The 45,000-nt window shown below is 39.7% G+C and carries 38 protein-coding genes, 2 tRNA genes and 1 pseudogene (1 of these 41 only partly in view); 20 read left to right on the top strand and 21 right to left on the bottom strand.

Annotated elements, in window-relative coordinates:
- Positions 1–96: 96 nt before the first annotated feature.
- From LEP1GSC062_RS02085 to LEP1GSC062_RS02125, 7 genes are all read right to left on the bottom strand, one after another.
- Positions 97–435, bottom strand: coding sequence for an STAS domain-containing protein (locus LEP1GSC062_RS02085; RefSeq protein ID WP_010577106.1), 339 nt, complete (start codon positions 433–435; stop codon positions 97–99).
- Positions 436–486: 51 nt separating this feature from the next.
- Positions 487–702, bottom strand: a complete 216-nt coding sequence (locus tag LEP1GSC062_RS02090; protein WP_004506920.1) for a hypothetical protein — start codon at positions 700–702, stop codon at positions 487–489.
- 90 nt (positions 703–792) lie between these two features.
- Positions 793–1,212, bottom strand: a complete 420-nt coding sequence (locus LEP1GSC062_RS02095; protein ID WP_020983178.1) for a c-type cytochrome — start codon at positions 1,210–1,212, stop codon at positions 793–795.
- Positions 1,213–1,289: 77 nt separating this feature from the next.
- Positions 1,290–1,679, bottom strand: coding sequence for a Zn-ribbon domain-containing OB-fold protein (locus LEP1GSC062_RS02100; RefSeq protein ID WP_010577104.1), 390 nt, complete (start codon positions 1,677–1,679; stop codon positions 1,290–1,292).
- A gap of 316 nt (positions 1,680–1,995) precedes the next feature.
- Positions 1,996–2,910, bottom strand: coding sequence for a TIGR02757 family protein (locus LEP1GSC062_RS02110; protein WP_010577102.1), 915 nt, complete (start codon positions 2,908–2,910; stop codon positions 1,996–1,998).
- Positions 2,907–3,803: a hydroxymethylglutaryl-CoA lyase gene (locus LEP1GSC062_RS02115; RefSeq protein ID WP_039940944.1), complete on the bottom strand. Its 897-nt coding sequence runs from the start codon at positions 3,801–3,803 to the stop codon at positions 2,907–2,909. Before LEP1GSC062_RS02115 ends, LEP1GSC062_RS02110 begins: the two co-directional genes overlap by 4 nt.
- A gap of 571 nt (positions 3,804–4,374) precedes the next feature.
- Entirely contained in the window at positions 4,375–5,832 is a 1,458-nt protein-coding gene (locus LEP1GSC062_RS02125; protein WP_020983257.1) for a CARDB domain-containing protein, read from the bottom strand.
- Between the two features lie 733 nt (positions 5,833–6,565).
- Here LEP1GSC062_RS02125 and LEP1GSC062_RS23815 point away from each other — a divergent pair.
- A pseudogene (locus tag LEP1GSC062_RS23815) lies at positions 6,566–6,736 on the top strand (IS5/IS1182 family transposase); the annotation flags it as partial.
- A 140-nt stretch (positions 6,737–6,876) separates the two neighbouring features.
- On the top strand, positions 6,877–7,983 hold the full coding sequence (locus tag LEP1GSC062_RS02135; RefSeq protein ID WP_020983202.1) for a DNA alkylation repair protein: 1,107 nt from the start codon (positions 6,877–6,879) through the stop codon (positions 7,981–7,983).
- A 340-nt stretch (positions 7,984–8,323) separates the two neighbouring features.
- Here LEP1GSC062_RS02135 and LEP1GSC062_RS02140 read toward each other — a convergent pair whose 3' ends face one another.
- Entirely contained in the window at positions 8,324–8,725 is a 402-nt protein-coding gene (locus tag LEP1GSC062_RS02140) for a hypothetical protein (RefSeq protein WP_010577096.1), read from the bottom strand.
- Between the two features lie 218 nt (positions 8,726–8,943).
- Positions 8,944–9,855 carry a flagellar coiling protein FcpA gene (gene fcpA, locus LEP1GSC062_RS02145; RefSeq protein ID WP_010577095.1) on the bottom strand — a complete coding sequence of 304 codons (912 nt, stop codon included), beginning with the start codon at positions 9,853–9,855 and terminating at the stop codon, positions 8,944–8,946.
- Positions 9,856–10,171: 316 nt separating this feature from the next.
- On the opposite strand from fcpA, the gene zapE reads away from it, so the two are divergent.
- The 7 genes from zapE (at position 10,172) to LEP1GSC062_RS02185 (ending at position 16,536) form a co-directional block, all read left to right on the top strand.
- Positions 10,172–11,029, top strand: a complete 858-nt coding sequence (gene zapE, locus LEP1GSC062_RS02150; protein WP_010577094.1) for an AFG1/ZapE family ATPase — start codon at positions 10,172–10,174, stop codon at positions 11,027–11,029.
- Complete coding sequence (gene folK, locus LEP1GSC062_RS02155; RefSeq protein ID WP_010577093.1) at positions 11,026–11,475, top strand: 2-amino-4-hydroxy-6-hydroxymethyldihydropteridine diphosphokinase; 450 nt, start codon at positions 11,026–11,028, stop codon at positions 11,473–11,475. The genes zapE and folK overlap by 4 nt, the downstream gene beginning before the upstream one ends.
- Positions 11,459–12,256 (top strand): 3-methyl-2-oxobutanoate hydroxymethyltransferase, encoded by a 798-nt coding sequence (gene panB / locus LEP1GSC062_RS02160; RefSeq protein ID WP_010577092.1) that lies wholly within the window; start codon positions 11,459–11,461, stop codon positions 12,254–12,256. Before folK ends, panB begins: the two co-directional genes overlap by 17 nt.
- A gap of 73 nt (positions 12,257–12,329) precedes the next feature.
- Complete coding sequence (locus LEP1GSC062_RS02165) at positions 12,330–13,472, top strand: N-acetylneuraminate synthase family protein (RefSeq protein WP_010577091.1); 1,143 nt, start codon at positions 12,330–12,332, stop codon at positions 13,470–13,472.
- A 921-nt stretch (positions 13,473–14,393) separates the two neighbouring features.
- Positions 14,394–15,446 (top strand): peptidase, encoded by a 1,053-nt coding sequence (locus LEP1GSC062_RS02175; protein WP_010577089.1) that lies wholly within the window; start codon positions 14,394–14,396, stop codon positions 15,444–15,446.
- Positions 15,398–15,673 (top strand): transposase, encoded by a 276-nt coding sequence (locus LEP1GSC062_RS23820; protein ID WP_010577088.1) that lies wholly within the window; start codon positions 15,398–15,400, stop codon positions 15,671–15,673. The genes LEP1GSC062_RS02175 and LEP1GSC062_RS23820 overlap by 49 nt, the downstream gene beginning before the upstream one ends.
- A complete protein-coding gene (locus LEP1GSC062_RS02185; RefSeq protein ID WP_010577087.1) occupies positions 15,670–16,536 on the top strand; it encodes an IS3 family transposase in 867 nt (288 codons plus the stop codon). Before LEP1GSC062_RS23820 ends, LEP1GSC062_RS02185 begins: the two co-directional genes overlap by 4 nt.
- Before the next feature lie 948 nt (positions 16,537–17,484).
- On the opposite strand, the gene LEP1GSC062_RS02190 is transcribed toward LEP1GSC062_RS02185, so the two are convergent.
- The 3 genes from LEP1GSC062_RS02190 to LEP1GSC062_RS02200 all read right to left on the bottom strand — a co-directional run bounded on the left by LEP1GSC062_RS02190 (position 17,485) and on the right by LEP1GSC062_RS02200 (position 20,027).
- Complete coding sequence (locus tag LEP1GSC062_RS02190) at positions 17,485–18,144, bottom strand: DUF2461 domain-containing protein (protein ID WP_020983282.1); 660 nt, start codon at positions 18,142–18,144, stop codon at positions 17,485–17,487.
- 154 nt (positions 18,145–18,298) lie between these two features.
- The gene (locus tag LEP1GSC062_RS02195; RefSeq protein ID WP_010577086.1) at positions 18,299–18,970 is read right to left on the bottom strand and encodes a response regulator; all 672 of its coding nucleotides are present in this window, start codon (positions 18,968–18,970) and stop codon (positions 18,299–18,301) included.
- Positions 18,957–20,027: a sensor histidine kinase gene (locus LEP1GSC062_RS02200; RefSeq protein WP_010577085.1), complete on the bottom strand. Its 1,071-nt coding sequence runs from the start codon at positions 20,025–20,027 to the stop codon at positions 18,957–18,959. Before LEP1GSC062_RS02200 ends, LEP1GSC062_RS02195 begins: the two co-directional genes overlap by 14 nt.
- Positions 20,028–21,145: 1,118 nt before the next feature.
- Here LEP1GSC062_RS02200 and LEP1GSC062_RS02205 point away from each other — a divergent pair.
- Positions 21,146–22,042: an EAL domain-containing protein gene (locus tag LEP1GSC062_RS02205; protein ID WP_020983185.1), complete on the top strand. Its 897-nt coding sequence runs from the start codon at positions 21,146–21,148 to the stop codon at positions 22,040–22,042.
- Positions 22,043–23,360: 1,318 nt separating this feature from the next.
- Positions 23,361–25,640: a TonB-dependent receptor plug domain-containing protein gene (locus LEP1GSC062_RS02220; protein ID WP_010577082.1), complete on the top strand. Its 2,280-nt coding sequence runs from the start codon at positions 23,361–23,363 to the stop codon at positions 25,638–25,640.
- A gap of 573 nt (positions 25,641–26,213) precedes the next feature.
- Here LEP1GSC062_RS02220 and LEP1GSC062_RS02225 read toward each other — a convergent pair.
- Positions 26,214–27,215: a class I SAM-dependent methyltransferase gene (locus LEP1GSC062_RS02225; RefSeq protein WP_039940892.1), complete on the bottom strand. Its 1,002-nt coding sequence runs from the start codon at positions 27,213–27,215 to the stop codon at positions 26,214–26,216.
- A gap of 138 nt (positions 27,216–27,353) precedes the next feature.
- On the opposite strand from LEP1GSC062_RS02225, the gene LEP1GSC062_RS02230 reads away from it, so the two are divergent.
- On the top strand, positions 27,354–28,241 hold the full coding sequence (locus LEP1GSC062_RS02230) for an alpha/beta fold hydrolase (protein WP_020983299.1): 888 nt from the start codon (positions 27,354–27,356) through the stop codon (positions 28,239–28,241).
- A gap of 483 nt (positions 28,242–28,724) precedes the next feature.
- Here LEP1GSC062_RS02230 and LEP1GSC062_RS02235 read toward each other — a convergent pair whose 3' ends face one another.
- The 6 genes from LEP1GSC062_RS02235 to LEP1GSC062_RS02265 form a co-directional block, all read right to left on the bottom strand.
- The gene (locus LEP1GSC062_RS02235) at positions 28,725–29,753 is read right to left on the bottom strand and encodes a hypothetical protein (protein ID WP_039940896.1); all 1,029 of its coding nucleotides are present in this window, start codon (positions 29,751–29,753) and stop codon (positions 28,725–28,727) included.
- Between the two features lie 828 nt (positions 29,754–30,581).
- Entirely contained in the window at positions 30,582–30,986 is a 405-nt protein-coding gene (locus tag LEP1GSC062_RS02240) for an STAS domain-containing protein (RefSeq protein ID WP_039940954.1), read from the bottom strand.
- A 661-nt stretch (positions 30,987–31,647) separates the two neighbouring features.
- Positions 31,648–32,343, bottom strand: a complete 696-nt coding sequence (locus LEP1GSC062_RS02250; protein WP_010577078.1) for a glycosyltransferase family 2 protein — start codon at positions 32,341–32,343, stop codon at positions 31,648–31,650.
- Entirely contained in the window at positions 32,340–33,137 is a 798-nt protein-coding gene (locus LEP1GSC062_RS02255) for a hypothetical protein (RefSeq protein ID WP_020983286.1), read from the bottom strand. The genes LEP1GSC062_RS02250 and LEP1GSC062_RS02255 overlap by 4 nt, the downstream gene beginning before the upstream one ends.
- A 12-nt stretch (positions 33,138–33,149) precedes the next feature.
- Positions 33,150–34,226, bottom strand: coding sequence for an LIC_10450 family protein (locus LEP1GSC062_RS02260; RefSeq protein ID WP_020983260.1), 1,077 nt, complete (start codon positions 34,224–34,226; stop codon positions 33,150–33,152).
- A 33-nt stretch (positions 34,227–34,259) separates the two neighbouring features.
- Positions 34,260–34,634 (bottom strand): hypothetical protein, encoded by a 375-nt coding sequence (locus LEP1GSC062_RS02265; RefSeq protein ID WP_010577077.1) that lies wholly within the window; start codon positions 34,632–34,634, stop codon positions 34,260–34,262.
- Between the two features lie 149 nt (positions 34,635–34,783).
- Here LEP1GSC062_RS02265 and rpsT point away from each other — a divergent pair, with 149 nt between their 5' ends.
- The 8 genes from rpsT (at position 34,784) to LEP1GSC062_RS02305 (ending at position 43,287) form a co-directional block, all read left to right on the top strand.
- Positions 34,784–35,056, top strand: a complete 273-nt coding sequence (gene rpsT / locus LEP1GSC062_RS02270) for a 30S ribosomal protein S20 (protein ID WP_020983251.1) — start codon at positions 34,784–34,786, stop codon at positions 35,054–35,056.
- Between the two features lie 17 nt (positions 35,057–35,073).
- Positions 35,074–35,146, top strand: a tRNA-Val gene (locus LEP1GSC062_RS02275).
- Between the two features lie 38 nt (positions 35,147–35,184).
- Complete coding sequence (glmM, locus tag LEP1GSC062_RS02280) at positions 35,185–36,567, top strand: phosphoglucosamine mutase (RefSeq protein WP_010577075.1); 1,383 nt, start codon at positions 35,185–35,187, stop codon at positions 36,565–36,567.
- Positions 36,568–36,569: 2 nt separating this feature from the next.
- On the top strand, positions 36,570–38,402 hold the full coding sequence (gene glmS / locus LEP1GSC062_RS02285; RefSeq protein WP_010577074.1) for a glutamine--fructose-6-phosphate transaminase (isomerizing): 1,833 nt from the start codon (positions 36,570–36,572) through the stop codon (positions 38,400–38,402).
- Between the two features lie 5 nt (positions 38,403–38,407).
- The gene (locus LEP1GSC062_RS02290; protein WP_010577073.1) at positions 38,408–39,454 is read left to right on the top strand and encodes a GlmU family protein; all 1,047 of its coding nucleotides are present in this window, start codon (positions 38,408–38,410) and stop codon (positions 39,452–39,454) included.
- Between the two features lie 16 nt (positions 39,455–39,470).
- A complete protein-coding gene (locus LEP1GSC062_RS02295; protein WP_020983230.1) occupies positions 39,471–41,081 on the top strand; it encodes a carboxyl transferase domain-containing protein in 1,611 nt (536 codons plus the stop codon).
- Positions 41,082–41,636: 555 nt separating this feature from the next.
- Positions 41,637–42,908, top strand: a complete 1,272-nt coding sequence (locus LEP1GSC062_RS02300) for an ammonium transporter (RefSeq protein ID WP_010577072.1) — start codon at positions 41,637–41,639, stop codon at positions 42,906–42,908.
- A gap of 34 nt (positions 42,909–42,942) precedes the next feature.
- Complete coding sequence (locus tag LEP1GSC062_RS02305) at positions 42,943–43,287, top strand: P-II family nitrogen regulator (RefSeq protein WP_002619748.1); 345 nt, start codon at positions 42,943–42,945, stop codon at positions 43,285–43,287.
- 510 nt (positions 43,288–43,797) lie between these two features.
- On the opposite strand, the gene prmC is transcribed toward LEP1GSC062_RS02305, so the two are convergent.
- Together prmC and LEP1GSC062_RS02315 are read right to left on the bottom strand one after the other, a co-directional pair.
- On the bottom strand, positions 43,798–44,658 hold the full coding sequence (gene prmC / locus LEP1GSC062_RS02310; RefSeq protein ID WP_039940956.1) for a peptide chain release factor N(5)-glutamine methyltransferase: 861 nt from the start codon (positions 44,656–44,658) through the stop codon (positions 43,798–43,800).
- 327 nt (positions 44,659–44,985) lie between these two features.
- A tRNA-Arg gene (locus tag LEP1GSC062_RS02315) sits at positions 44,986–45,000 on the bottom strand (it continues 62 nt past the right edge of the window).

Below are 45,000 nucleotides of genomic sequence, written 5' to 3' on the forward strand. Positions count from 1 at the left end.
TGCTTTTGGAATAACCTTTTCGTTGTTAAATTCCTATAGAGTTCCACGCACCTTTGGGGAGTTTTAGAAAGGAGATTTCTTTAGGTGCAATTCAAGTTACTTAAGGGCTTCTTGAAGAGAATTATGGATCAAAACGAAATCCGTTAATCCTACAATATCCATTACCTTTCTGAAATGTTCATTCAGACCTGCGAATTCAACCTTCTTTTTTGTCTCGGAAGCTTTTGTAATCAAGCTGATGAGGGTCGCAATCCCGGCCGAATTGATGTAAGAAGTCCCCTGAAAGTTTAGAATCACACGATCTCGTTTTTCTTGAGGGATAGATTCGTATTTTTCTAGAATTTCCTCATCCGCTTCCGATGTAATTTCCCCTTCGATATGGATGATCGGAACGGAGACGGCAAGATCTACAGAAACTTTGAAGTCGTCGGGCATAAAGAAATTTTACAACTTAAAAATCGCTAAATTCTATGAAAGTCAATCGAATTACGCATAATTTCCGAGTTCGGTCGGAGACAATTGGTCAAATTGTCTTCCACATTTTTTGCAATAAAATTTAACAGCCTTCGGTTTGCATGAAATTCCGAAGAGAATCAAAAAGATACCGAATTTGGAATATATTTTCTCTTCTCGACTATTGGGAGAAGTTCTGCTGACTCCGCAGTCTTCGCCACAGGGAGGAAGTGGGTTGTTTAAATTCACAAGAATAATGTAGCTTAGGGGTCAAAAAACGCCAATCGAAAAAGTAGAAATGGATCGGAAAACTTTTGTTTTCCGATCCGAGAGAAAATCTTAGTTTTGAGAAAGATGAACTACATATTTTGCAAGTAGTTTGAGATTTTCATCACCTAAGAATTTATAAGCGACCATCGGGCTGTTTGGAATTCCGTTGTTGAGAGTTTTTAGAACTCCCGCCTCTGTATTCCCATTTTTCCACTGCGAAGCAGGGGCCCTATAGTTACGAGGTTTCGGATTGAGACTTGCTGCAGCGGCTCCGTCTCCCGCTCCTTTTTCTCCGTGACAGGAAGCGCAGTTTTGGTTAAAAATTTCCTGTCCCTTTTGAAGTTCGGGGCTGAGAGCTGAAGCGGACTCTGTTGCAGTAGGAGTGGACGCCGTTTCAACCGGTTTTTCGGACTTATCTCCACAGTTCAAAAAAAGAACCCAAGAGGTAAGAGCGATAACGATGGAAAGGATCATATTTTTGGAGTTCATCGAAAATCACCTCTATTTAGCAAGCCAGCTTATCTTGTGAGGAAAATTCATGATAGGATTTTTTTGTCAGACAAATGTCATGGGATTGATTTTTCTCGGGATTTCGGGGATGAAACGAGGCCAAAGATGAATCCGATTCCGGGCTCATCTCTTTGGAATTGAACGGGAAGGTCGATTTTTACCGATTCGGTTACGGGAACATCGGAAACTTCTCCTTCTAAAATTCCCATCGCCTTGATTCCTTCTTCCAACTCTACAACCGCCAAAACATAAGGTGCTCTTTGGGTGAGATGCCCGAAACCTACGTGAACTACTGTATAAGTGTAAATCTTACCTTTACCTGAAAATCGAATTTCGGATATTTTAGAATTTCCGCATTGAGAACAAGCGATCAAAGATTCCGTCGTTTGGAAACCGCAGGAATCGCATTTTTTTCCTTTCAAGATTTTTAATATAGTTTCAGACATATTTAAACTCTTTCCGAATCGCGCATCGATTGCCTAACCTGAGTGTGTCGATCACGAAAGCCCTTTGAATTTTGTTTCCCAAGTTCCGATGACCGTTCGCTTTTGCATTGGGATTTTATCGTTAGATAAATTAGTATATTTTAATGTGTTAATTTGAAAAAGCTCGTCGAATGTATCGATTAAAATCTTCCGTAATCCGTCGAACCATTTTCTGATTAAAAGCGGAATTTTTTTGCGCTCATTCGTTTTTAAATAGTCTTCGACATTCCAATCTTTACATATCTCCATATTCCGCAAATCTAAACAAGCTTTCAATTTAATCCATACTTTTTTCATAGACTTTGCAGATCGTATTGATTCTACAGGTTTCGCAGAGTTCCTTATCATACATTGATTTACATTTTTTCAGGATTCCCAATCGACTGAGGGCAAAGTCACCTTTGACTGGATCGTCCGGAAAAATTTCCCGGAAAAAATTTGTGATTTCTTCGGCTTTTTTCCAATCCGGTGTTTGACGGGAACCTATCTGCAAAACGCTTGCAATTCTTTGAATGTGAATATCCAAAGGAAATTGTAATTCCGAAGGAGAGATTGTGGTATAAATTCCGAAATCCGGATATTCTTTTCGAACCATCCATCGAAGATACATGGAATATCTTTTTAGGGAGGTCGTTCGAACTCCTTGTCCGATTAAAAATTTATATCCGTAACTTTCCGTTTGTTTTTCATTGATCTTTCTGGATTCCTCTAAAAACCGAAGTTGAAAAGCAAGAATTCTTCGTCTTAAAGTTCCTCCCTCCGTAAACGATTTTTGATCTTTTGTAGAGAGTTTGAATTCTCCTTCTTTGGGCATGGAAAAGAGTGATTCAAGTCTATGATCTTTTGTTTTTTGGAGTTTGTTTTGAATCGTTTGTAAAAAAAGATATATATCGGCTGGTTTTTGAAAACGATAGGATTTGAGTTCATTTTGGATGTATTTGAGATCTTCTTTTAAAAGAAATTGATATGGAGAGTTTCCGCAAAGTGTAAAAAGTTTTTTGAGATGTTCCTTGATTGAGGTCACGTTTCCGTAGGAAAATAAAGCGGAAATGAATCCGGAAACTTCTCGGTCTTGAAGATTCGAGTAAGAATGGGGAAACTCTATCGGATCCGACTTGAGATACTGGGGTGTTTGGTATTCTAAGAAAATTTTTTTCAGAACCTGTTTGATTCTTTGAGAAGGGTGTTTCAAGATTCTCTTTTCTTTTTATTTGCCAGATAAGTTCTTGACTGTAGTTCTCTGGAAAGAGCGTTTTCCATAAAAGCAGACGCTTCCCATAAAAGGTCGGGATCGATTCCCGTAGAGATCCCCGATTTTTCTAGAAAATATACCAAGTCGTCGGTAGCTAAATTTCCAGCGGCTCCTTTGGCGTAAGGACATCCTCCCAGGCCTCCCGAAGAAGAGTCGAAAGAACGGAGTCCCATTGAAAAAGCTTTTTCCACGTTTGCGATCGCCATTCCGTACGTGTCGTGAAAGTGTCCAGCAAGTTTATTAGCAGGAATTTCTTTGAGAAGACGTTCTAATAATACTTCTACTTCTGCGGGGACTCCCGTGCCGATGGTTTCGCCGAGCGAAATTTCGTAAGCGCCTAAATCCAAAAGAATTTTGGAAACGTTTAGAACCTTATTCGGATCGATCTTACCTTCATAGGGACAATCGATCACGGTGGAAACATAACCGCGAACTCGGATACCGTCATCTTTCGCAAGTTTGAAGATCTCTTTGAATCCGTCGATGGATTCCATGATCGTTCGATTGATATTTTTTTTTGTGAATGATTCGGAAGCCGCCGTAAAAACCGCAACTTCCTTATAACCTGCGTTTTTAGCGGCTTCATAACCTCTTATATTCGGAGTCAATGCCGAATAACGAATATCTCCGTTTAGATCCAAAAGTGCGGAAAGTTCCGAAGCATCCGCCAATTGAGGAATGGATTCTTTTTTTACAAAAGACGTTGCCTCTATGTTTTTTAAACCCGCTTGAACCAAACGTCGAATGTATTCCGCTTTGATCTCTGTTGATACCGCACGTTTTTCGTTTTGAAGTCCGTCGCGCGGGCCTACTTCTGTGATTTTTATTTCCATTTTCCTATCATCCGATCCTTGTATGGAAAGTCGGCAAGCTAAATATCCTGATTCTTTGCCTATTATCAAAGTTTGTTCCGAAACCGTCATTTGTCTAAAACCTATCTCGAAAATATTTGAGAAGGATCGGAATCGTCGTTTTAAATAAAGATAAAGTATTTTTGAGATAGGTTTTAGTAAGACTTAGAATTTCTTTTACTTAAACTATAAATTATATAATCGCACATATGAGCCCGCTTAGGTGACTAAATGAATGAGCAATGGAATCTGTTTTGCGATTGAATAGTCGGATCTGAAAGATGATGGCAAAGGGCATCTGCGTTTCTAAAATTCTATCGAGGGCTTCGCAATTCCTGAAATCTTCCGTGACACGTTTGTTAGAGATCGGGTGGATCCATGAGCGTCAGTTCGAAGAATCCATAAAATTTCATTCTTAAAAATGGCGATGACAAGTTTGATAGGAATGTCATTATAACCTCTTGTTTGAATGCTTCTTTCAAAAAGAAAAAACATCGGGCCGAGATAGACCCCGAGCCCGATGACAGGATTTCAAATCAAATTTTCTAAACGATCAACCCGGATGACTTTCACAATATCCTTCCGGAATCGTAATCTCCAAAAGTTTTTTATACCCGTTGTTTTTAAGATCCGATTCCTCAATCCAATTTCCACGATTGACTTTTAAATCAAAGGTGTGCTTTCCTTCCATATAGGAAGGTTCAGCAACTAGATAATAAATCGGAAACGTTACGGTAACCGTCTCCCCTGGTTCAATGGACTCAAGTCCTATTCCATTTCCCCAAACTCCATTCCCTTTTCCCCATCTTTCTCCGTTTGTGTCCAACGCGTTTATGAGGCCGACATTTAAATTTTGTGGGCTCGGCGCTTTTCCGATATTTTTTACTTCGGCGGTAATATACATCATAGGTTTCCCCGCTCTGCACTTCATTCCGCTTGGATAGATGGATGCTCGTGGAATGATCAAATCCGGTTGCGGCTCGTTGGATTGAACCTTAATCGGAATGCAAGCCGTATTATTTCTTTCATCCGACTCAGCTACTTTGGATCCAACATCCACCCTTGCACAAAGAAAATAATTACCCGATGGAACATTGTTAGGAATGAAGTTAGAACCCTCGCTCACAAATACATGAGCACCCGTAGTTAGATCCGGAGTGTTGCTGATTCTTCCGCCGCCTAACAAGCCGTCTTCCTTATAATCCGGAGAATAAGGAGCATATCCTTCGGGCACGATCGTGTCCTTGGACAATATGAGATCCACCATGTAACCTTCATTACCCGGGCGACTTCCATTTGCTGACGAATTTCCTACATTGGAGACTTCTACCTTTAATTTCTGAGAAATGTCTTGTCCGGGTTTTACTTCGGTTACACCGTTAAGAGCGACAATCAGATCGGGAGAACCGGATTCGGTCGGTTTAGCTCCACAATCAAAAGTGGAAGCAAACGCGGACCGACTATCTGTTTTGGAACCGTCGGTCACACCAATAAATTCGGATCGAATTTTTAGTTCACCATTCGGGTCTACGATACTTTTAATATGGTATCTAGAGAGGAATGATAAATTTTGAATTTCCCCAGGACGTAAATTTCCAATGGCATTGTCTATCCCAATATCGGGTTTTACGTTGGGCTTTGATTCGACAGACGGTGCAAGTTTGAAATGCGGATTGAAGATGCCATTTCCTCTGTTTTTTACTTTTAAAGTAAAGTGAAAGAAGCATTGATTGTCATCTGCGGGATCGATCCAAGCTTTAAGATTTGGATCGAAGAGAACCAAATCAGGTTCACCTTGATTTACATTTAAATCTTCAAAATTCGAAACTACTTGAGCGCCTGCTTCCTGAGAATCAGCCTCGGAATTGGTTAAACCATTCACACCTGAAGATTGCTTGGGACTTAAAAGTAGCAACAAGGATGAATTGTCGTTTCCCTCTCCCTTACAATACGATGTTAAGCATAAGATAAAGAGAGTAGTTGTTATCGTCTTCCATAGGAATTTTTTCATTGTCATCTCCTCAAAAATTCACAAATAGATGAACATTTCTTTTTGACTTTTAAATCAGAGAAAAGAGGCCAAGTTATAACTTAATGCAAAAACTGAGAGAAAATGAATCTAAATCTTGAAATTTTTTTCCTAAAAGGATCATTCCAAGGAAATACTACACATTCAAAAGAAACTTTTATGTTCAAAATCTCCTTTTTCAACGTAGAAAATTAAAATTTCCGTCATTCGAAGAACAAACATTGGCGCAAAGTATTTTGTAACTGTATTAAAAGCTTATCAATTATCAATGCGGAACTCTTAAGCTTCTATAAGAGGGTAACGTCGGCTTTGGCCAAGTCTCTTCCGTTTAAAAGCGAAATTTTTGGAGTTCTATTCTGTAGGAATCAGTAATAGAAATTTAACAACGATAAAATCCGTTGTTCGAAATTCCGTAAAATAACGTGAGCAGGGTCGTAAGAAATTCACGATTTATTTTTTTTGTAGGAAGTTTGAATTTGAACTTTGTAAATCTATTCTTAAAATGTGGGAACTATAGCAAATCGCGATTTTACGAATAAATTCTAAAAGTAGGGACTCCTACTTTTAGAAAATTCTTTCTCATTTGCTTACGACCCTGCTCACGTTAAAATAAATTTTTACCAAAAGGAGACGGAATCTATAAAAACTACTGCGTTTTATTACGAACTTGCTGAAGCTGATCTTTTTTCAGGTTTTGAGGGGGCGCTTAAGATATAAAAAACCCGAAAAGATTACCCTAAAACCTTTTAAATGGACTGTCGAGCGTACTTTTGCTTGGTTTAATGCTTTTAGGGGAATAAAAACTTGTTGGGAATTCAAACTCGAAAGTTATACTCCATTATTTCAAATCGCAGTTGCTATCATCTTAATTAGAATGTGCACTTAATAGGTTTTGGGCACGCTCTAACAAGAAATCCTGAATCGAGATCGGATTTCGATTCGACTGGCAATTTTCTTTTTAGCATTTCGTTTGTCGGAACAATTTAAACCGACGTTGTTACAATATTGACAAGTGGAAATTCTCAAATGGCCGAGTTACTCAAAGATCTATATTCACAAAACGTGTTGGAGAAAATCGCGGATTCTTTTTCGAAAGAAATTCCTTTTGTTGCTTCGGAAGAATGGATCAAACGATTCAAACAAAAGGATTGGAAACAGCTCGAACTCAAACAAAGAATCCGAAGGATCGCGGAAACTTTGGCGGAAGACCTATCGAAACCGTTTCCGAAAACCTTAAAACCTTTGCTCAAAATTACGGATTCTCTTCAAAAGAAGTTCGAAGGGAAGGAAGTTTTTCTCACGATTTTCTTAGGGGATACCGTTGAACTTCTCGGGATCGATTACCCGAACGAATCCATGATCGCCTTTGAAAGAATCACGCAATTGATTTCTTGCGAGTTTTCGATCCGTTCTTTTTTAATCCGACATTCCGAACTTACTTGGAATCAGATGTTGGATTGGTCTTTACATGAAAGCGCCGATGTGCGGCGTTTGGCTTCCGAAGGGAGCAGGCCCAGACTTCCTTGGGGAATGGGAATTCCCGGTTTAAAGCAGGAACCGCAGAAAACCCTTCCGATCCTGGAAAATCTAAAAGACGACGTCGACGAAGTCGTTCGCAGAAGCGTTGCAAACCATTTGAACGATATTTCCAAAGATCATCCCGGATTGGTGCTCAATATCGCGGAAAAATGGGCAGGTTTTTCGAACGAAAGGGACGCTCTTTTAAAACACGCGTTACGCGGTCTTTTGAAAGAAGGAAATTCCCAAGCGATGAAAATTTTCGGTTTCGGTTCCAAGGTAAATGCAAAAATTCTAGATTTAAAACCGAAGTTTCAAACCGTAAGAATCGGAGGGGATCTTTTTTTCGGATTTAAAGTTCGATCTTTGGATACGAAACCGAGCCGTCTCAGAATCGAATATAAGATTCATTATGCAAAGGAATCCGGTAAAACTTCGAGAAAGGTGTTTCAAATCGAAGAAAGAACGTTTCAACCGAAAGAATCGGTTTCGTACGATAAGAAACAATCCTTTAAGCAGATGACGACCAGGATTCACGTTCCGGGTAAACATACGTTGGAAATTCATATCAACGGAATTTTAAAATCGAAATTCGATTTTAAAGTCGTCCGCTGAGGCGGATGGAGTTGTTAGAGTCGTTCGGAAATTTTTTAAATGTAGGAACTCCTACAGAAAAAATTTTTCGGATCAGCAATCGTTCGAATATGCGACGTAATTTGTAGGAACTCATACAAAACGATTCGGATTCGATACTCAATTAGAACGACTTGTAGGAACTCCCATATTTTTTTGAAACATAGGATTGTTTCCGTGCGTTAGGGATGTGGAGCGTGCGAACGCCCGATCTTTGTCGGATTAAATCCGATCGAACGCAAAAATTCGTAAATGTTCATCGAACTTCGGAGCTTGTGCGGGAACTCTCCCATTTTTTGAAAAATTCGTTTCGTTTTTAAGATTAAGTAAACAATACTCCATAAACGATCACGACAATTCCGCCTAAATTGGCGATAACACCGATTGCTCCTAAAGACTTTCCTAATATAGGATTTTCTTGAAATTCGTCTTTAATTCCTTGAAGCCAGTTAACCGTGTCCTTAAGCGCCAAGAAAAGGGAAGAAATCGCAAAAAAGGACGCGCCGATCGATTCAAGTGTTTCGGATAAATGCGAATATCGAAACGCGGCCACCAATCCCAAAAGCATGGCACCTTGCATCAAGGAACCGATATGCGCCGCCTGCAAATAACGCGAGGGAAATTCGGTTTTCTTTCTTGCGAGCGCATACGGAAAACCGGTGAGACTTCCGTAAGCCAAATTCAAGACGGCTGCGGTGATGAGTATCATTTCGGATAGAATCATAGTGGACCTTGTTTAACGGAAGAACGTAAATTATGATTCGGATCGTGTCTATCAATAAAACGTAAAATTTGGAATTCAGTCTCTTTTCCAAAATACAATTATCAAAAAATAACATTTCACTTTTTGAATATCTTGGCGAGAGGCACGCCAAAAACTAATAAAAAAACCCCGTTGAAATCAACGGGGTTTTATTTCCATTTCGTTTGAAAGAGAGTAGGTTACGGTCTTACGGAAATCACTTCGTCCTTGTTCACAAGGTTTACGATGTGTTTGTATTCCGGAGAGTCTTTGCCGTATTTCAACTCGGTTGCTCTGAGAAGGTGAACGTTTTTCTTGTAACGGTATTTGAACATCTGATCTTCAGAGGCTCCGCCGTATTTTTTGATCATGTTCTCTTCGAAAGCGTAGCAACTTGCCAGATATTTGTGAGCAGGATATTCCTTCTCGTTTTCATCGATTTCGATATAAAGTTCGAGAATGGGGATACACTGCGGAAGATTTTGTAAATCATACTCAGTGAGAATCCATGATCTATAAGTGTCGGAAAGAAGTCTTTTGAACTCCGGTCTTTCTCTCAAATCTGGGTTTTTAATTTCATCTAAGTGATTGATCGCCTTAGTGAAATAGTTCAGAGCCTGTTGTTTCGCAACGAGTTTCTCGCGAGAAACGACACGGTCTTCTCTTGCTTTGCGGTCGACCTTTTGCCAATACCATTTTTCATCGAGACGTTTTTTCTCGGCTTCTTCTTTACGGTATTGTTCCACGGATTCTCTCATTTTGAGAACCGTGTTTACTCCCGATTGGTAATTGGATAATGCCAGCCTAAATTTGTTGTTCGCGAATGCCTTGGAGAGCTGGTGGAGTTCTTGGAAATTTTTATCATAGCCCTTAAAATCAGGGTTTTTCCACAGAGCTTCTTGTTCCTGGATTGCTTTTTTACGACGTTTCTGCTCTTCCGTGAGGCTCTTGTCATCGTCTTCGGGAACCAACTCGCCTTTTAGCAGCTCGTCAATTTTTTCTACAGCTTGATTGGCTTGCTGATTATCGCCCTGATTGTTTTGCTGAGCTAAAACAGACAGGTTGAGTCCCAGCACGGCCAGAAGAATGAATATGCTTTTCATCACCTTCATAATGCTCACACCTTTTAATTCTCTTTCAATGGTATTAGGGAAAAGGTACATCCTGTGCCTTCTCTCCTGTATATCTATCGGACTTCGGCCCTTAGGATATAAACTAAGAACGAATTTTTTTTCCACTTTATTCTAGAGAAGGGACATAAAACATCCGATTTCTGGAATTCAAAAAAATCTTTTGTACTTTTTGGAAAGTTTTCCTGGAGTTGAAAGTTTTCCCTACTTTCTATACTTCCTTTGATTTTTCCAGCAGATTCTGTTTTCAGAAAAGGTTTTCCTTCTTTCTTTTGATGAAAAAATTGGAATTACCAGTATGATTCTTAAGAATTACACATCCGCCCGAGAAGGAACCCCCGATTGTCCGCAATGTGCGGGAGTGGGATTTTCCCTTACCGAGAATGTTTCCGGAACCCATTCGGGTGTACTTTCTATTTGCCATTGTATTTCCGAGAATTGTCCCTGCAAAGGTAAACCTCCTTGGAGAGTTTATGACGAGGCGCTTGGCAAAATGATTCCTTGTGTTTGTCATAACGCGAGAATGGAACTGGGGGTTTTGGAAACTATATTCAAAAAATCTGGAATTCCTCCCAAGTATCGTTATAGAACTTTGGATCAAACAGACCATAGCGCCGCCGTGGGAATTTCTTTTACAATTGCGCACAATTGGGCTCACGATCTCGTACACAAATGGAATGACACAGGGTTTAAACCGCACGGACTGTATCTTTGGGGAGGACCGGGAACTGGAAAAACTCTTCTCGCCTGTATCATACTCAACGAATTGATTTTTCGATATAAAACAAATTGCAAGTACGCAAAGATCAATCGGGACTTTCTCAATACGTTGAGAGAAACGTATCAAAAAGATTCCGAGACTCACGGGATGGAAAAAACCATCGAAACGTTGTTTGCCGAAGTCGAGGTACTGGTGTTAGATGATTTTGGAGTTCAAAAGGAATCTGATTGGTCCAACTCAAAATTGTACGATCTTATTGACGCAAGATACGAGCAGGAAAAACTCACCATTCTCACATCCAATACTTCTCCCGCAGAATGGAAAGATAAAGCCGAAGGTAGAATTTATTCCAGACTTCGGGAAATGACCGAAGAAGTCCATTTAGAATGCGCGGATTATCGTTTAAAACTTTCTGAATCTGGAGGAAGAGGATGAAAGAAGCATTTCTTTCCTTAGGATCCAATCTTGGAAATCGAGCAGAGTTTTTAAAGATCGCCATTCGCAAATTGAAGAATACGATCGGGATCGAAGTCATAAAAGAATCGCCGCCATTGAACACAGTGGCCTTGGAAGTTACCGACCAACCGGATTTTCTCAATCAGATTCTAAAAATTGAAACTACTTTCAATCCGGAAGAATTGCTTGAGGTCGCGCTTAGAATCGAAAAAGAAATGGGCCGCGTTCGAGAAATCGAAAAAGGACCGAGAGAAATTGACATCGACATTCTTGCTTACGACGTGATTACGATGGATACTCATAATCTGCATCTTCCCCATCATTCTCTTTTTACTCGTCCTTTTATCCGAGAAATTTTGGAATCGATCGGCGAGGGTTCTTTATACGAACGTTTTGCGGGAGGCGAGTATGAAAAACATACATAAAATTTTTTCCCCTGAAAAGAAAGGAAATGAAAAAATTTCCATAGTTACGTGTTACGATTTCAGTTTTGCGAGAATTCTTAACGAAACGCCGATCGATTCGATTCTCGTAGGCGATTCTCTGGGAATGGTATTTCAAGGAAATTCAAGCACACTTCCCGTAACCTTGGAAGAAATGATCTATCATACAAAAGCGGTTCGTCGAGGCGCTCCCGATAAATTTGTCATAGCCGATCTTCCATTTTTAAGTTATCAGACTTCCATCGAAGAAGGAATTCGCTCCGCCGGAAAAATGATGAAGGAAACCGATTGTGATGCGATCAAGATAGAAGGCGGGTCCGATTTTATCTGCGAGTTAGTCGCCATTCTCAAACAAATCGGTGTTCCGGTCATGGGACATTTGGGGCTCACTCCTCAGAGTGTTCATGTGTTCGGCGGTCATAAAGTGCAGGGGAAAGGGGAAGAATCCGGTGCGAAACTTCTCAGAGAGGCGATTGCGCTTTCCGAGTCAGGCGCATTCTCCATCGTTCTGGAGATGATTCCCGCGGAGCTAGGACAACGAGTAAGTCGGGAAGTGGGAGTTCCCACAATCGGAATCGGAGCGGGTCCCGATTGTGACGGACAAGTTCTCGTATTAAACGATTTGCTCGGATTGGATGCAAACTTTCAGCCTAAGTTTTTGAAGAAGTTTTCCAATCTACATTCTATCGTAAGGGATGCGGTTGGAAATTATAACAAGGAAGTAAAATCCGGAGAGTTTCCGGGGAAAGATCATAGTTTCTGATGAATTCTTGACGATAATCGGAGACATAGAAGGTTGTTAACTTAAGGGAGAATATCCCATTTTGGAGTGAAGTGTGGACATAGTTGAGTTAGAGAAAGGCCATCCGGAAACGGAGAGCAAAATTAAAGAACTGGCAAAGGAATGCGGGAATCAAACCGAAATCATTCGCGGCGCTGCGGTATCGGATACGATTCATTTTATTGGAGATACCCGCAAAATTTCCGAAAAAGAAGGCTATGTCAAAGAACTCCCCGGGGTTGCTAAAATCTGGAACGTGTCCATTCCTTATAAAAACATCGCAAAAACCGCGGCCGGTAAAAACGGAGAAGTGGTTCACAGAGAAACAAGAATCGTAGAAGTCAAAGGTCCCGACGGACTGGTTCGTAAGTTTGGAACGGGAAAACATATCTTTATCGTTGGACCGGATTCTCCTCAAACCTATGAACAAACTTTGACGATCGCAAAACAAGCGGTAGAGCTCGGAAAAAAATACAATATCTTAGATAGAATCATCTTTCGAGGCGGAGCTTTTAAACCTCGCACTCGTCCTACCGACTGGAGAGGTCTTGGTTGGGAAGGAATTGCGATGATGGATAAGGTAAAAGCCGAGACCGGTCTTCCTTACGTGACCGAAGTTATGGATCATACGATGGCCGAAGAAGTCGCCAAACACGCCGACATGATTCAGATCGGAACCAGAAACGCTCAGGACTTTGAACTTCTCGAAGCGGTGGGAAGAACGGGAAAACCCGTGATTTTAAAACGCGGTTTTGGTAACGAAGCAGTCGAATGGTTTTCCGCAGCGGAATACATCGCTAATCAAGGAAATTTGAATATTATACTTTGTGAAAGAGGAGTGAAAACTCTTTTTATCAAGGAAGGCTACTGCAGAAATACTCCTGACTTAAACGTAATCACTCACGTAAAAAATCAGACGATTCTTCCGGTGATCTACGATCCTTCTCATGTCGCGGGAGACGACAAAATTGTAATTTCGAATCTTCTCGCATCGCTCCCTTTCAATCCGGACGGTTCCATCACGGAAACTCTTCACGTCGAAGAATTCAGAAAGGAACAGATGTGCGACGCGGCTCAGGCTCTTCTGATGAGCATTTACGAAAAAGCGGTTCAATCGATTTTGAAATACGAAGAGGTGATCCGTCCGATTACGGACGAGGCGGATTCTTATTTCCTGAAACGCAAATCGGGAAAGTAAAAACGCGAATTTCGGGCGAGTCAAGATTTCGATTCTTAAAAGGTATTTCCAAAATAGCTGCAAACATTAAATGCGTGTTTGTTTGAAAATACCGGATTAAAGCCGGTATTTGATACGCAAAGGCGGTCTTAAAATTTCAGGATCGCTTTTTTTATTTGGGCGCGTCTCTCGCCAAAAAATGGAATATTCTTTTTAGATTGTGCTTCAAGTCGTATGCCTTCGGGCTCTCGCTCGTTCTTTTCGGCCCGCTCACGTGGAGTTTTTCGGTGTCACTATGTTTTGTTAGAGTTCTTACGAGGTGGAAAGAATCTGTGTTTTTAAAGATGATTTGTAAAATGTCCGATGATTTTTCAAAAAATTTATAACTTCTATTCTGAATGGATCGTTTGAATACAATTTTATCTTTTTCAGCCACAATGTTAAACGAAGTGGGATATTTCCTCCGAACATCTTATTGAAAATGAAGTGTGTTTACTAAACATACATAGAACACATCAGTTCTATTTTAAAAAAAGTAAATTGGCGAATAAACTGAATACAACGACTCTCTGAACACGATCCATAGGAAAACATTCAGATAGTTTTCTTTCTAAACTATGTTGGGCCAACACTTTCGTATTTGTTATATCAAGCTCACGTTAAATAGGATGCAACCTTGTCGTTTTATCATGGCTGCTCATTTCTCTTTTTGAGTATAATGAAATATTTTTTTTCTCAAATTCTTTGAGAATATTTTAATCACGAATGTTTTAAAAGAAATTAGGAGAAAACATAAAAGTGATAAAAAGTATAAGTTGCAAGATGATGCTGACCTTTAGCATGATTTTTATTTCGTTATTAGGATGTAGTAAACAAAATAATGGTTCAAAGAATGATCGTAGTTTTTGGGCTACTTTGTTGGGAACAACTACGCAACCTACAATGAAATCGGTGACGCGAAGCGTTGCTTCGTTAAACGAACCAATCGGTCTTAGATCTGCTCAAGTAGAAAGTGAAAATGATCAAGACTTTGACGTAAAAACGGATTCAAAAAAAAGAATTCTCATTCCGGCGGTTGAATTTTCCAAGCCCGATAATTTTTCAAAAAAGACCGTACAAAGTATAATTCTTTCGGAATGTACCGGAAGTTTCGTTGCTAATTTACAACCGGATGAGTTTGTTACGTTCTTGAGAATGCACGATCTTGATTGTATCGATAATTTTGTCTGGGAATACAATCAGTATTCAAATTCGATTTATTCTCAAGCGAATATGATTGCCGTAGTGAAGCAATTTAACGATCTTGTTCCTTCTTACGATGGTACGAATGATTTAAAATTTTTGCAATTGTACAGAACGTTTTGGGCTGGATTCTATTTAAAATACTACTATCCGTCCCTTCCATTTGATCGAAATCAAATCTCACAAGCTTTGATCAATCCGTTGCAGACTTTTGGAAATAGCGGCAATTTCTTAGATGGAACCGAAGAAGCCGGAGAAATTTCACATTCCTTTTTTGTAACGGTGAATAACGCAGAAATTGGAGATGCTCTTTATTCGAGTATTCTCGCGTTTCTCGAAATCACTTTAAGCGATCAGCAGAGATTAACTAGTTATTGGCAGAACAATGCTTTGTTTGCCGTTTTCAATTTGATATCTCGTCAGACTCATCCTAGTTTTCCTCAATTTCTAGCGAGTATCGATGTTGTATTGATTGATAGGCTATCGGAATTAGCTTTGAATACGAATTTCAACACAGATTCCCAAGTTTGGATCATCAATACTGCGATCTACAGTTTAAATAATATCTATCTTTATCTTCCTATTTGGCAACCGATGATCACTTTGGCTTTGACCGATGTTCTAAGCACATATCCATATCTTTCGGAACTGAACCTCCCCCGAATGAGTGGACACGGCTGTGCATCAAAAAAGGATAAGAAAGCATGGCTCGTAAAACACAGTATGATGAAGATTTCAAGAAGAACGCGGTAGAGCTTTTGATAAAAACAAAAAAGTCAATAACTCAGTTGTCGAAAGACTTGGGGGTCTCGGTAAATACACTGATAAACTGGAAGAAAAAATATCTAACTGATGATGGACCGTTCAAGGAAGCGTTAGAGACTGAAATAATCAGCCTCAAAAAAGAATTAGCGGAAGTAACGGAGGAGAGGGAGATATTAAAAAAGTCCGTGGCCATCTTCTTGAAACCTCGGAAATGAAATATTCGTTGATTCAAAAGAAACATTTATCTTTCCGAATAGAGAATATGTGCAGAATCTTGAATGTATCTAAGAGCGGATATTATGATTGGTTGAATAGATCGGATAGTGAGAGAAGAAAATCGAATCAAGAATTAGATATAAAGATCCAACATCTGTTTCATAAGGAGCATGAAGGTCGAGCTGGCTATCTTCGGATTCACCAAGATCTACGAGCAGAAGGACTTCTTGTATCCAAGAATAGAGTCTACAGAAGAATGCGTGAAATGGGCTTAAAAGCCGATATGAAGCGTTCCTTTCGTCCTACGACCACCGATTCGAAACACAAACTTCCGTTGGCTCCCAATCTTTTGAATCAAGACTTTCAGTCATCGAACTTAGACAAGATCTGGTTATCGGATATCACATATATTCCTGTTTCTGGAAAATGGGTTTATCTATTTGCAATCAAAGATCTATTCAATCGAGAGATCATCGGTTGGGAGTTGGGCTCTACATTGGAAAGCAAACACCTTCTCAAGGCTTTTGAGAAAGCGTTGATTCGAAGAGAACATCCTAAAAAAGTAATATTTCATTCTGACAGAGGAGTTCAATATGCAAGCGAAGACTTTAGAAAAACATTAAATACGAATGAGTTCATTCAGAGCATGAGTCGGAAAGGTAACTGTTATGATAATGCTCCGATGGAATCGTTCTTTAAAACTTTAAAAGTTGAGGAGGTTTACAAAAGAAAATTCAACACTATAAAAGAAGCTCAATATTTTCTATTTGACTATATCGAAAGATATTACAATAGAAGGAGAAGACACTCGGCTTTAGGCTATCTTACACCAGTCGAGTTTAGAGAGAAAATTACTGCATGACCATGTCCGTTTTTTCGGGGGAACTCCAAATCCAAATCCGACATTAGGAACGATTTGTAACTCTTCGATTGCCACGGCTTCGTTTCCAAAAACTGCGACGTATGACGAAATGTATCAGTTTTTAAGCTGGCAATTTAACGATTTGAAATCGGAAATTTTTACGATGAGGCCTCCGCTTTATAAACGAATTAACTGTGGTTTAAATTCTATTACGACAGTCGTCCCAAACCAGACGACCGGTGATAAGTATCTGACTGCAACTTCGACTTGTAGCCTCTAAATGACTTCGGCTTCTTCGTCCAAATTATTTTTGGATGAAGAAGCCGTTTAGAATGATATTCTGAACTTCCCCGTTTAAGCGGTTGATTCCGTTCACAGACCGATTTGACATGATACCTTCGCTCCATTTCCATTACAGAAACTTCATCACTACTACGAGTCCCTGTGCATCGCATCCGTACTCTCATTCCTATGAGTCCTTCTCACTTAAATTTCTCCTTTAGCATCAATACGACAGGTTCCCATGTTCCAAGTTAGAGCCTAAATTGAATTCACGCCGCCTATATGCCCGGTCGCCATGGTCAGTAAACAGATTTCTTCCGCACACTTCTCATGGGCTATCCCAACTTTTCCCATTTTTGATGACTTATTGAATTGTATCTCGACGCGTCGTCAGCGGCTCACTTGCGTTCGCCTCTTTTATTCTCACCTGACGTTTTCATTATGCCTTTTCCTTCAACGCTCACGACATTGACTCTTTATCAATGCCGCTTGAGGTGTTTGAAGCCTATTGTAAGCCGACTTCTCATCTCTATCTCAGTTTGTATGGCACACGTGGGAATTACAACAAATCACGATTTTACGAATAAATTCTAAAAGTAGGGACTCCTACTTTTAGAAAATTCTTTCTCATTTCCTTAGGTCGAACTCACGTTAAAATAGGTAATCTTAGGAAAGGGCGTCGTTCAGATATTTAAGAAACGATTGCAGGATTTTATACGACTCAATCGTATTCTTGATGAAATTCTGCGCCAAAAGGTCCTCGTCTTTCAGTCTTTTTTCCACGATATAACTCGTATATTGAATCCATTCTAAGTCGGGGTGATCCTTGGCGAAACCTTTCGGGGCCGTTTTCAATTTCATATCCGCAAGTCCGCCGAATTCTTTAACAAACTTTTTTTCCTGAACTATTTTTTTTAGAGATTTAGAATCTTCTAATATATATTCGCGAACTTTTTTCAATGTGGGAGAATCTGGCATGTAAAGACCGCCGGCGAGAAAAGATTCTCCTCCCGGTTGAACGTGAAGGTAAAAGAGAGGTTTCCCTAAATCCTTACCGGTTGCTCCTATACTTGCGCCGAAATTAGTTTTGTAGGGTTCTTTATTTTTAGAAAAACGAACGTCTCTATGGATTCTAAAGATACATTTTTTTGGATCGACTTCAGCCAAGGATGGGTTTAATTTCGCTAGCCCTACAATCAATTCCGTGATTAAATTTTCAAAGTCCGCCTTAGCCTCAGTGAATAGATCCTTATTCTTTTCCAACCAAGGTTTATTGTTGTTCTTGGCCAATTTTTTGAGAAAGTCGAGAGTGGATGGACGTAACATGAAAAAACCTTTCGCATAAGAATTTTGTCCGATCTTTCTTCGATCAAGTCAAAAATGAATCAACAAAGTTGGGACTTGAATGATCCCACTCACGCGAGTTTGGCGTAAGAAATGCGTTCATTTTTCCGTAAAAACAAATATATGTGGGAAAAGATTAAGATTCGATCAAACCCGCACGGATTGCATACATAACCAAATCCGCAACCTTATGAAGATTCAACTTTTTCATGATGTTCGCTCGGTGAACTTTTACGGTGGCCGGAGAAATTCCTAAAATTTTACCGATGGATTCGTTGGAGTTCCCTTCGGCGACCAGTTTTAAAATTTCCCTTTCTCGATCCGAAAGAACAGAGAACGCTTTTTTGGCGTCTTGATTTTCTTCACCCGGTTTTCCAGAACCTACAAAACCGGATAGGAAATGGGCGGTGATTCCGGGGCTTAAATACGTTTCTCCTTTGTGAACCGCTTCGATTGCGCGAAGGAGATCATTGCCGGCGTCGTCTTTTAAAACGTAACCGTTGATTCCTAATTCCAATAATTTCTGAACGTATTCTCTGTTGTCGTGTCGGGAAAGAATGATGGTCCGAATATTCGGATAATGTTTTCTTAGATTTTTGACAAGATCAATCCCGCTTAAACCGGGCATAGAGATGTCGGTAATTACCAAATCGGGATTCAATCTACCGATTTGGTCCAGAGCCTTTTCAGCGTCTCCGGATTCACCGCAGATTTCAAATCCGGCTTGTCCGGAAAGGATCATCTTAAGTCCTTCTCTAAGAATAGCGTGATCATCAACTAAGAATATTTTTGTGTTAGTAGGTTTCATATTTTTTTGGCGAATGTGTTTTTGTTTTTTCTAAAGGAATTCGGACGATAAATTTAGTTCCTTTTCCCGAAGAGGATTCGATCTTAAATTTACCGTTTAAATCTTCTACTCTTCTGCGGATATTTTCAAGTCCAAAACCGGAGGACTTGGCTCTTGCTTTTTTTTCCTGGAAACCGATTCCGTTGTCCTTTGCGTCAAGGAACAGCTGTTTTCCTTTGACATGAATCTTGAGATAAATTTTTCTTGCTTGAGAATGTTTGATCACGTTCTGAAAGATTTCCTGAACGATTCTAAAAACTTGATTTGCGACCGTGGATTCCAGGTCCGGTTTCAGATTAAGATCCAAATCGGCTTCCACATCCATAGACGGAAACAAATCCGAACTCAAAGCGCGAATCGCGGCTTCCAAACCGATTTCCCGAAGAGTGGAAGGATGTAAGTTCGTGTAGATATCTCTCAGTTCTTGACTCGCTTTATCGATTAAAAGAAGGCCGGTATCGAACTGAGCTCCGTAAACTTTTGGATTTCTATTGTATGCTTGGAAGTTGAGTTTGGCTGCGAGAATTGTCTGACCGACTCCGTCATGTAGTTCTCTGGAAAGTCGAATTCTCTCTTCTTCTTGAGATTGTAAAAGTTTGGTGTGAAGGCTGGCGATTTTTCTTTCCAACCTTTTATTTTCCGTAATATTTTTGAGAATGATTCCTATACTTTCCCCGAAACGAAACACGGAATAACCGTAGTAAATCTTTTGTTTTTTGAATTCTTGGTTCTGAACCATTCCTTTTTTGGAAAGTTTGATGTTCGATTCCATTTCCTCTTGATCCGCCGGATTAAGACCGAAGATCCGAAACAGATTTTTGCCCACCAAATTGCGAGAATTTCCTGCAAATTCTTTCCGAAAGGATTCGTTGGCAAATAGAATTGTTCTTTTATCGTCGATAGCGACGATAGGAGAAATTTCCTTGAGAAGGTTGAGAAAGAATTTAGGCGAAAGTCCTGACTTTAAGATAACCGGGGGGAAAAGACTTTTTCCAATCTTAGGTTTTAAATCCCGCATAAGAGGTTAAAACAATATTACTTTGCTTCAAAGAAAGAAAAGAAAAAAAGAAATTCCGGGGAAAAATCCCGGAAAAAAGAACTACGTTATTTCCCTTAAATCGCGATTCTTTTGAAGACGTTAGTTTGTTCGTCTTCGCCTTCGTAGAGTTTGAGTGAACATTTCCACTTTGAGTGGGATTTTACGGATCATTTTATCATTGTAGAATTTCCTGGAACCTTCCCATTTCCTGAAGTTGTTGTTTGGGAAGGTCGACTGATGAACGGAATGACTTATATTAAAGATTGGTACTGAATTTCTCTAACTCGGCGACTGAATATTTACGCTCATCGCGTTTGCCGCGTTCCAAGACGAAATTTACCAGAGTAATCTTGTCTTGAGACGATTCTTAAGCGTGGTTGCAGTCAGAGGAGCCGTCCTATTGATTCAAGAAGTTTCAGGTTCCCGCTTGTTTCATCGATAGGATCTACGCGAAAGACCAAGAACTCATCAAAGAATCAACTTTTTTAAGTTTTTGAATGTTACTTCGGAAACGTATAAAAATAATACTGCAGATCTCTTATACAAATGCAATAGTTCTCACGGATTGTATCTTTTCCGGATAATTTATGAGTTTTTGACTATTTCTTTTGAGGGAATTTCCACGTTCTAAACTTTGGATATATTCTCCACCTTCGCAGTAGATGTTTCGCAAAGCAAAAACAGAGCTGTTTTATGACTACCAAGGACATTACTCAAGATGTTCAAATCTTCCACTTCGTGCAATCAATCCGGAATCTATTTCAAAAATAACTTAACGTGAGCAGGGTCGTAAGAATCCATGATTCATTTTTCTGAAACAAAGTTGGAATTTGAACTTTGTAAATCTATTCTTAAAGTGTGGGAACTAGCACAAATCACGATTTTACGAATAATTCTAAAATTGTAGGAACTCCTACTTTTAGAGAATTCTTTCTCATTTTCTCCATGAACTCACGTTAACTTACAAGACCGTTTCGAATGAAATGATTGAAACTCTTTTTTTCGTTTTTAGAAGTTAAATTTGATTTTGAGTTTCATTCTCATATTTCTTGACTTTTCCGATCTCTTTTCTACCTTGGAAGCGAAGAGGTCTCACAATGAAAGAAATTCTTGATCTGTCGTCTAACGTGAATTGGGATTTTTCGAAACCTATTTCGGCTTTAGACAAGCGAGTCGCTCAAAGTCTTTTCTCTTTCAATGAAAAACATGAAACGGCTCGAAAAATGATTACGGAGTTCGAAACCGTAACACCGTTTTCTTCTCCTTCAGAGGAAGACGGTCCTTACTTTGGTTCAACACTTTTTAAGATATTGACCGATATCTTGAAAACTGGGGATTTCCATACGGAATATCAGCCTATCCTGTCTCTGGAAACGGGGAAAGTTTTCGCGTACGAAGCTTTGGCGCGATTTTACGTCGAAGGAGAAAGTATCTCTCCTAAGTTTGTTTTTAACGAACTACATCAGGAAGTGGATTTATTTTTTGAATTCGAAAAGAATTTAAAACGGTTTCAGGTAAGGAACCGTCCACAAGGGAAAAAATTATTTTTAAACTTGGATCCCCATGTCTGTAAAAATCGATCGCAGTCGATTGATTGGCACGAGTTTTTAAGCAAGGAAAGGAATATCGTTTGTGAAATCATAGAGAATACGGATTCCACTCTGATCGAAGATACTCGATTCTGTTTGGACGCATTAAAACAGTCGAACATTCCGATCGCGCTCGACGACGTGGGCGGAAAGCGGAATCTTTTCTGCTTTGATTTTTTAGAATATTCAAAATTTATTAAATTTGACAAATGCTGGCTTGATCTTTTTAGGGCCAAGGCATATTATAAAAATATCGTTTGGGGATTTCTGGACTTTGCGAGAGAAGCGGACATCCTGTGTATCTTGGAGGGAATTGAAACTCAAGAGGATCTTTTGATAGCGGCAGAAATGGGATTTCCTTTAGTACAGGGTTTTTTATTTCAATCCAAAAATCTTGTGGTTTGAGGGCATCGTCCAATCGTCTTTCCGTTTCCCGGTAAAAAACGATTCTTTTCGATATCGATATAGTTCTAAAGAATTGTCTTTGTATCTATTGCGGATTTATCCGAAAATGAATCGTATTTGTATAACGTTTTGTTAGGAGTTAGTCTCTATGAAATAATTGATGAATCTGATTATAATAGTCGATTGATAATTTAAAGGCTGTTCTAAAGCCTCAAAAGAAATCAACTAAAACCAGGGTTCGTAATAAAACGCAGTAGCTCCCAAGTGTAGATGTCAGGGTTTTAAGGGTCAGTGGTTAGGGCTTGTATGTAATGTAAAGTCCTAAAATTAGGTTTAACAGAAATCAGGCCGCTTGATGAACAAAAAATCAGGAGTTTAAAGGGCTAAATGTTATCCAAGAACATTTAAAACCCTGATTCCTAAAACACTGTCCACTGACATCTAATATGCTAACATCTAAAATTCATAATTATAAGTTATCTTAAAGATACTTTATCTTTGCTTAAAAGGCTGTCCACTTTTATGTGACTACCTTAATCATTCTAAAATATTTTTGAGATAACTTATGGTCTGAATATCATTCTTACTGAGTTGTTTCTTAGAAGTTGTCGCGAAAATCCAGTCGATTTGTAAACGAATCAGGAATTCGTAGGTTCGTTTACAAATACAATTTGATTGGGAAAGAAAGTTTTCAATAAACGTTATGCGCTTTTGACTTTGTCTCAAACGAAGTTCCCGATATTTCAAGACATTTTGATTCACTGAAACCGTTAGGGTTTATAAACTTTAGAATCTCGCTTTCTACCGTATCTCACGTTGCGAAGGTAAGTATCGCTCAATAAGCTTTGTCTTAGAATTATTATTTTGTAAGGAGGTCTGAAAAAAAGTCTTGCTGACATTTTTACTTTATGGAACGTTACTTAGGGAGTGCGCTATTGTGCAAAGTATCATAGAATACCATGGATTTCGGGAGCGTTCGGATTTTATATGCAAGTATTAGAAAACTTTTCGTTCTTTCGTTCTTTCGTTCTTTCGTTCTTTCGTTCTTTCGTTCTTTCGTTCTTTCGTTCTTTCGTTCTTTCGTTCTTTCGTTCTTTCGTTCTTTCGTTCTTTCGTTCTTTCGTTCTTTCGCTCTTATAGAACTAAATTTCAAATAAATAAACTTTCTTTTTTTTATGTACTCTTATTTTACGTTCTAGGTATTTTTTCTTTGGATGTATACGCTCAAAGTAAAACAAAAGAAAAAGAAGGTATCGAAGTAGTAGGCGAAAGGGATCGACCGGATTTTGTTCGATTAAAGCCGGAAGAAATCAACAAAATGCCCGGTACATTCGGAGATTCTTTAAAGGCTGTATTCAACATTCCGGGAATTGCACCTATATTTCAAAATTATACAAACGCTGGTTTTCAATCCGCAATGGCAATCGGATTGAGTCAAACCGCTCCCAATAATAAAAGCCCGGATATCTCCAATAGTCAGAGAGGATTTCTAGTGATGCGAGGAGCGGGAACTCGAGCCAACCAATTTTATTACGACGGTCTTCCTTTAATCTACCCATTTCACGCAGATGGGATCACTTCCGTTTTGAACAATAATGCGATTCGTTCTTTGGAAATTTATTCGGGTACTTATTCTGCCAGATACGGATTTGCAACAGGCGGAGTCATTGCTGTCGAAGGATTTAAAAAGAAAAACGATTCCGTTGTTCTCAATCTAAATACTTTCTTGGTGGACGGTTACGTATTTAAAAATATATCAAAAAATTTGAATGTAAGTGTGTCGGGGAGAAAATACTATCCGAATTACGTTTTGGGAAGAATTCCGGATTTAGTACCGAATCAAACGTTTGTTTCCGATTACAGCGATTATCAATTTCGGATCAACTGGGACATCGATAATCAAAACTCTATCACACTTTCTTCTTTCGGAACGAAAGATTATCGTCATCCTTTTGCCGCGAACAAACAATACAAACCTAAGTATGACTCGATGGAAAGCATCAACGATGCTTTAATTGTTGATAGGAATTTTCGAACCGACGGAGTTCAATATGTTTGGAAACCGTTTGAAGCCGTTTCGAATACTATGAACATATCAAGAAGTTATTTTGAAGAAAGAACTCAAAATAGTACTTACCTTGTTAACACTTCTCAAGGAGTTCTCGCCGCTTTGGTGCAAGGATTACAAAAAGCGAATACTCTCGGAAACAATTTTTCGGAAGATCTTCGTTATTTTGAAGACGTAATGGAGTTGAACTTATTCAAGAAAATCTTAAAGCTTAGGGCGGGTGGACAATATAGGGAAACCGTATCCAGTTTTCAAGGTAAAATAATCTACATCAACGAAAATCCCGAATTCCTTAAAATCACTAAATTTATACTTTCCGACCCGAACACATCCACAATTTTACAAGGGGATAGAATGGTTCATAGGCAGATAGGATATTTCTCCGAGATGAAGTTTGATTATAAGGGTAATGTATTATCGCTCGGAGTGAGGCGGGATTATCACGACTTATCGGATGAATGGAAAACAAGTCCAAGACTTATGTTTGCGAAGGAGTTAGATTCCACTAAAACTACTTTTTTCGGAGGAACCGGGAAATTCTTTCAAGCTCCCACGGACGTCAGTTATATTTCTAAAAGGATGGGGAATCCTAATCTTAAGATGGAAGAATCCCAACATTCCAATTTTGGAATCGAGCAGAAATTTTTATCGAGTTATTCCATAAAGTTGGAGGGTTATAAAAACACGTTTGATAATCTAGTCGTTCGGGACAATTTCATTTACAATTCCTCCGCCGCCAATATCAACAATCTCATTTCCGGAGTTAACAATCAGAACACGGAATTTGTATCTCAGAGAAATTTGAATTATTCGAATTCTATGTCTGGTTGGTCCAAAGGATTCGAATTGATGATAAAAAAGGAAATTCCGGAGGATTCCGGCTTTTTCGGTTGGATTTCCTATACGAACTCTTTGACAAAACGAAATAGAAATCAGCCCGTTCTCAACGATACTGAACTTCAAATCCATAATGAACTAGCTAAAAATCATAGGACTTTATATCAGGACGTATCTAAGGATTATTACACTAACGTTTATGACAATGGAAGTATCGAAGTTCTAAAGAAAAATTCGAAAGAAGAATACTATGATCTCGATCGGACACATATGCTTAGTATAGTCGGCGGTTGGAAATATAAGGATACTTGGCAAATTGGTACTAGAATCATTCATTTAACGAATTATGCATATACTCCGATCGTCGGATCGGAACTTACTCCGGTTAATTCCGTAAACCTTTACACTCCGGTCTATTCAAGGGATCTTCGGTCTGCGCGGCTTCCGTCGTATAATCAAATTGATATTCGATTCGATCGTTTTATAACGACGAGTTGGGCAAAGTTGGATTTATATCTTGAAATCATCAATCTCACAGGGAATCGGATTGCGGTTTCAAATACCCTTTATAATACGTTGGCGCCTTATCTTCCAGGTCAGAATCCGGCTACTGGATATATCAATCAAAACGGTCTTGACGTTGGTAAAACTAAGATTCCGATGTTCAATTTCGGAATAGAAATGCGATTTTAAAGATAATATTCTCTGTCATAGCGATCCATAGAATAGCATAACGTTACCCACAAATTAAGAAGGCTTTTGGGATCATAAGGATCAAAAACTGATATTTTTCAAGCGTTCCGACAAGAATCATACTTTTTACTTGCAAAAAGTATGATTTTCTGATAGAGAAAAATCTCCCGAGTCTTCCCAATCTCCACCCAAAATCAGGAAAACTCAGGCACAACGCTTCCTAAATTGCGATCCGTAGGAAGCAATTTATTGAATTCTGATTATTGTTTATCGGAACAATAATGTCTTACTCCCTAAACTCAGCAAACACCTTCCTATGGGTCGGTGTTTAGGTCACTCGACAGGTCACGTTGAAGAAACTTAACGCAGAGCTTTCCTATGGGCGCGTTGAGTGACATAGGTTTCACAGGGGATTTGTAGTAATTCCGACAGATTTATCTTCGGATCCAATTACTTGTGGGTTGGTTATGATAGAATAGCTATGACGCTTGAGTTATCCATAGAGAGTCGTGATGTTTGAGTTCTGTAACTTTGTGTTTCTTTGGAAATTCCGTTTTAGAATAAGTTATAAGATCAAACCGGTTTTTCCATTTTCCAGCAAAAATGAATTTTTTGATTTCTGAAATCGTCCGGAAGGGTCATTTTTGTAATGTCTTTCGGATTGTTCCAGAGAACGGACGTTTGGGAAAGTTCAAACTTTCTAAAGTTCGTGGAAAAATACAATACAGCTCCGGGGAGAGCAAAGTCTTGATAGAGAATGTTTAAAATTTCCACATGATCTTTTTGTATGTCGAAGATTCCCGTCATTTTTTTGCTATTGGAAAAAGTTGGTGGATCGAGAACGATCAGATCGTACCTTTCCCGGTCCGACTTTTTTCTTTCGTTATAAAGCCATTCCACCACGTCCGCTCTGAGTAGACGATGTTTTGTAAGAGAGAGTCCGTTTAACTTCAGATTTTCTTCAGCCCAAGCCAAATACGTATTGGAAAGATCTACGCTTAAACTTTGGGTCGCTCCGCCTGACGCCGCGTAGACGGTAAACGATCCCGTATAAGAAAAAAGATTTAGGAATTTTTTTCCCTTTGATTCTTTGCGAATAAGATCCCTTGTGATTCTATGATCTAAAAATAACCCAGTATCGATATAATCGGATAAGTTTATGTAAAATCGAAGTCCGTTCTCTTTTACTTCTAGTAACTTCGACTGTTCGGATTGTTTCTCGTATTGTTTTTTGCCCTTTTTAGGTTCTCTCTTTTTCCAAAATATGGAACCCGCATCAAGGTTCAACGTCTCCGCGACGATCTGCCCGATTTCCGCGTTTTCCCTTTCTCTTGTTTCATCCGAAATTTCATAACTGTTCTTATACGCTGAGATTTGACAGTATGGTCCGTAAAGATCCACGCTTACGGGAACCTGAGGTATATCTCGGTCGTAAATTCGAAAACATTCTATGTTTCTTTTGCGCGCCCACTTTTTCCAATGTTTGGACATTCTCGAAAGTCTGTTGCGAAACATCGCCATCGGACTTCCGAAATCGTTAAGCGAATTGAATTTCTCGGATCGTTTTTCCGACATGGAGCCAATGTACGAAAATCTCAGTTAAAATCCAATCACAACGGAATCGGGATTCCTAAAAAGACTGGAAAATTTGTCGCTAAAAACAACGATTGCAGGACGGTTTCCTTTTCCGGGTCAAAGAAGGGAGTTGAAATTTTGAAATACACATACATAGAAAATCAAAAAGTAAAATTATTTCTCTCTTATTCGGAAACGGATTCGAAGAATGTTATCTTATTCATCCACGGATACCCAGATACTCATAAAACCTGGGACTTGCAGATCGATTCCTTAAAGGAAAAATTTAGGTTAGGTGCGATCGACTTAAGAGGTTTTGGAAGGTCTTCCAAACCTTTGGAACAATCCGAGTACAACTATGCGGTGATTCTTCCCGATCTTTTGAAAGCGATCAATTTTCTTTCCAAGAATAGCAAGGTGCACATAGTCGGTCACGATTGGGGGGCTACACTCGGCTGGTTATTTATTAGTGATCCGAAATATTCTAAGTACGTAAATTCTTTTACTGCGATTTCCGGTCCTCACCCCTGGCTTGCGGGCAAACGAATGATCGACGATCTATTCAGTCTCAATTTTGATAATTGGAAAAAAGTAATCGATCAGAGTTTTCGTTCCTGGTATATCTGGTTTTTTCAAATTCCAATTCTCCCCGAATTGATGTGGCAAAATTTCGGTGAATTGATTTATAAATGGATCATGGACCTCGGCGGAGTTCCAAAAAAAGATTTCCTCCGAAAAGTAAATCGAAATGATATTTACAGTGCGACAATCGCCCCCATCAATCTGTTTCGGGAATTATTGTTCGGTAGAACGGTAATCTCCGCCCCTTCCAACATCAAAATCCCCGTGCAGTTAATTATTCCTCAAAAGGATTTTATCGTTCTTCCGGAAGTATATGAAAACACATATGACTATGTTGAAAATTTAGAAATTCATAAACTAGATTCCAATCATTGGGTGCACCGAGAACAACCGAACGTAGTGACGGAGTTGATTCAAAAGTTCGTTTCCAAACATTCCGTATAACAGTGCGTAGATATACTCGGTTTTTTCTCAAGCGTCGGACGTATTTTACTCTTTATTAGAGTTGTTGAAAAATTAATTCTCTATCCGTTTCTACTTCATTGAAATGGAAGTTTGAAGCGGTTTTGTTAATCTGAATCATGGAATTTTTCAACAACTCTATTGACGTATCCGTACTTTTTTATCGGTTGGATTATCCATCGGGTTCGTGTTGAAAGCGCTTTTCCATGTTCTTTGGGTTGTTTCAGGAATAGCGATATAACACACATAAATCCCGAATTAGAGTTCTGAACATTGATAAACTTCCCGCCATGGTGTGAGGTATTTTCGGGTGTTATAGAGATGTCGGTGTGTTGTTGGTAAAAAGTTCGAACTTACAGATTATATTAGATTTATCTTGTATATGTAAGGATCGCATAAAAAATCGAACGATATTAAACAGAATACAATGAAAATCTGTTTGGACGAAATATTCTTCGTAGATGTTTAGAAATTCACTCCTCCAAAAATCACTAATTCTAAAAATCCGAAATTTTGACTAGCTCGGTCTTTAGAGTGTCCGTTTGTAAAGATGCTTGAAAGATCGATATATCCTCCTTTGGCGCCGAGTTCGAAAAAGACGAGTCGATAAATGTCGACACGACTTGCAACATAACCGGAAACTCCATAGCCGGATGCATGAAAATGATTGTTTTTCCCTTCTCCAAAAAGACGAACGTCGCTTCTACAAATGATCGGGCCTCCGCCTACGGATGCGACGAAGCTGAGAGCATTTTCTCCATTGGACGAAATCAAAAGAGGTTGGATCGTTCCCACATCTATATAAAGAAAATTTAATCCATCCGTATGTTCGAATTTTAGGAAATCTGGAGTGATATTAATTGTCTCTCCGTTGTGATATCCTTCCAGTTTTTTATACGCATCAGGAAATAGGTATAGATAAACCGCCGAATCGGGAGAAGTTCCGAGATGAGCCTTTTGGATTGAAAGAGGGTCGATATAACCGTAAATGTTTGCCGCTTGTCCTCGGCTCATCACATATTTCATGTGATCTTGGCCAAAAGCGAAAAAGAATCTGTCTGTAATATAATAAGTTAGACGAAAGTTATATTGCGGGATCTCCCAAATACTCGGGTTCAGATAAACGGACGGATCGAATCTTTCGGGTTTATCCTTTGCAACCACGTCTTTCAAAGTGAATTTATATCCGGGGCCGTGAAAATTGATATCACTTTGTGTATAAGAATCACGATTATAACCCCACTGAAAACTCCAAGTTCCCTTTTTCTGATCCACTCTTTTGGGCGGTTCCTTTGTTTCGACAGAAGTCTGGTTTGGGAGAATTTGTTCCGTTTGAGCTTCTGAGTTTGCCCGTATGAAAGGAGTGACTTTTTGCTGGTCCGTACTTTTCGTTTGAGATTCAGAAAACATGGGAAACGAAGAGAAACAAAAGATGAGAATGTAAATGAAGTTCTTCAAGGAAATCTTAAGATTTCGAGTTTGATTTAAATTCATGGGAATTAGGAGTGAAAAATTTCCATTTTAATATCTTAAAAATACTAAAATGGAAGGGGACCCATTCTTGACTATGTTTTTTCCGTAGATTGCAAATTCAGATTTATTAATGTGAGATAGATTTCTGCTTTTTAGTTTTTCTTACAAACTATTTGATCGAGAAAATTAGATTCGAATTTTAAGTCTCTGAAAAATGGAAGTGGGAAGTATCGTTTTTACAAAAACCAAACGAAATTTTTACGGAAAATTTTATTATTTCCAAAGCGGAACTATATAATAAAAATCTAATTTTTATTTTGGGTAAGTGTCGTGTTAAAAATAACTTTAAAAATTGAATGTTTTTTAGACTTTTCTAAACAAAATTAAACTGAATACCGTGTGAAAGATAATTTATTTGAACTTAGAACCCGTTTCAAAACCTAAAAAAATGTAGGAGTTTCTACGTTTTGAGACGGGCTTTTGAAAGACGTTTTACTGGGATTCGTTTTTACTCAATTCTATACGAATTGATTCGAATTGTGTTAGAAGGAAAAGTCGGAGAGAAAAATTCTAATTGGTCATTGAGGGATGAGTGGAATTTCTTTATATCCTTGGTTTGTAGCTTGAATTATCTCAAATCATAAAATTTTTTTCTTCTGTATTTCAATGAAACTTTTTAACAATTCCATAAATTTCACACTGTAGTTTTTCCTATTGTAAAGTACGGTAAGTTATTTTTTTAAATGGATCCTGAATAAATCTTTAGCAAGTTCAAAATACAAATTCTTTCGATTGTTTTTTGTTGATAAATATTGTTTTTCAGATGTTTTCCAATGGAATCAGTTCAGTTTATACGCTAAGAATTCGAATCGCTTCTGAAAAGTTGGAAGCCGTGCGGAAAAGCGCTTTCAGTCTCGTTAATTCGAGCATTTTTTCGATCTGAGGAGTGAGACAATAGAGTACAAGCCCACCGCCCGGGATTTTGCTCAATTGGTTTTGAGCTCCGATAAAGGTGGCAATTCCGGAGGAATCCATAGTACGTACACCCGAAAGATCTATAAGATGAATATAAACTTTTTTTTCTATAGCTTCGTTAAAGGCGTCTTTTAATTTTTTGGCCGAGAATATGTTGATGTCTCCTTGTATTTGAACTATAATCGCTGGGCCGGGAAGGGTTCCGGCGGAGGAAATGTTTTCAATCGAAAGTTTCAGTTCATTGGATTTTTGGTTCAGGGGGTCGGATTTAGTTTCCATAATTCTTTCTCCAAAGATATCTTTGTTCATATTAATTATATCAATTTGTAGATTCAATAACAAATGAGAAATAAATTTTTGATCGATCTCGCAAGAGATTTAGCTTTTCATCCTTTGATTTTTCAAACTCCACAAGAAAAAACGGAACGGAGTTCGAACACCAAGGATAAAACGAAAGAGATTCTAAAAATTAAATGTTGTAGATTCCAATTTTTAAGATTGTTTGGGCTCTTTTCCTTACATTGTTAAGTTTCAAGATGAAAATTGTTTCAAAGAAATTTTAGAATCTATTTAACGTGAGTTCGGCGTAAGAAAGTTTGGGCGAATCGCTCGCGAATTTCATAGATAAAATGGCTCGCGACCGCGCTTTTCGCTCCAATTCCTTCGGAATTTAACTCAATGTTTCTCCCTACGGGTCGAAACATATAATCGCTTTCGCATTTTGTTATACCGAACTCACGTTATTTAACGTGAGTTCAACGTAAGAAAAATTGGGCGAATAAGAAACTAAAGTGCAACGACTCCCTGCCGTACGAACTTACGGAAGATCGAAACTGATTGATTTGAAGAATTTGGGCAGGCTTTAAGTCGGGACGTAAGATTCGATTCCAAATCTTAAAATTATGGGAAGATCCTTCTCATTCAGACGTAAGATCATTTCTCAGTCGAATAAGTTATAACGAAGAATGCAATAAATTGCGCGAAAACCGTCTTTCCAACCAATCTTTTTTCCTTCCGCGTAAGTCCTTCCATAATAAGAGATGCCTACTTCAAAGATACGAACATCCGGAATTTTAGCAACCTTTGCGGTGATTTCCGGTTCGAAGCCGAAACGATTTTCTTTGATATCGATGGACTGGATGATTTCCCTACGAAACGCTTTATAACAAGTTTCCATATCCGTTAAGTTGATATTGGTGAACATGTTGGAAAGGGTCGTTAGCACCATGTTCCCCAGGCGATGCCAGTAGTAAACAACTCTATGCGGACGTCCGCTCAAGAACCTGCTTCCAAATACCACGTCCGCTTTGCCTTTGTAAATTGGATCGATAACTTCCGGAATTTCAAACGGATCGTATTCCAAATCCGCGTCTTGAACGATTACGATATCTCCGGTTGCGGCTTTAAAACCCGTTCTAAGAGCGGCTCCTTTTCCATGATTGACTTCGTGAAAAATAATCTGATTGGCCAGTTTTTTAAGAGCGGGAGTTTGAAGAAGATCTTTCGTTCCATCCTTGGAACAATCGTCCACGAGAATGATTTCCTTGTTTTTGATCGGGACTTTTTTTACTGTTTCCAGAATATTACGAATCGTATTTTTCTCGTTATAACAAGGAATGACGATGGAAACTTTCATATTAACTCCAGACCTGTGATTTCGGCCATCCGGAAATCCCGGATAATGGTATCAGCTCGTACTATTATTTTTTCAAGAGCGATTCCGAAAACCAAATTCTGATACGATTCCACTGCTTTTGGGAAATCTCTCTCATCCATTTTGATGGAGAGGGTTTGAGAAACTCTCTTCTTTTCTATACATTCCCGAATTGAAGTGATCGTTTCTTTCAGAGCGATACAAACTTCTTTCAGAATATTCTGACCATCTTTTTCCATCGTGCTTTGATTTCCATTTGCATCCAACAGAGCTTTGATATGCTCGTTGATTCGGATCGAAGGCATTCCTCTTCTGCTGATTCCCATTCTTTCAATGACGGTGATCATATCTTTGAAGATCGCAAATTCGGGAGTTCCTTTGAAGATGTAAATTAAAGCTGGTAATTCGGTTTCCGCAAAGGAAAGAATTGCGCCGTAAAAATAACGAATCTCTGGTTTTGCCAAAGGATGAAAATCGACCCTCTGATACTTTTTAAGCTTTGCTTCTTGTTCTTCCAGGATCTTATTGATCGTTTCTCCCTTGGCCGCTTGTTTTTTGTCTTCCAATTCCTTGTGTTTGGCCTTTAGGGTTTCTATAAATTGAATCTCGTCTTTGAGAAACTGGGCCAGGTTTCCTTTTTGCTGGAGAATCATCGTAAGCCTTGACTCAAACGCTTTTAAATCGAAGATTTTCGGATTTTTTTTGGAATTTTCTGAATATTCCGTCCTGAGTTTTTCTAGAACGGCTTTGATTTCGGAGCTTTGTAGGGGTTCCATAGGAGATCTCTCCTATTCAGTATCGACCCATCTTTCCAAGGAAATAAGCAAAGAAGATATATCTTCGGAACAATACAGAAGTGCGGTTCTGGAATCCCGGAACATTTGTTGCTGATTGTATAGGAGTTGTTTGATGTGGTTGTCGTTTTTCATGTTAAGAATGTTCAAGGTGTTCAAAACCATTTTTTTCAGTTTTTGAACCAATCCAAACATTAATTCCTGCATCTCCCAAAGGGTCACGAGTTTAAGTTTTTCACTGTCGGTATTTTTGGACTGGAGGATTTGTTTTCTAGAGGATTCGTATTTTGCAGTGTAGTAATTTACGGATCTTGGATATGTGGTCAGCTCTTTGTGGTAGTTCAAAATTTGATCGAGTTTCTGAAAAAATTCTATATCGAATTCTCGGTTTAAGTTTCCAATGATATTCTTATTTTCGGAAGGATCTCCTGTGATTTCGAAAATTTTCGAATTTTGAAGGTTGTTCAAAACAGAATGGATTCTTTCCTTGATCTTTGCGAGTTCGGAGATTTTTTTTTCAATGACATCTACTTCAATGAAAGAAGGAGCGGAGTCGTATTCCATTTTTAAGAAAGGTTCACCTAAGTCTTGTTTGGGGGCGGGACTTTCCAGAATGTTGAGATCCATTTTTTCTAAGTCTAAACCGGAACTTTCTTGCGATTTATGACGATCCTGATTGGTCTTTTGAAAGACGTTTTTTTGAACTCCCACCTCGTTGATCGTTTGGGCTGAGTCTGGGTTCGACTTCGGAATTTTTACGGAAGATTGTTCCTGGGTTTTGGTCATAATCTCCTGCAGAGAAGAAATTTTTTGCACGGGAAGAGGTGTGACCGGTTTTACACTTTGTCGGCTATGAGTCGAATGGGGAACGTGTTTGTGCTTCTGAGCTTCATTCGGAGATTCTAAAGTAATCCTCACGAATTCTGCTCTTCGGGTATTTCGATTGAATCGAAGAGCAAAGCGGTTCCCTTGTTTATCGATAAATTTTTGACTGAGTTGACCCAAGGAAAGCGCGTTAGGATCTACCGAAGAAATGGAATCGATTTCGATGTATTCGGATCGTTTTAACATGACGATTTTTCCTCAAATACAGATACTATTGTGTTAAAGAAAGTTTTTGGAATGGGATACGTCGTATTTGTCAAAAAGAAGGAAATCCGGCTTTTGATTCAAGCGTAAGTGAAAATCCAGATATACGTTATGCGAAACCTCTTCCATCAACGAATCGAACGAACGAAAACTATGGAAACAATAATTAAAAATTTGTAAATAAGAACTTTTCCGAATGGATAACGAGATGGAAATTTTTTCTCTTTCAGTCGACAAAAAACACCTCCCGGATTTTTCAAAGTCCTCTAGAAAAACAACTCCCAACTCTATAAGTTGGGAAAGATCTATTTCCTCTTCTTGAAGACGGGAAAAAAAGTCCCGATCCAATAAAATAGTCAAAAAAATATTTCCAAAACGATTCTGCCTCATTTTTGCCTCTCCTTTTGTTACCGGTTTCGGAAGTCGCTCGTAGAGGTTCTAAAACCCTTTTCATCGGTGTGGAATTTTAGAAGAATTCGTTTGACAGAAGTTAGGGTACGGAAAAGCTGGAAAAACTTATTCGATAGGAAGTGTAGGCCTTGGCTAATATCAAGTCTTCAGAAAAGGACATTCGGAGAACGAAACGCAGAAATGCGGCCAATTCCCAGAATCGGTCCAGGCTCAGAACTCAGGCTAAAAAAGTTCTGAAAGCCATCAAAGAAAAAGACCCAAAAGCAGCAATGGCTCTTTTTATAGAGTATACCTCTCTTTTAGATAAAGCTGCAAAAACAAATTTGATCCATTCTAAAAACGCAGATAGAAAAAAAAGCAGAATGGCAAAACGCCTCAACGCAGTATCTGCAGCAGCCTAAAACTACGGAATGATAAAGGGCGATTAGCTCAGCTGGTAGAGCGCCTGCCTTACAAGCAGGATGTCGGCAGTTCGATCCTGTCATCGCCCATATACTTTTTCCGGAGAAATTAACCATTTCTAAAACTTATGAATACAAATGCTTCCGTATTCAATCATCCAGATCTCATGGTTTCCGTTTCTGGGATTCGAGGAATCATTCCCACGGGACTTTCTCCCGAAGTTATTTTTGATGCGCTGCGTGCTTTCGGTACTTGGATTGAAGGATCTAAAATTGTAATCGGTCGCGATTCCAGACCTTCCGGGCCTTATATCGAAAACATCGCCCTAGGTTTGATGCAGGCGATGGGAAAAGACGTCCTACAACTCGGAATCGTTCCGACTCCGACCGTAAAAGCGGTCGTCAATCTTTCCAAAGCGGGAGGCGGAATCATGATCAGTGCCTCTCACAACCCGATCCTATGGAACGCGTTTAAATTTATAGGCCCCGGCGGGTTCTTTACCGGAGCGGCGGATTTGGAACAAATTCTGGACACGGTTCGAAATCAATCCTATAGACAAATTCAATACAAACCTTCTTCTAAAATTGTCTCCGGAAAGGAATGGTCTGAAAAACACATCGAGTCCGTTCTCAAACGAGTGAACGTGAGTGCAATTCGAAAGAAAAAATATAAGGTTCTCGTAGACGCAGTCAATGGAGCGGGAAGCGCCTTGGTTCCGGAACTTCTGGAAAAGCTCGGATGTAAGCCGATCCTTTTACACTGTAGCCCGGACGGAACCTTTCCAAGACCACCGGAACCGACTCCGGACGCGCTCAAACAAACTTCTCGAAAGATGAAATCTTCCGGTGCCGATATCGGCTTTGCTCTGGATCCGGACGCGGATCGCCTTGTCGTTCTCACTCCGAAGAAGGGAGCGATCTCCGAAGAATATACTCTTCCTTTGAGTTTTCTGTCTCTCGCGTTGGGTAAGATGCCTAAAAAGGCGAACCTGGTCGTAAATCTTTCCACAAGTTTTATCAACGAGTTCGTGGCGGGACAATATGGTGTTTCCGTTTCTCGTTCTAAAGTCGGGGAAGCGAACGTAGTATCCGAAATGCTTCGCCAAAAATCGATTTTCGGTGGAGAAGGAAACGGAGGAGTGATCGATCCCGCAATCGCTTCCTTTGGAAGAGATTCACTCTCCGGAATCGCGCATATCCTAAATGAAATGGCTGCGACGGGAAAGAAGATCGATTCTATCTTAGAAGAATTCCCCGAGATTCACATGCAAAAAACGAGTTTTCAAGTGGCGGGAAAAAATCTCCAGGATATCTATTCCAAGTTCAGTGGAGAATTTTCGACCTTCTCCGAAGAAACTCTGGACGGTTTACGTTTGGCGTCGGAAGATTCTTGGATTCACATTCGTCCTTCTAACACGGAACCGATCATACGAGTCATAGCGGAAGCGAGGACCCAAAAAGATCTCAATTCTCTGCTGGACCGCGCGGGAAGTCTCATGGAGAATGCCTGAATATGTGTGGAATCGTCGGTTATGCCGGTAAAAAGAATGCGGAATCAGTACTGGTAGTAGGTCTAATCTGTCTCGAATATAGAGGTTACGACTCGGCCGGGATTGCGGTTTTGGATCAGGGTGATATTCTAGTTCGAAAGGCGAAAGGGAAGATCAAGGACCTGGAAGCTTACTTGCGCGAATTTCCTGCGCCGGGAAACGTTGGGATCGGGCACACTCGTTGGGCGACTCACGGAGAGCCGAACCAGATCAACGCCCATCCGCACACAGATTCCAACTCGACCGTTGCGGTTGTGCATAACGGAATCATTGAAAATTATCTCGAACTCAAAAGCGAATTGAAGAAAAAAGGCCACGTATTTCAAAGCTTAACCGACACGGAAGTTCTTCCTCATTTGCTCGAAGAAAGCAAAAAGAACGGAAAATCCAACAAGGACGCATTTTTAGAACTCTTCGGAAAAATCCACGGTAAATGGGCGGTTTCCACCGTATTTGAAACCGAACCAGATCGTGTTTATTTCGCCCAAGACGGGGCCCCGCTTTTAATCGGAAAAGGAAAGAGAGAATATTTTCTGGCCTCTGATATTTCTCCCCTTACCAGAAACTGCGAAGAAGTATATTACGTAAACTCCGGAGAATGGGGTTATTTTTCTCAAGACGAATTCAAGCTGTTTGATTTTTCGGGAAAGGAACTTACTCCCGTTTTTAAAAAGCAAGAACTTCGCTGGGAAGATCTGGACAAGGGCGGTTATCCTCACTACATGATCAAGGAGATTCACGAACAAGCGGGGATCTTCCGTAAAATCATCCAAGAAAGAATATTAGATAACGGTGAAATTGTTTTTCCCGAAATCAAGCTCAACAAAGACGTGCTTTCCAGAGTCAACCGGATCATCATCCAGGCCGCGGGTACGAGTTACTATGCGGGAATGATCGGCAAACACTATTTGGAGAATTTTGCAAAGATCCAAACCGATACGGAAGCGTCTTCGGAGTTTCGTTATAGAAATCCCGTGGTGGAAGGCGACACTCTCATCATGGGAATCTCGCAGTCCGGAGAAACCGCCGACACGTTAGCTTCCATTCATGAGGCGAAAGCTAAGTTCATCAAAGTGGTTTCTCTTGTGAACAACGTAAATTCCACGATTGCAAGAGAATCGGATTCTTATATCCGAACCGACGCGGGACCCGAAATCGGAGTCGCAAGTACGAAAGCGTTTACGGCTCAGGTTTTGAATCTTCTTTTATTTTCCATCTACATGGCTAACCTTAAGTGGTTGATCAGCGACGAAGAGAAAAAAACTCTTATCGAAGAAATCAGACAACTTCCCTCTAAGATCGATCGGATTCTCGCGCAGGCAAGTAAGATCGAAGAGATGTCTTCCCACTTTACGACCGCAAAGGATTTTATCTTTTTAGGAAGAACTTACAATCATCCTGTTGCGCTCGAAGGCGCGTTGAAGCTGAAGGAAATTTCTTATATTCACGCGTCCGGTTACGCGGGCGGAGAATTCAAACACGGACCGATTGCGCTTATCACTAGCGAGGTTCCCGTAGTTTGTATCGCTCCCAAGTCTGAAATTTATACGAAGATGGTTTCCAACATTCAAGAAATCAAAGCGAGAAAAGGAATCATCATTTCGATCGTGACCGAAGGGGATCAAGAAGCGAAATCTCTTTCGGATTATTGTTTTGAAATTCCGGAATGTTCCGAGATTTTAAGTCCTATCTTGAACGTGATTCCTTTGCAATTACTTGCGTACTATTCCGCAATCGCTCGGGGTTGTCCTCCGGATCAACCCAGAAACTTGGCCAAGTCCGTAACCGTAGAGTAAGTTCAATGCCGAAGGTTCAGAGAATTCTCATTGATGAAAGAGAGATTCCTGTTGGTTTACGTTCTCTAACGCGCATTCGATCTTTTTCGGAGATTCGTAATGGAATTTTGAATACGGTCCAAAGAACGAAAGAACTTCATCCGGACGCAAAGATTTTCTATGTGCATTCGAATCCTACCTTTCAACAGGCTTTTTTAGAAAGAAATCCGAAACTTTTTCCTTATGATGAAAAGGATGTGGACTTGGTTTTAACGCCTGAGTCTTGTCTACCGTGGAATTTAATCGATGGAACCGCAAAACATATAGAAGACGATCTCGAACTTGGTAAGGAAGTTCGGAAATGGATTCGAAAACTCAAAGTAAAATCGAATCACTTTCACGTTGTCGGAAAATCCAAACATCTTCATGTACACTCGTCCGCCGTCATATATCCCGGAGTTGTATTTGATACAACGGCCGGACCTGTGATCGTAGACAAGGACGCAAAGATAACTTCCTTTTCTTTTATCGAAGGCCCGGTCTACATCGGACCGAATTCTCAAATCGATAACGCAAGAATTACGGGTGCGACGAGCATCGGAGCTACTTGTAGAATCGGCGGAGAAGTGGGAACCTGTTTGATAGGTGATTTTACGAACAAACACCACGAAGGGTTTTTAGGACATTCCATTCTTGGAAGTTGGGTGAACATAGGCGCACTCGCGACCACATCCGATTTAAAAAACAATTATGGAGTCGTAAAAATTCGGGAAGAAAACGACGAATGTATCACAGGCTCCATCAAGTTCGGTTCCGTGATTTCGGACTATTGTAAGATCGCGATCGGAGTGATGTTGAATACGGGAACCGTAGTGGATTTCGGATCAAACGTCGTATCTTCTCGAATCGGCGGATATGTTTCTCCGTTTACTTGGGCGGAATCGGGGCAACCTTATATTCTCGATCTATTTTTAAGAGACGCTCGAAAAATTATGGCGAGAAGAAACAGAGAACTCACGTTATCCGAAACCGAACTGATTCGCATTTTATACGAATCTAAAGTAAAAAAATAAAAATCCGGAGGGTTTTATGGAAATCATAGAATCCAAAATACGCACGTCCTCGTCGGAATATAAAGAGAATTTTAAAGATCTAAAACAGAAGGTGGAGTCTTTACGCGGACTGATTCGTAAAATCGAGTTAGGCGGCGGCGCAAAAGCGATCGAACGTCATAAAGGAAGAGGCAAACTTACCGCAAGAGAAAGGATTTCTTCTTTGATCGATCCGGAAACTTCCTTCTTGGAATTTTCTTCTTTGGCTGCGGAGGGTGTATATCCTGATGGTGTTCCCGCAGCGGGAATTTTGACCGGTATCGGAAGAATTTGCGGAGTCGATTGTGTGATCGTCGCGAATGATGCGACTGTAAAAGGTGGAACGTATTATCCTCTGACTGTAAAAAAACATATCCGAGCGCAGGAGATCGCACTTCAAAATTCTCTTCCTTGTATTTATCTCGTGGATTCCGGGGGAGCTTTTCTTCCGATGCAGGACGAAGTATTTCCCGACAAGGATCATTTCGGGAAGATTTTTTATAACCAGGCGAATTTGTCTGCTCTTAAGATTCCGCAGATTTCAGTGGTGATGGGAAGTTGTACTGCGGGTGGTGCGTATATTCCAGCGATGTCCGACGAATCCGTTATCGTAAAAGGGAACGGAACGATTTTTTTAGGCGGCCCTCCTCTTGTAAAAGCGGCGACTGGGGAAATCGTTACGCCGGAAGAATTGGGCGGCGCTTTGGTTCACAGTACGATTTCCGGAGTGACAGATCACTATGCAGAAGACGACGCGCACGCGATTGAGATCACAAGGAACATCGTTTCTACTTTGCATCATGCGGGGAACGTTGCCGCAAAAGGTTCAATCAGTTGGGAAGAACCGTTATATCCTTCCGAAGAAATTTACGGAATCATACAAAGGGACATTCGTAAGACTTACGACGTTCGTGAAATCATCGCGAGAATTGTGGATGGATCTCGTTTTCAAGAATTCAAAAAGTATTATGGAACCACACTTGTAACGGGTTTCGCAAAAATTTACGGAAAGATGGTGGGAATCATCGCAAACAACGGAGTTTTATTTTCGGAGAGCGCGCTCAAAGCCTCTCACTTCATCGAGCTTTGTAATCAAAGAGGGATTCCTCTTTTGTTTCTTCAAAACATCACCGGTTTTATGGTCGGTAAAAAATACGAAAATTCAGGAATTGCAAAAGACGGTGCCAAGATGGTAAATGCGGTTTCAACTTCCGTCGTACCTAAATATTCGGTAGTAATCGGAGGTTCTTACGGAGCAGGAAACTACGGAATGTGCGGAAGGGCTTTTAATCCAAGATTTTTATGGATGTGGCCGAATTCAAGAATCTCTGTAATGGGTGGAGAGCAAGCGGCAAATGTTCTTTTGACAGTAAAGATGGAGCAATTGGAAAGAGAAGGCAAAAAACTTTCTGAAGCCGAGCAGTTCGCATTTCGTAAACCAATCTTGGACGATTACGAAAGTAAATCTTCTTGCATCTATTCTTCTGCGAGGCTTTGGGACGATGGGGTAATCGATCCGGCTAAAACAAGAAATATTTTAGGAATTATTCTTTATGCGGATCATTCTAAAAGGCCGGAATATCCTCGTTATGGAATTTTCAGAATGTAGAGAATTTTTAAACTGCAATTCGATTGATTGAACTGAAAATGTATATCGTATAAGTTACTTTCTTTTTTGTTTCTGCTCCTTGTTTTTGACATTGCTTTAAAGGGAATACCCTTTTAAGGACAAATCTCTACTTCGGATAGTTTCATCTTAAAATGTATATAATCTTTTTATAAAAACCGAATACGGAAAAAATCAGTTAATTTCGAAAGTGCGAATTTTAAAAATCCTTATAATCGCTTTTACATTTATTACGCCGAACTTACGTTAGAATAATAGCAGTTTTTAGATTTTATTAGCATCTATTATAGAGAAATAGCAAAATTTCAAGAATTGCTTATTTTTTGGGCAATTTGAAGTATTTAATTCATTCTGAGTTTGGAATTTTTGTAGCCTTAGTTTTGGTTCCGATTTGTGTTTGGCTCTTCTTTCAAAAAATGTGGGATCTACAGCATTTCAGGAGAAGTTTTTTCATATTCTGAAAATTCTTAAATTATTCTTTAGTTGGTATCGATTTTGCATGTAATAGGTATCAATTGATTTGGGATGAGAATGATTATGAATTGGACTAAAAGATTAATCTTATTGCTTCTTCTACTTCTTCCATTTGTCGTATTTGGACAAGAAGCGACCCCCGTAGCGGATAAAGGAGATACAGTCTGGATGATCGTCGCATCGGCCCTTGTGTTTTTTATGATTCCTGGACTAGCGTTGTTTTATGGCGGTCTTGTAAGATCTAAAAACGTTCTTTCGACTATGATGCATAGTTTTGTGGCGATTTTGGTTTTAACTCTACAGTGGACAGTTTTTGGGTATAGTTTTGCGTTTTCGGGAACCAATCCTTATTTTGGAAATTTTGATTTCGTTTTTCTATCCGGCATCGACGAGAACACTTTGGAATTAACGATTCCCAAATATATTCACTTTCTTTTTCAAGGAATGTTCGCATTGATCACACCTGCTCTGATTTCGGGAGCGATTGCTGAAAGAGTAAAATTCGGCGGTTATATAGTTTTTATTTTTCTTTGGTCCACTCTTGTTTACGATCCGGTTGCGCACTGGGTTTGGGCGGTGGATGGTTGGCTCTTTAAAATGAGTGCTTTGGATTTTGCCGGAGGAACCGTGGTACATTTGATTTCCGGGATTGCAGGTCTTGCAGCTGCACTTGTTCTCGGAAAAAGAAAAGGAGAGGGTTCTTCTCTGATCGCTCCGAATAATCTTACTTACACTTTGATCGGCGCCGGTTTACTTTGGTTCGGTTGGTTTGGTTTTAACGCAGGTTCTGGTCTTGCGGTAAACGGAGTCGCGGCAAGAGCATTCTTAGTTACATTGATTGCTCCAGCGGCTGCCGGTGTCGCATGGCTTGTAATCGAATATCTTCATACAAAAAAAGCTACCGCTCTTGGAGCCGCTTCCGGTATCGTTGCAGGTTTAGTTGTGATTACTCCCGCATCCGGATTCGTTGGTGTTCAAGGTGCCATTATCATGGGTTTTCTTGTAAGCCCCGTGTGTTACGGTGCGATTCTTTTAAAAGGAAAACTCGGATACGATGATAGCCTGGATGCTTTCGGAATTCACGGAGTGGGTGGTGCGTTAGGCGCTATCCTTACCGGAGTTTTCACTCTCACTCTTGGCGCAGGCGTTTTAAGCAGAGGAGATCAGATTCTGGTTCAGATAATCAGTGTCATTGCAACTGGAGCGTATTCTTTTATAGTGTCTGTGATTCTTGTATTTCTGATCGATAAAACGATCGGGTTCCGTATCTCGGAAGAAAAAGAAATCACTGGTTTGGATTCGGAGATCCACGGCGAAAAGGGTTATATTCTTTAATTAACTACTGAAGAATTTTGAATAAGGAGATTCTATGAAATTAATCGTTGCTATCATTCAGCCTCATAAATTGGAAGAAGTAAAAGCGGAATTAACGAAGAATGAAATTTACAGACTTACCGTGAGCGATGTTCAGGGATATGGTCAACAAAAAGGAAAAACCGAAGTTTTTCGAGGTCACGAGTACCAAGTGAATCTTCTAAGAAAAGTTCGTCTTGAAATTGCCGTTAACGACGAGTTTGTAAAACCTACTGTGGACGCTATTCTGAAAGCAGCAAAAACCGGAGACGGAAAGATCGGAGACGGAAAGATTTTTATTACTCCTCTTGAGGATGTGATTCGGATCAGAACCGGAGAAAGAGGGAGTTCCGCGATCTGATTTATTTACTTAACGTGAGTTCGATATAACAAAATGCGAAAGCGATTATATGTTTCGACCCGTAGGGAGAAACATTGAGTTAAAGCGCGGTCGCGAGCTATTTTATCTATGAAATTCGCGAGCTGTTGCGACGACCCATCGGGAGTCGTTGCACTTTAGTTTCTTATTCGCCCAAACTTTCTTAGGCCGAACTCACGTTGTTTAAGATCTGCCTTCTGATTTTGACTCGCTTTGAGATCGACTTTAAGTCTGAGTAGGTTCGTTTTTTCACAGAGGTGCGTTGGAAGATTGGGAAAGCATCGAATGACGTTTTCCATTTATCAGTGGAAACAAGCTTTATTTTCTTAGGGATAGATCTTGTTAAGAGGTTGAGGATTTATTTCCGATTCGAAAAGAAAACATTCTGCGACTATTAGAATTGTTGAAAAATTAATTCTCTATCCGTTTCTGCCCTATTGAAACGGACGTTTGAAGCGGTTTTGTTAATCTGAATCACGGAATTTTTCAACTCTATTTTGTCAAAACGACAAATCGATCTTTTCCAGAAAGATCCTTTTCCACTTTTCCTTCTTTCCAACCATTTGTTATCGATTCGGAAACGAAAGTCCAGGCCAAAGAAGGATGAGTTTCCATATAAAACTTTCCGCCTTCGTTCAGATGAAGTCGAGCGTCTTCGATCAATTTGGATAAGAATTCTTTTGGATCTTCCAAAAATAGTGCGAGATGAGGTTCGTAGTCGATCACGTCCTTCATCATTTCTGTTTTATCCGAAATGGGAATATAAGGGGGATTTGTGACAATCAAATCGAATTTGGACTCCTTTGGAATCGAAAGAAATAAATCACTTTCCAAAAATTGAATATTGTTTCCTTCTCCGATGATTTGGATCGCGTTTTTTGCTGCAATTTCGAGAGCGTCTTTTGAAATATCACTTAACGTAATATTCCAATCCTTCCGCGCTGATTTCAAGCTGATTCCGATACAGCCACTTCCCGTACAAAGATCCAATACGCTTTGTTCACCATGATTCCCTTTGAAATCGAATAAAACCTTTTCCACGAGTTCTTCGGTTTCGGGTCTCGGTATGAGGACTTTCTCGTTTACGAAGAACACAGAATTATAAAAAGCCTTTTGGCCCGTAATATAAGCTGTGGGTTTGTTTTTGGAACGGTCTACGATTCTTTCTCTGTAAGCGTTTTTTTCCGTTTCCGTTAAAAGTCTTTCAAAGTTCACGTATAGTTTTACTCTTTGGAGATTGAGAAGGTCCGCTAAAATGATTTCCGCATCCAATCGTGCGCTCGGAATTTCTTTCTTTTTCAAGAATTCCTCTGATTTTTTCAAAAGAGTGAGAATTGAATCTGGATGTTGCATCGGTTTGAAGTCGGGCTTAGTGTCCAGTGCCGTCAAGTTAAGAGATTCCATTGCAGTGGATTCCATTTTTTTAAGCACAATTTTAAATTTTCATAAATTGTGGGAACTCTTGCAACCTAAGTTCGGAATCAAGTTTTGAAAATTTTCGATTCGTGAAAAAGGTCGATCCCGAATATTGCCATGTTTTTTATTTTTAGAATGTGGGAATTCTTTCGTTTCATAAAAAGTTTCCTTCTAAAAACAGCCGTAGGAATTCCCACTATTTGAGATATTCGGAAAGAATTCTCTGAAAACACAATTTTTCCGATTGAAGGCCAAACATTAGATTGGTGCCCCCGAGAG

The sequence above is a fragment of the Leptospira alexanderi serovar Manhao 3 str. L 60 genome (genome assembly GCF_000243815.2).
Lineage (GTDB): Bacteria > Spirochaetota > Leptospiria > Leptospirales > Leptospiraceae > Leptospira > Leptospira alexanderi.

What these genes read in the sequence shown, in the direction of transcription:
- LEP1GSC062_RS23820 (WP_010577088.1), top strand. Translation starts at nt 15,398, where the DNA reads ATGGCTCGTAAAACACAGTATGATGAAGATTTCAAGAAGAACGCGGTA.
- LEP1GSC062_RS02255 (WP_020983286.1), bottom strand. Translation starts at nt 33,137, where the DNA reads ATGGAACCCCTACAAAGCTCCGAAATCAAAGCCGTTCTAGAAAAACTC.
- LEP1GSC062_RS02205 (WP_020983185.1), top strand. Translation starts at nt 21,146, where the DNA reads ATGAAAGAAATTCTTGATCTGTCGTCTAACGTGAATTGGGATTTTTCG.
- LEP1GSC062_RS02135 (WP_020983202.1), top strand. Translation starts at nt 6,877, where the DNA reads ATGGCCGAGTTACTCAAAGATCTATATTCACAAAACGTGTTGGAGAAA.
- LEP1GSC062_RS02125 (WP_020983257.1), bottom strand. Translation starts at nt 5,832, where the DNA reads ATGAAAAAATTCCTATGGAAGACGATAACAACTACTCTCTTTATCTTA.
- LEP1GSC062_RS02185 (WP_010577087.1), top strand. Translation starts at nt 15,670, where the DNA reads ATGAAATATTCGTTGATTCAAAAGAAACATTTATCTTTCCGAATAGAG.
- LEP1GSC062_RS02290 (WP_010577073.1), top strand. Translation starts at nt 38,408, where the DNA reads ATGCCGAAGGTTCAGAGAATTCTCATTGATGAAAGAGAGATTCCTGTT.
- LEP1GSC062_RS02295 (WP_020983230.1), top strand. Translation starts at nt 39,471, where the DNA reads ATGGAAATCATAGAATCCAAAATACGCACGTCCTCGTCGGAATATAAA.
- LEP1GSC062_RS02100 (WP_010577104.1), bottom strand. Translation starts at nt 1,679, where the DNA reads ATGTCTGAAACTATATTAAAAATCTTGAAAGGAAAAAAATGCGATTCC.
- LEP1GSC062_RS02300 (WP_010577072.1), top strand. Translation starts at nt 41,637, where the DNA reads ATGAATTGGACTAAAAGATTAATCTTATTGCTTCTTCTACTTCTTCCA.
- prmC (WP_039940956.1), bottom strand. Translation starts at nt 44,658, where the DNA reads ATGCAACATCCAGATTCAATTCTCACTCTTTTGAAAAAATCAGAGGAA.
- LEP1GSC062_RS02250 (WP_010577078.1), bottom strand. Translation starts at nt 32,343, where the DNA reads ATGAAAGTTTCCATCGTCATTCCTTGTTATAACGAGAAAAATACGATT.
- glmM (WP_010577075.1), top strand. Translation starts at nt 35,185, where the DNA reads ATGAATACAAATGCTTCCGTATTCAATCATCCAGATCTCATGGTTTCC.
- LEP1GSC062_RS02095 (WP_020983178.1), bottom strand. Translation starts at nt 1,212, where the DNA reads ATGAACTCCAAAAATATGATCCTTTCCATCGTTATCGCTCTTACCTCT.
- LEP1GSC062_RS02200 (WP_010577085.1), bottom strand. Translation starts at nt 20,027, where the DNA reads ATGCGGGATTTAAAACCTAAGATTGGAAAAAGTCTTTTCCCCCCGGTT.
- LEP1GSC062_RS02225 (WP_039940892.1), bottom strand. Translation starts at nt 27,215, where the DNA reads ATGTCGGAAAAACGATCCGAGAAATTCAATTCGCTTAACGATTTCGGA.
- LEP1GSC062_RS02305 (WP_002619748.1), top strand. Translation starts at nt 42,943, where the DNA reads ATGAAATTAATCGTTGCTATCATTCAGCCTCATAAATTGGAAGAAGTA.
- LEP1GSC062_RS02115 (WP_039940944.1), bottom strand. Translation starts at nt 3,803, where the DNA reads ATGGAAATAAAAATCACAGAAGTAGGCCCGCGCGACGGACTTCAAAAC.
- LEP1GSC062_RS02190 (WP_020983282.1), bottom strand. Translation starts at nt 18,144, where the DNA reads ATGTTACGTCCATCCACTCTCGACTTTCTCAAAAAATTGGCCAAGAAC.
- LEP1GSC062_RS02140 (WP_010577096.1), bottom strand. Translation starts at nt 8,725, where the DNA reads ATGATTCTATCCGAAATGATACTCATCACCGCAGCCGTCTTGAATTTG.
- LEP1GSC062_RS02265 (WP_010577077.1), bottom strand. Translation starts at nt 34,634, where the DNA reads ATGAGGCAGAATCGTTTTGGAAATATTTTTTTGACTATTTTATTGGAT.
- LEP1GSC062_RS02260 (WP_020983260.1), bottom strand. Translation starts at nt 34,226, where the DNA reads ATGTTAAAACGATCCGAATACATCGAAATCGATTCCATTTCTTCGGTA.
- LEP1GSC062_RS02195 (WP_010577086.1), bottom strand. Translation starts at nt 18,970, where the DNA reads ATGAAACCTACTAACACAAAAATATTCTTAGTTGATGATCACGCTATT.
- fcpA (WP_010577095.1), bottom strand. Translation starts at nt 9,855, where the DNA reads ATGAAGGTGATGAAAAGCATATTCATTCTTCTGGCCGTGCTGGGACTC.
- LEP1GSC062_RS02240 (WP_039940954.1), bottom strand. Translation starts at nt 30,986, where the DNA reads ATGGAAACTAAATCCGACCCCCTGAACCAAAAATCCAATGAACTGAAA.
- zapE (WP_010577094.1), top strand. Translation starts at nt 10,172, where the DNA reads ATGATTCTTAAGAATTACACATCCGCCCGAGAAGGAACCCCCGATTGT.
- glmS (WP_010577074.1), top strand. Translation starts at nt 36,570, where the DNA reads ATGTGTGGAATCGTCGGTTATGCCGGTAAAAAGAATGCGGAATCAGTA.
- LEP1GSC062_RS02175 (WP_010577089.1), top strand. Translation starts at nt 14,394, where the DNA reads ATGAAATCGGTGACGCGAAGCGTTGCTTCGTTAAACGAACCAATCGGT.
- LEP1GSC062_RS02235 (WP_039940896.1), bottom strand. Translation starts at nt 29,753, where the DNA reads ATGAATTTAAATCAAACTCGAAATCTTAAGATTTCCTTGAAGAACTTC.
- LEP1GSC062_RS02085 (WP_010577106.1), bottom strand. Translation starts at nt 435, where the DNA reads ATGCCCGACGACTTCAAAGTTTCTGTAGATCTTGCCGTCTCCGTTCCG.
- panB (WP_010577092.1), top strand. Translation starts at nt 11,459, where the DNA reads ATGAAAAACATACATAAAATTTTTTCCCCTGAAAAGAAAGGAAATGAA.
- LEP1GSC062_RS02220 (WP_010577082.1), top strand. Translation starts at nt 23,361, where the DNA reads ATGCCCGGTACATTCGGAGATTCTTTAAAGGCTGTATTCAACATTCCG.
- folK (WP_010577093.1), top strand. Translation starts at nt 11,026, where the DNA reads ATGAAAGAAGCATTTCTTTCCTTAGGATCCAATCTTGGAAATCGAGCA.